The 56,005-nt window shown below is 64.0% G+C and carries 53 protein-coding genes (2 of these 53 cut by a window edge); 28 read left to right on the top strand and 25 right to left on the bottom strand.

Going from position 1 to position 56,005, the window contains the following annotated elements:
* Positions 1–190, bottom strand: the 5' portion of a protein-coding gene (locus ACIPUD_RS13915; RefSeq protein WP_026232527.1) for a tetratricopeptide repeat protein. It extends 449 nt beyond the left edge of the window; 190 of the gene's 639 nt are visible here — the first part of the coding sequence; its start codon is at positions 188–190; its stop codon lies beyond the left edge, outside the window.
* A 117-nt stretch (positions 191–307) separates the two neighbouring features.
* On the bottom strand, positions 308–433 hold the full coding sequence (gene ykgO, locus ACIPUD_RS13910; RefSeq protein ID WP_006611362.1) for a type B 50S ribosomal protein L36: 126 nt from the start codon (positions 431–433) through the stop codon (positions 308–310).
* A gap of 323 nt (positions 434–756) precedes the next feature.
* On the opposite strand from ykgO, the gene ACIPUD_RS13905 reads away from it, so the two are divergent.
* Positions 757–1,641, top strand: a complete 885-nt coding sequence (locus ACIPUD_RS13905) for an amidohydrolase family protein (RefSeq protein ID WP_204512407.1) — start codon at positions 757–759, stop codon at positions 1,639–1,641.
* A gap of 112 nt (positions 1,642–1,753) precedes the next feature.
* Here ACIPUD_RS13905 and ACIPUD_RS13900 read toward each other — a convergent pair whose 3' ends face one another.
* The gene (locus ACIPUD_RS13900; protein ID WP_204512408.1) at positions 1,754–2,101 is read right to left on the bottom strand and encodes a MerR family transcriptional regulator; all 348 of its coding nucleotides are present in this window, start codon (positions 2,099–2,101) and stop codon (positions 1,754–1,756) included.
* A gap of 84 nt (positions 2,102–2,185) precedes the next feature.
* Between ACIPUD_RS13900 and ACIPUD_RS13895 the strand changes: the two genes are divergently transcribed.
* From ACIPUD_RS13895 to ACIPUD_RS13880, 4 genes are all read left to right on the top strand, one after another.
* Positions 2,186–3,196, top strand: coding sequence for a zinc-dependent alcohol dehydrogenase family protein (locus ACIPUD_RS13895; RefSeq protein WP_026232526.1), 1,011 nt, complete (start codon positions 2,186–2,188; stop codon positions 3,194–3,196).
* Positions 3,197–3,288: 92 nt separating this feature from the next.
* Positions 3,289–4,038: a haloacid dehalogenase type II gene (locus ACIPUD_RS13890; protein ID WP_446480844.1), complete on the top strand. Its 750-nt coding sequence runs from the start codon at positions 3,289–3,291 to the stop codon at positions 4,036–4,038.
* A gap of 21 nt (positions 4,039–4,059) precedes the next feature.
* Positions 4,060–4,527: a YbaK/EbsC family protein gene (locus ACIPUD_RS13885; protein WP_018453414.1), complete on the top strand. Its 468-nt coding sequence runs from the start codon at positions 4,060–4,062 to the stop codon at positions 4,525–4,527.
* Between the two features lie 55 nt (positions 4,528–4,582).
* Positions 4,583–5,422 (top strand): adenylate/guanylate cyclase domain-containing protein, encoded by an 840-nt coding sequence (locus tag ACIPUD_RS13880; RefSeq protein ID WP_446480866.1) that lies wholly within the window; start codon positions 4,583–4,585, stop codon positions 5,420–5,422.
* A gap of 68 nt (positions 5,423–5,490) precedes the next feature.
* On the opposite strand, the gene ACIPUD_RS13875 is transcribed toward ACIPUD_RS13880, so the two are convergent.
* Together ACIPUD_RS13875 and ACIPUD_RS13870 are read right to left on the bottom strand one after the other, a co-directional pair.
* Positions 5,491–5,847 carry a hypothetical protein gene (locus ACIPUD_RS13875; RefSeq protein WP_018453412.1) on the bottom strand — a complete coding sequence of 119 codons (357 nt, stop codon included), beginning with the start codon at positions 5,845–5,847 and terminating at the stop codon, positions 5,491–5,493.
* A gap of 95 nt (positions 5,848–5,942) precedes the next feature.
* Entirely contained in the window at positions 5,943–6,926 is a 984-nt protein-coding gene (locus tag ACIPUD_RS13870; RefSeq protein WP_018453411.1) for a tripartite tricarboxylate transporter substrate binding protein, read from the bottom strand.
* A 154-nt stretch (positions 6,927–7,080) separates the two neighbouring features.
* Here ACIPUD_RS13870 and ACIPUD_RS13865 point away from each other — a divergent pair, with 154 nt between their 5' ends.
* Positions 7,081–7,338 (top strand): hypothetical protein, encoded by a 258-nt coding sequence (locus ACIPUD_RS13865; protein ID WP_377829058.1) that lies wholly within the window; start codon positions 7,081–7,083, stop codon positions 7,336–7,338.
* Between the two features lie 114 nt (positions 7,339–7,452).
* On the opposite strand, the gene ACIPUD_RS13860 is transcribed toward ACIPUD_RS13865, so the two are convergent.
* A complete protein-coding gene (locus ACIPUD_RS13860; RefSeq protein WP_446480843.1) occupies positions 7,453–8,388 on the bottom strand; it encodes a LysR family transcriptional regulator in 936 nt (311 codons plus the stop codon).
* A 117-nt stretch (positions 8,389–8,505) separates the two neighbouring features.
* Here ACIPUD_RS13860 and ACIPUD_RS13855 point away from each other — a divergent pair, with 117 nt between their 5' ends.
* The 4 genes from ACIPUD_RS13855 (at position 8,506) to ACIPUD_RS13840 (ending at position 10,987) form a co-directional block, all read left to right on the top strand.
* On the top strand, positions 8,506–9,258 hold the full coding sequence (locus ACIPUD_RS13855) for an SDR family NAD(P)-dependent oxidoreductase (RefSeq protein WP_018453408.1): 753 nt from the start codon (positions 8,506–8,508) through the stop codon (positions 9,256–9,258).
* Between the two features lie 36 nt (positions 9,259–9,294).
* A complete protein-coding gene (locus ACIPUD_RS13850) occupies positions 9,295–9,993 on the top strand; it encodes a pirin family protein (RefSeq protein ID WP_018453407.1) in 699 nt (232 codons plus the stop codon).
* Positions 9,994–10,128: 135 nt separating this feature from the next.
* Positions 10,129–10,728 (top strand): NAD(P)H:quinone oxidoreductase, encoded by a 600-nt coding sequence (gene wrbA / locus ACIPUD_RS13845; protein ID WP_027520460.1) that lies wholly within the window; start codon positions 10,129–10,131, stop codon positions 10,726–10,728.
* Between the two features lie 31 nt (positions 10,729–10,759).
* Positions 10,760–10,987: a hypothetical protein gene (locus tag ACIPUD_RS13840; RefSeq protein WP_157642889.1), complete on the top strand. Its 228-nt coding sequence runs from the start codon at positions 10,760–10,762 to the stop codon at positions 10,985–10,987.
* Positions 10,988–10,990: 3 nt separating this feature from the next.
* Here ACIPUD_RS13840 and ACIPUD_RS13835 read toward each other — a convergent pair whose 3' ends face one another.
* The 4 genes from ACIPUD_RS13835 to ACIPUD_RS13820 all read right to left on the bottom strand — a co-directional run bounded on the left by ACIPUD_RS13835 (position 10,991) and on the right by ACIPUD_RS13820 (position 15,674).
* A complete protein-coding gene (locus ACIPUD_RS13835) occupies positions 10,991–11,833 on the bottom strand; it encodes a protein-L-isoaspartate O-methyltransferase family protein (protein ID WP_446480842.1) in 843 nt (280 codons plus the stop codon).
* Between the two features lie 116 nt (positions 11,834–11,949).
* Entirely contained in the window at positions 11,950–13,095 is a 1,146-nt protein-coding gene (locus ACIPUD_RS13830; RefSeq protein WP_446480841.1) for a GNAT family N-acetyltransferase, read from the bottom strand.
* Positions 13,096–13,159: 64 nt separating this feature from the next.
* A complete protein-coding gene (locus tag ACIPUD_RS13825) occupies positions 13,160–14,566 on the bottom strand; it encodes an O-antigen ligase family protein (protein WP_446480840.1) in 1,407 nt (468 codons plus the stop codon).
* A 40-nt stretch (positions 14,567–14,606) separates the two neighbouring features.
* Positions 14,607–15,674, bottom strand: a complete 1,068-nt coding sequence (locus ACIPUD_RS13820; RefSeq protein WP_018453402.1) for a glycosyltransferase — start codon at positions 15,672–15,674, stop codon at positions 14,607–14,609.
* Between the two features lie 246 nt (positions 15,675–15,920).
* Here ACIPUD_RS13820 and ACIPUD_RS13815 point away from each other — a divergent pair, with 246 nt between their 5' ends.
* The gene (locus tag ACIPUD_RS13815; RefSeq protein ID WP_018453401.1) at positions 15,921–16,907 is read left to right on the top strand and encodes a glycosyltransferase; all 987 of its coding nucleotides are present in this window, start codon (positions 15,921–15,923) and stop codon (positions 16,905–16,907) included.
* Positions 16,908–16,922: 15 nt separating this feature from the next.
* Here the strand turns inward: ACIPUD_RS13815 and ACIPUD_RS13810 are convergent, their stop codons facing one another.
* Entirely contained in the window at positions 16,923–17,951 is a 1,029-nt protein-coding gene (locus ACIPUD_RS13810) for a glycosyltransferase family 2 protein (RefSeq protein ID WP_446480839.1), read from the bottom strand.
* Between the two features lie 394 nt (positions 17,952–18,345).
* Here ACIPUD_RS13810 and ACIPUD_RS13805 point away from each other — a divergent pair, with 394 nt between their 5' ends.
* From ACIPUD_RS13805 to ACIPUD_RS13790, 4 genes are all read left to right on the top strand, one after another.
* Positions 18,346–19,146: a class I SAM-dependent methyltransferase gene (locus tag ACIPUD_RS13805; protein WP_204512417.1), complete on the top strand. Its 801-nt coding sequence runs from the start codon at positions 18,346–18,348 to the stop codon at positions 19,144–19,146.
* Between the two features lie 291 nt (positions 19,147–19,437).
* Complete coding sequence (locus tag ACIPUD_RS13800) at positions 19,438–21,813, top strand: exopolysaccharide transport family protein (RefSeq protein WP_446480838.1); 2,376 nt, start codon at positions 19,438–19,440, stop codon at positions 21,811–21,813.
* Positions 21,806–22,615 carry a WecB/TagA/CpsF family glycosyltransferase gene (locus ACIPUD_RS13795; protein ID WP_085361247.1) on the top strand — a complete coding sequence of 270 codons (810 nt, stop codon included), beginning with the start codon at positions 21,806–21,808 and terminating at the stop codon, positions 22,613–22,615. Before ACIPUD_RS13800 ends, ACIPUD_RS13795 begins: the two co-directional genes overlap by 8 nt.
* Before the next feature lie 283 nt (positions 22,616–22,898).
* Positions 22,899–23,240: a hypothetical protein gene (locus ACIPUD_RS13790; protein ID WP_085350135.1), complete on the top strand. Its 342-nt coding sequence runs from the start codon at positions 22,899–22,901 to the stop codon at positions 23,238–23,240.
* Here the strand turns inward: ACIPUD_RS13790 and ACIPUD_RS13785 are convergent.
* Positions 23,214–27,329 (bottom strand): sensor domain-containing phosphodiesterase, encoded by a 4,116-nt coding sequence (locus ACIPUD_RS13785; protein WP_446480837.1) that lies wholly within the window; start codon positions 27,327–27,329, stop codon positions 23,214–23,216. The genes ACIPUD_RS13790 and ACIPUD_RS13785 overlap by 27 nt on opposite strands.
* Positions 27,330–27,375: 46 nt before the next feature.
* On the opposite strand from ACIPUD_RS13785, the gene ACIPUD_RS13780 reads away from it, so the two are divergent.
* The 4 genes from ACIPUD_RS13780 (at position 27,376) to ACIPUD_RS13765 (ending at position 30,882) form a co-directional block, all read left to right on the top strand.
* The gene (locus ACIPUD_RS13780) at positions 27,376–27,552 is read left to right on the top strand and encodes a hypothetical protein (protein WP_158091731.1); all 177 of its coding nucleotides are present in this window, start codon (positions 27,376–27,378) and stop codon (positions 27,550–27,552) included.
* 72 nt (positions 27,553–27,624) lie between these two features.
* A complete protein-coding gene (locus ACIPUD_RS13775) occupies positions 27,625–28,677 on the top strand; it encodes an Ldh family oxidoreductase (protein ID WP_018453394.1) in 1,053 nt (350 codons plus the stop codon).
* Between the two features lie 36 nt (positions 28,678–28,713).
* Positions 28,714–30,081, top strand: coding sequence for an LLM class flavin-dependent oxidoreductase (locus ACIPUD_RS13770; protein WP_085361243.1), 1,368 nt, complete (start codon positions 28,714–28,716; stop codon positions 30,079–30,081).
* A gap of 15 nt (positions 30,082–30,096) precedes the next feature.
* Entirely contained in the window at positions 30,097–30,882 is a 786-nt protein-coding gene (locus ACIPUD_RS13765) for a fumarylacetoacetate hydrolase family protein (protein ID WP_085350137.1), read from the top strand.
* Here the strand turns inward: ACIPUD_RS13765 and ACIPUD_RS13760 are convergent, their stop codons facing one another.
* A complete protein-coding gene (locus ACIPUD_RS13760) occupies positions 30,883–31,803 on the bottom strand; it encodes a LysR family transcriptional regulator (protein WP_446480836.1) in 921 nt (306 codons plus the stop codon). It abuts the gene before it with no gap.
* A gap of 87 nt (positions 31,804–31,890) precedes the next feature.
* On the opposite strand from ACIPUD_RS13760, the gene ACIPUD_RS13755 reads away from it, so the two are divergent.
* The 3 genes from ACIPUD_RS13755 to ACIPUD_RS13745 all read left to right on the top strand — a co-directional run bounded on the left by ACIPUD_RS13755 (position 31,891) and on the right by ACIPUD_RS13745 (position 33,775).
* Positions 31,891–32,292 carry a hypothetical protein gene (locus tag ACIPUD_RS13755; protein WP_085350139.1) on the top strand — a complete coding sequence of 134 codons (402 nt, stop codon included), beginning with the start codon at positions 31,891–31,893 and terminating at the stop codon, positions 32,290–32,292.
* A 59-nt stretch (positions 32,293–32,351) separates the two neighbouring features.
* Positions 32,352–32,852 (top strand): hypothetical protein, encoded by a 501-nt coding sequence (locus ACIPUD_RS13750; protein ID WP_085350140.1) that lies wholly within the window; start codon positions 32,352–32,354, stop codon positions 32,850–32,852.
* Between the two features lie 83 nt (positions 32,853–32,935).
* Positions 32,936–33,775, top strand: a complete 840-nt coding sequence (locus ACIPUD_RS13745; RefSeq protein ID WP_085350176.1) for an MFS transporter — start codon at positions 32,936–32,938, stop codon at positions 33,773–33,775.
* Positions 33,776–33,785: 10 nt separating this feature from the next.
* On the opposite strand, the gene ACIPUD_RS13740 is transcribed toward ACIPUD_RS13745, so the two are convergent.
* Positions 33,786–34,241, bottom strand: a complete 456-nt coding sequence (locus ACIPUD_RS13740; protein ID WP_018453391.1) for an Lrp/AsnC family transcriptional regulator — start codon at positions 34,239–34,241, stop codon at positions 33,786–33,788.
* 153 nt (positions 34,242–34,394) lie between these two features.
* On the opposite strand from ACIPUD_RS13740, the gene ACIPUD_RS13735 reads away from it, so the two are divergent.
* Both ACIPUD_RS13735 and iaaH read left to right on the top strand, forming a co-directional pair.
* Entirely contained in the window at positions 34,395–37,844 is a 3,450-nt protein-coding gene (locus tag ACIPUD_RS13735; protein ID WP_446480835.1) for an indolepyruvate ferredoxin oxidoreductase family protein, read from the top strand.
* Between the two features lie 75 nt (positions 37,845–37,919).
* Entirely contained in the window at positions 37,920–39,344 is a 1,425-nt protein-coding gene (gene iaaH / locus ACIPUD_RS13730; protein ID WP_018453389.1) for an indoleacetamide hydrolase, read from the top strand.
* Here the strand turns inward: iaaH and ACIPUD_RS13725 are convergent.
* Positions 39,339–40,250 carry a LysR family transcriptional regulator gene (locus ACIPUD_RS13725; RefSeq protein WP_446480834.1) on the bottom strand — a complete coding sequence of 304 codons (912 nt, stop codon included), beginning with the start codon at positions 40,248–40,250 and terminating at the stop codon, positions 39,339–39,341. The genes iaaH and ACIPUD_RS13725 overlap by 6 nt on opposite strands.
* Positions 40,251–40,525: 275 nt before the next feature.
* Here ACIPUD_RS13725 and ACIPUD_RS13720 point away from each other — a divergent pair, with 275 nt between their 5' ends.
* From ACIPUD_RS13720 to ACIPUD_RS13710, 3 genes are all read left to right on the top strand, one after another.
* Positions 40,526–41,707 (top strand): HlyD family secretion protein, encoded by a 1,182-nt coding sequence (locus ACIPUD_RS13720; RefSeq protein ID WP_247299327.1) that lies wholly within the window; start codon positions 40,526–40,528, stop codon positions 41,705–41,707.
* Between the two features lie 117 nt (positions 41,708–41,824).
* Positions 41,825–43,438, top strand: a complete 1,614-nt coding sequence (locus ACIPUD_RS13715) for an MDR family MFS transporter (protein ID WP_204512426.1) — start codon at positions 41,825–41,827, stop codon at positions 43,436–43,438.
* A gap of 29 nt (positions 43,439–43,467) precedes the next feature.
* Positions 43,468–43,929 (top strand): carboxymuconolactone decarboxylase family protein, encoded by a 462-nt coding sequence (locus tag ACIPUD_RS13710; RefSeq protein WP_231190233.1) that lies wholly within the window; start codon positions 43,468–43,470, stop codon positions 43,927–43,929.
* A gap of 157 nt (positions 43,930–44,086) precedes the next feature.
* On the opposite strand, the gene ACIPUD_RS13705 is transcribed toward ACIPUD_RS13710, so the two are convergent.
* The 6 genes from ACIPUD_RS13705 to ACIPUD_RS13680 all read right to left on the bottom strand — a co-directional run bounded on the left by ACIPUD_RS13705 (position 44,087) and on the right by ACIPUD_RS13680 (position 49,774).
* Positions 44,087–44,947 (bottom strand): D-amino-acid transaminase, encoded by an 861-nt coding sequence (locus ACIPUD_RS13705; RefSeq protein WP_446480833.1) that lies wholly within the window; start codon positions 44,945–44,947, stop codon positions 44,087–44,089.
* A gap of 122 nt (positions 44,948–45,069) precedes the next feature.
* Positions 45,070–45,801, bottom strand: coding sequence for an amino acid ABC transporter ATP-binding protein (locus ACIPUD_RS13700; RefSeq protein ID WP_018453383.1), 732 nt, complete (start codon positions 45,799–45,801; stop codon positions 45,070–45,072).
* Between the two features lie 8 nt (positions 45,802–45,809).
* Positions 45,810–46,502 carry an amino acid ABC transporter permease gene (locus tag ACIPUD_RS13695; RefSeq protein WP_018453382.1) on the bottom strand — a complete coding sequence of 231 codons (693 nt, stop codon included), beginning with the start codon at positions 46,500–46,502 and terminating at the stop codon, positions 45,810–45,812.
* A gap of 4 nt (positions 46,503–46,506) precedes the next feature.
* On the bottom strand, positions 46,507–47,238 hold the full coding sequence (locus ACIPUD_RS13690; RefSeq protein ID WP_026232522.1) for an amino acid ABC transporter permease: 732 nt from the start codon (positions 47,236–47,238) through the stop codon (positions 46,507–46,509).
* 115 nt (positions 47,239–47,353) lie between these two features.
* Positions 47,354–48,265, bottom strand: a complete 912-nt coding sequence (locus ACIPUD_RS13685; RefSeq protein WP_026232521.1) for an amino acid ABC transporter substrate-binding protein — start codon at positions 48,263–48,265, stop codon at positions 47,354–47,356.
* A gap of 99 nt (positions 48,266–48,364) precedes the next feature.
* The gene (locus ACIPUD_RS13680; RefSeq protein WP_018453379.1) at positions 48,365–49,774 is read right to left on the bottom strand and encodes a M20 family metallopeptidase; all 1,410 of its coding nucleotides are present in this window, start codon (positions 49,772–49,774) and stop codon (positions 48,365–48,367) included.
* A gap of 241 nt (positions 49,775–50,015) precedes the next feature.
* Between ACIPUD_RS13680 and ACIPUD_RS13675 the strand changes: the two genes are divergently transcribed.
* On the top strand, positions 50,016–51,395 hold the full coding sequence (locus ACIPUD_RS13675) for an LLM class flavin-dependent oxidoreductase (protein ID WP_446480832.1): 1,380 nt from the start codon (positions 50,016–50,018) through the stop codon (positions 51,393–51,395).
* 160 nt (positions 51,396–51,555) lie between these two features.
* Here the strand turns inward: ACIPUD_RS13675 and ACIPUD_RS13670 are convergent, their stop codons facing one another.
* The 4 genes from ACIPUD_RS13670 to ACIPUD_RS13655 form a co-directional block, all read right to left on the bottom strand.
* The gene (locus ACIPUD_RS13670) at positions 51,556–53,217 is read right to left on the bottom strand and encodes a thiamine pyrophosphate-binding protein (protein ID WP_446480831.1); all 1,662 of its coding nucleotides are present in this window, start codon (positions 53,215–53,217) and stop codon (positions 51,556–51,558) included.
* A 105-nt stretch (positions 53,218–53,322) separates the two neighbouring features.
* A complete protein-coding gene (locus ACIPUD_RS13665) occupies positions 53,323–53,826 on the bottom strand; it encodes a GFA family protein (protein ID WP_446480830.1) in 504 nt (167 codons plus the stop codon).
* A 217-nt stretch (positions 53,827–54,043) separates the two neighbouring features.
* Positions 54,044–55,171, bottom strand: coding sequence for an alkene reductase (locus tag ACIPUD_RS13660; RefSeq protein WP_446480829.1), 1,128 nt, complete (start codon positions 55,169–55,171; stop codon positions 54,044–54,046).
* Positions 55,172–55,290: 119 nt separating this feature from the next.
* On the bottom strand, positions 55,291–56,005 hold the 3' end of the coding sequence (locus tag ACIPUD_RS13655; protein WP_247299325.1) for an aldehyde dehydrogenase family protein. 782 nt of this gene lie beyond the right edge of the window; the window shows 715 of its 1,497 coding nt (coding positions 783–1,497); the start codon falls outside the window, past its right edge — the gene reads right to left on this strand; its stop codon occupies positions 55,291–55,293.

Genomic DNA, 56,005 nt, shown 5'->3' with positions numbered 1-56,005 from the left:
GCGCGCCGAACAGGAAATCGAGATTCTTGGTGCGGTCGACCTTGGGCAGCTTGGCCGGCGCTTCCGGAAGTTTCTTCTGCTTGCCGGGCGGAGCCGGCGGATCAGCCTGCGCCAGCGCCGGAGCGAGGCCGGCGGCTCCCAGCACAAGAGCCAGACACAGGGTGCGCGCGAAGAGGAATCTCACTGCCATGGTCGAAGTCTAAACGCGCAAAGCCGCCCTTGCAAAGCAGGGGCGGCGTCAAACTCGTGTGAGACCGTGGTCTTGCGGGCGCGCGAGCGTCAGACAGGGCGAAATCAGCCGCCCAAATCAGCCCTGGCGAGCCTTGAAGCGGCGCTGCACCTTGTTGATCACATAGACCCGGCCCTTGCGGCGGACCAGGCGGTTGGCGCGATGGCGACCGCGCAGCGATTTCAGCGAGTTACGGACCTTCATGGCAGAATCCTGAACGTTCGAAAGGCCGTGTTCGGCACTACCGTTTCGGCACGCGCGAATGAGGCAAAATGAGATTTTCCCGCTGGCGGACCGACCGCCCGGGACGGGGCGGTTCTTAAGGCATGGGAGGACCGGATGTCAATGTTAACTGGCCCGATCCCACCCAGCAAATTCAGGAAAACAACCCCATGCAAAGTAGAAGCGGCCGGATCGGCCCAATCAGCATCTCGGACGAAGCCCGCCCCACAACGCCTTGTCCCACAATGCCTTGCCAAGTTCGTTATATCATATAATCAATTCGGCAACCCGTCGGGAGGAAACCCATGCCGAAGCTGAAGCTGCCGAACATCGACGACGTCGTTGCCATCGACATCCACACCCACGCCGAGGAGCCCTGCGGCACCCATCCCGACGACGGCTATGACGACTTCCAGGCGCAGATGGCGGACTATTTCAAGTCGCCGCACAAGCATCCGCCGACCGTGCCGGAGACCGCCGCCTACTATCGGTCCAAGAACATCGCCGCGGTGATCTTCCCCGTCGACGCCGAGCGCGAGACCGGCTTCCGCCGCTACAAGAATGAGGAGATGCTGGAGATCGCCTCCGACCATCTCGACGTTCTCATCCCCTTCGTCTCGATCGACCCGCACAAGGGCAAGCTCGGTGTGCGCGAGGCGCGCAAGCTGATCGAGGAATACGGGGTGCGCGGCTTCAAATTCCACCCAACCATGCAGGGCTTCTACGCCAACGACCGCATGGCCTATCCGCTCTATGAAGAGATCAACAATGGCGGCGCGATCGCGCTGTTCCACACCGGCCAGACCGGCGTCGGCTCGGGCATGCCCGGTGGCATGGGCATGCGGCTGAAATATTCCAACCCGATGTACATGGACGACGTCGCGGCCGATTTCCCCGACCTCAAGATCATTCTCGCCCATCCCTCCTTCCCCTGGCAGGAAGAGGCGCTGTCGGTCGCGACCCACAAGCCCAACGTCTACATCGACCTCTCGGGCTGGTCGCCGAAATATTTCCCGCCGATCCTGGTGCGCTACATCAACTCGATCCTGCAGGACAAGATGCTGTTCGGTTCGGACTGGCCGGTGATCACGCCCGACCGCTGGCTGTCGGATTTCGCCAAGATCGAGATCCGCGACGAGGTCCGGCCGAAGGTGCTCAAGGCCAACGCGCGAAAGCTGCTGGGGATCTAGGCGCATACTCATCAGCGCATCGAGGGTTTCGACGCTGCTATCGAAGCCCTCACGCTCCGGCCCTGAGGGCCGAAGACTTTGGCGCGGTGAATCTGATGGCTATGTTATGCGATCAGTTCACGCTTGCGAGGAAGCCGGCCAGGATTGTCCGGCTCTGGCTGAGCGTCTCGATACGTTCGTCGATCAGACCGACCTGCTGCGTGAGTATTTTTCGCAACTCGTTGCACGGCGTGAAAGCCGGATCGTTGTTCCGCACGCAAGGGAGCAACCGCTTGATGGTTTCGAGCGTCATCCCGGCGCCGCCGAGCATCTTGATGCGCCGTACGGTTTCCTCTTCGGCCTGGCCGTAGTCGCGATAGCCGGAGTTCGTCCGCAGCGGCGCGAGCAGTCCTTCGCCTTCGTAGTAGCGCAGCATTCGGACGCTGACCCCCGTCCGCCGGGAGAGTTCGCCGATCTTCATCTGAAGCCTCTTGACCCTGACAGCACTGTCAGACCCTAAAGACTTTGCTCGTCCAAGTGAATGCCACTTGTGAAGGGAGCAACGATGAAAGCCTACCATTTGAATGGCCATGCTGGTGCTGGCCGCCTTGCGCGCGCCGAAATCAGCAAACCCGAACCCGCCAATGGCGAGGTCCGCATTCGGGTCGAAGCGGCAAGTCTGAATTACCGCGACCTCCTGATCCTCGACCGTGCAGGCCAAGGCGAGATCAACGGCCGCGTGCCACTCTCCGACGGTGCGGGTGTCGTTGACGCCATCGGCGCCGGCGTCGCGCAATGGCGACTCGGAGACCGCGTCGCTGCGTCGTTCTTCCGCGATTGGATCTCGGGGCCGTTCAAGTCCAGCTATATTCCGTCATCCCTCGGTGGCAACACGATGGACGGAATGCTGGCTGAGTATGTCGTGCTGCCGGCGACCGCGCTGGTCTCAGTGCCGGCCCATCTGTCCGCGGTGGAGGCAGCGACCCTGCCCTGTGCCGGCGTCACGGCTTTCCATGGCCTCATCGCACGCGGCGGGATGCACAAAGGCGACACGCTATTGGTCCAGGGAACAGGCGGCGTCGCGCTGTTCGGGCTTCAATTCGCAGCGGCGCTGGGGGCGCGTGCGATCGTGATATCCTCCTCGGATGAAAAACTCGCCCGCGCCAAGGCGCTGGGCGGCTCGATCCTCATCAACTACCGCGACACCCCTGACTGGGATGTCGTCCTCATGAAGGCGACGAATGGCGCAGGTGCCAGTCACATCCTCGAACTCGGCGGTCCCGGCACTTATGACCGATCGCTGCGATCGGTCGCTTCGGGTGGCAAGATCGTCCAGATCGGTGTCTTGACGGGGTTCGGTCCCAAGCCCGACCTCGCGCGCCTGCAGTGGGAGAATGCCGACATCATTGGTGTCACCGTCGGATCGGTCGAACACTTTGCCGCGATGAATCGCTTCCTGACCGAACACGCGATCCACCCGATCGTGGATCGGGTCTACGACTTCGACGACGTTCCCGAAGCGTATGCGCACCTGCGGACCGGCTCACACTTCGGCAAGATCGTGATCAGGCTTTAAAAGCGAGGGCTCAGTTCGCGTTTCCGTGTTGGATCGATACCGCGGCGCCTTGTATAGTCCGTGGACCGCAACGATCCCGGAGGACAGGTCAATTGAGTCTCAAAGCCGTTGTCTTCGATGCCTACGGAACGCTTTACGATATCCAGTCGGTCGCCGAGACCACCGAGGATGCGTTTCCGGGCTACGGTGAGATCATCACGCAGATCTGGCGAATCAAGCAGCTCGAATACACCTGGTTGCGCTCGCTGATGCGGCGCTACCAGGACTTTGCAGCCATCACGCGCGACTCGCTTGCCTATACGCTGCGCGTGCTCGGGCTCGCTTACGAGAATGAGGCATTCGAGCGCGTCGTCGAGAAGTACCTTCGTCTCGATCTCTATCCGGATGCGACGGCGGCGCTCACGGCTCTGAAACCGCGAAAGCTCGCCATCCTCTCCAACGGCAGTCCGGACATGCTGAATGCGCTCGTGCGCAACTCCGGCCTCGACGCCCTGCTCGACGCCACGATCAGCGTCGACGAGAAGAAGATCTTCAAGCCGAGCCCGGAGGCCTATGAGCTGATCGGCGAGGTGCTCGGCACCGCGCCTGACGAGGTGCTGTTCGTCTCCTCCAATCCCTGGGATGTCGCGGGCGCGAAAGCATTCGGACTGAACGTTGCCTGGATCGAACGGGTGACGCCGGAAGCGATGGCGCTGGCTTGCGTCGAGAACGAACTCGTGGCACCGCTGACGATGTTTAAGGCGATCCGCACCCAGATGGACGAGCTCGGCTTTGCGCCGGATCATCGCGTCCGGGCGCTCTCGGAACTGCCAAGTTGCTTAGGCATCGCCGCCCAACGGTAAGTCTGGAATGAGCCGACCTGAATGAGCCTGGAATCCGTTCGCGCCTTCTTCGCCGAGAAAGCCCCCGACATATCAGTTATCGAATCCCCGATCAGCTCCGCGACAGTGCCGCTGGCCGCCGAGGCTTATGGCGTCGAGCCCGGACGGATTGCCAAGACGCTGTCGTTGCGGATCGGCGAGCGCGTGATCCTGATCGTCGCGGCCGGCACTTCGCGCATGGACAACAAGAAGGTGAAGGCGGCGTTCGGCGGCAAGCCGAAAATGCTGGGACTGGAAGAGGTCGCCGAGATCACCGGCCACGAGGTCGGCGGCGTCTGCCCGTTCGGATTAAAGGCGCCGCTGCCGGTCTATTGCGACGTCTCGCTGAAAGCGTTCGACGTGGTGGTGCCGGCCGCCGGCTCGACCCACAGCGCCGTGCGCATCACGCCGGAGCGGATGGCGGAGCTGACCCGGGCTGAATGGGTCGATGTCTGCGAAGTCAGGCCGTAAGGCAGCTGGGGGATGCCTGATGCATTTGCCGGTCAGGGACGCTAATGTACGGACCATGCCCGATGATAAGGTCAAACGGCGGCTGACCACCGTGCTATGCGCTGATGTGCACGGCTATTCTCGTCTCATGGAAGCAGACGAGGCGGGAACGCTGGAGACACTCCGCCGCTATCGCACGGCCATCGCGCGATTGGTGGAGCGCCATGACGGCCGGATCGTGAATACCTGGGGCGATGCCGTCATCGCCGAATTCGCCAGCGTCGTGGAAGCCGTGCAGTGTGCGGTCGAGATTCAGCAGGAAATTTCCAACCAGGATTCGAGCCCACCTCCCCCGATGCGGTTTCGCATCGGCATCAATCTCGGCGATGTGATGGTGGATGGTTCCGACCTCTATGGAGACGGGGTCAATATCGCGGCGCGTCTGCAAGAACTTGCCGAACCCGGTGGTATCGTGATCTCCAGCTCCGCCTATGATCAGGTGCACAACAAATTATCTGTTGGCTTCGACTGCCTCGGCCAGCGTCCAATGAAAAACATTGCTCCCGTGACCAGCTATCGTGTGACCATGAGCGGCCAAGCCGCTCAAGCACGGAGCTTTCCGCCTGGCGAACGCCTGACATCTCAGACCGCAAGTGCGGGCTCGCAAACTGACGCCGCGCACCGCGACAGATCCGAGTCATCCAATTGGATGGGCTTCGTTTCAGACGGACTGGCGAAGCTGCCCCGCCCGGTTGCGGCGGCCCTCACGGTGTCGGCCTTTCTGATTCTGATCAATATTTTCACCGGCATGCACAAGATCTGGTTCCATTGGCCGGTGGCAGCTTTGCTCTTCGGCGCCATCATGCGGACGGCGCTCCGGGATCGACCTGAGTCGGACGGCAAGGGCGAGCGCTGAACGAGGCGGCACAACCGCGCTTCGCGCCCACTGCTGCGCGCGCGCGCCCCGATCATGCTTGGGCAGCACTACTCGTCGCTATCGTCATAAGGCCGCGGCTGCGCCTGCGGAGGTGGTGGCGGCACATTGTTGTATCGCGGCGCCGGCGCGGCGCGATTGCCCGGAACCTGCTGCTGCGGCGGCATCTGGTTGTTGGACTGGAACACCGCGCGACAGCCGCTGGAGAGCTGGGGCGTATTCTGCCGCAAGCAGGCCGTAATGCGGCTCACATCAGGGATCTGATCGCTGCACAGCCGCCACACATCCGGCGTGCAGGCCATCTGCTGCTCCATGGTTCCGCGATACTCTTCAGCGGATGCAGCGCCTTGCGCGACGATGCCGCCGATTGCAAGCGCCACACCCAGCGCGATCCGCTCTGTTCGCATGTCCGATTCCTTCGCGAGTCTCTCGAATTCTGTTCAATCAATGAGACGCGGAGAGGTTCTGGACCAACAAAAAATTGTGAAAATGGGCCAGGAACCTATTCGACCTTGCCGATCTTCTTCACCGCAGCAATCAGCCGCGCGCTGTCGACCGCCACGAACTCGGCAAACGCCGGCGCGTCCTGATAGGCAACGAGACTGCCCGACGTTTCGAAGGCCTTGAGCACGTCGGGGCTCGTCATCACCTGCGCCATCGCCTCGCGCAGGCGAGTCGCGATCGGCGCGGGAAGAGCACTCTGTGCAAAGAGTCCGGCCCAGATGTACATCTCGACGTCCTTGTAACCGAGCTCCTGGAAGGTCGGCACATCGGGGAAGCTTGCGACGCGCTTGGCGCCGCAATTGCCGAGCACGCGCAGCTTGCCGTCCTCCACTTGCGGCTTCAGCGTTCCCGGTGCGGCGGCGATCGCCTGCACGGTGCCGCTGAGCAGCGCGGTGAGCGCCGGTCCGGCGCCGCGAAACGGCACATGCAGCAGCTTGATGTCGGCGCTGCTCGCAAACATCTCCATCGCCACGTGCAGCGTGCCGTAAGGCCCCGATGAGCCGTAGGTGATCTGGCCGGGACGCTTCCTGGCATCCTCGACGAAATCCTGCGCGGTCTTCCATGGCGCCGAGGCGGGCACCGCGAGCAGCGTGGGATCGGCCAGCACCCGCGCGATCGGCATGAACTGCGAGAGCTCGTAGGCGACCGGACGGTCGAACAGCCGGTCGGCCTCGGGCAGCACCGCGAGCGAGGACAGCGTCATCAGCAGCGTGTAGCCGTCGGGCTCGGCGCGCGCCGCCGCGGCATTGCCGACGGATCCACCGCCACCGCCGGCGCGGTTGTCGACGATGACCGCCTTGCCGAGGATTCGCTCCAGCGCCTGTGCGACGGGGCGCGCCGCAAGATCCGCCTGGCCGCCGGCCGGAAACGGCACGATCATGGTGACGTTGCGAGAGGGATAGGCTTGCGCGAAAGCCGCGCTCGACAACACAGGCAACAACGGCAATGCGGCAGCCGCGCGCAGGACATCGCGTCGATCCATGGCAGATTTCCCCCTGTTTTCTTATTTCGCTGCCAGCCTAGCGTGACCGTCCGCAAGAACAAGCCGCGCGGCGGGATTAACGAAGCATTATCCATGTTCCGCCCGGTCAGGAACGCCCCCCTGGGCTCACCGTTGCCTCCCAGGGAGTGGAGCGATGAATAGACTTCAGACCATTGACGTGGCGCTGGACGAGATGCTGGTGAATCTCGCCGCCATCGTCTTGCGGCTTTCAAAGCCGGACATGACGCGAACGCCGGAAGCGCGACGCGCCTTGGCGCAATCCGTGCACCAATACGCGGTCTGCGCGAAGCGTTCGCGCGATCCGCGTGTTCATGATTTGAAGTCGCAACTGGAGGAGACGTTGAAGCCGAGCTTGCGAATTGTGGTGCGTAATGGTGAGAAGGTGTCTTAGTCCAACCCCTCATTGCGAGCGCAGCGAAGCAATCCAGAATACCTCCGCGGGACATTCTGGATTGCTTCGTCGCTTCACTCCTCGCAATGACGGAGGTCGATGAAGCCGCTCGCTCTAAGACTGCTTTGCCTTTCCGCGCACTCGCCGCTTGCACGTCCCCGGCAGCTTCGCCGCGAGAAAATCACCGAGCGCCTCGACGCGCGCGGGGCGCGGGCCGCCAGGTGGCGTCACCAGATGCACGGCGCCTTCGACCTGCTTCCAGTCCTTCAGGATCACTTCGACCTCGCCGGAGGAGATGGCGTCACCGACGATGAATTCCGGAAGGTCGGCGATGCCGAGGCCGGCGATCAGCGCCGGCATCACCGCTTCGCCGTTGTTGACGCGGAGCTGTCCGCCCGGACGTACGCTGGCCTGCTCGCCGGCCGAGTTGGTGTAGTGCCAGACGTTGGGCGTGGAGAGATAGGCGTAGCTGAAGCATTTGTGCTCGGCCAGATGCATCGGATGCGTCGGCCGCCCGTGTTGCTCGAGATATGACGGCGCGGCCACCGTGAAACGCGGCATGGTGAAGAGCCGGCGGGCGATCAGCGAGGAATCCGGCAGCCGCGCGATCCGCACCGCCATGTCAAAGCCCTCGCCAATCAAATCGATGGTCGCATCGCTCAAGTGCAGATCGACCGAGACCTCCGGATACGCCTCGAAGAACTCCGGCAGCAGCGGCGCCACCGCCTTGATCCCGAATGTCATGGGCACGGCGAGCCGCACGAGGCCGCGCGGTGCGACCGATTGCGCCAGCGCCTCGTTCTCCGCCGCCTCGCCGTCGGACAGCAGGCGCGTCGCACGCTCGGCGAGCTTATGCCCGGCATCGGTCAGCGCGAGCCGGCGTGAGGTGCGGTTGAACAGCCGGGCGCCGAGCCGCTCTTCGAGGCGCGTGACCGCCTTGGACACCGTCGCCTTGGACATCGCGAGCTCACCAGCGGCCCCCGCAAACGACCGTAATTCCACGACTTTTGCGAAAATCGCGAGCGCCTCGAAATCGGGGAGTTTGGCCATGAAAGCGGATCCAATTGGGATGTTTAAGGAAACAATGTGTTTCGACAGTTTCTATTTCTATACCACAAACAGGGGCTTATCCAAGGGTCATCAGAAATTCAGGAATGGAGAAATCCAATGACCAAGAAGCTCTCAGGCAAGGTTGCCCTCGTCACTGGTGGCTCGCGCGGTATCGGCGCGGCCTCTGCCCGCGCCCTCGCCGATGAAGGCGCGGATGTCGCGATCAGCTACGTTGCCTCTCCCGAAAAGGCGGAAGCGGTCGTCACCGAGTTGAAGGCCCGAGGCGTCAATGCCCGCGCCTTCAAGGCGGACCAGGCCTCGGCCAAGGACGTGACGCAGCTCGTCAACGACGTCGCGAAGGAGTTCGGCCATCTCGACATCCTCGTCAACAATGCCGGCGTCGCGAGCGGCGGTGCGATCGATGACGCCAATGCCGACACCGAAGCGCTCGCCCGCCAGGATGCCATCAACGTGCATGGCGTGATCGCTGCGATCCGCGCCGCTTCGCAATTGATGGGCGAAGGCGGCCGCATCGTCACCGTCGGCTCGATGCTCGCCGATCGCGCCTCGTTCCCGGGTCTTGCGGACTACGTCGCCACCAAGGCCGCCGTGGTCGGCTACACCAAGGGCGCAGCGCGCGACCTCGGCCCACGCGGCATCACCGTGAATGTGGTGCAGCCCGGCTCGATCGACACTGACATGAACCCGAAGGACGGCGGCGAGTTCGCCGAGACCCAGCGCAAGCAGCACGCGTTGCAGCGCTTCGGCCGCCCCGAGGAAGTCGCGGCTGGCGTCGTGTTCCTCGCAAGTCCGGAAGCCTCCTTCGTCACCGGCACGGTGCTCAACGTCGACGGCGGTTTTGGCGCCTGATCAAGGCGCCATCCGCCAAAACAAGGAATTACGCAGATGATCGAACTCAGACCCTTCGCAAAGCTCGGCGGCGCCGATCACGGTTGGCTCAACGCCAAGCATCATTTCTCCTTCGCAAGCCACTATGACCCCGACAACATGGGTCACGGCGCCTTGCGGGTGTGGAACGACGACGAGATCGCGCCGAACACCGGCTTTCCCGCCCATCCCCACGCCAACATGGAAATCATCACCTATGTGCGCGAGGGCGCGATCACCCATCAGGACAGCCTCGGCAACGAAGGCCGCACCGAAGCGGGCGACGTGCAGGTGATGAGCGCCGGCAGCGGCATCCGCCACTCCGAGTACAATCTCGAGTCGACCAAGACACGCATCTTCCAGATCTGGATCGAGCCGACCGCGCGCGGCGGGCAGCCGACCTGGGGCTCGAAGCCGTTTCCGAAAGGAGACCGCTCGGGCAAGCTCGTCACCATCGCGAGCGGCTTCGAGCATGACACGGACGCGCTGCCGATCCGCGCCGATGCGCGGGTGCTCGCCACCACGCTGAAGGCCGGTGAGAGCGCCGAGTACGTGCCGCACAAGTCGCGGCACCTTTATCTGGTGCCCGCGGCGGGGTCAGTCCAAATTAACGGCGTGCGCGTCAACGCCCGCGACGGCGCCGCGATCCGCGACGAGGACAGGCTGAAGATCACGGCACTGGAAGATTCCGAGATCGTGCTCGTCGACGCGGCGTAACGGCTCTCTCTGTCATGGCCGGGCTTGTCCCGGCCATCCACGCCCCGCGACGAGCGAACAAGAACGTGGATGCCCGGGACGAGCCCGGGCATGACGACCCAAAAAAAGCACTCACTCAATCCCATCGGAGACATCATGACCAAAGTTCTCGTCCTGTATTATTCCGCCTATGGCCACATCGAAGCGATGGCCAATGCCGTTGCCGAAGGCGCGCGCGAAGCCGGTGCCACCGTCGACATCAAGCGCGTACCCGAGCTGGTGCCGGCCGAGGTCGCCAAGGCGTCCTATTACAAGCTCGACCAGGCCGCCCCCGTCGCGACGATCGAGGATCTCGCAAACTACGACGCGATCATCGTCGGCACCGGCACCCGCTTCGGCCGCATGGCCTCGCAGATGGCGAACTTCCTCGACCAGGCCGGCGGTCTCTGGGCCAAGGGCGCGCTGCACGGCAAGGTCGGCGGCGCCTTCACGGCGACCGCGACCCAGCATGGCGGCCAGGAGACGACGCTGTTCTCGATCATCACCAACCTGTTGCATTTCGGCATGGTCGTGGTCGGCCTGAACTACGGCTTTGCCGGCCAGATGAAGCTCGACGAGGTCACCGGCGGCGCACCTTACGGCGCCACCACGATCACCGGCGGCGACGGCAGCCGGCAGCCCAGCGCCAACGAGCTCGCCGGCGCACGCTATCAGGGCCGCCAGATCGCGGAGACAGCCAGGAAGCTGCACGGCTGAGCGCGGTTAAGCTTTACGTCCGAACCACTGCATGGCAGGTGCGATCTGGGCGGCATTCTCTTCTGGAGATGCCGCCCCATCTCTGTGGCCAGGATATTTCACCAAAAGCGATACGAATGGCTTTCGAACTCTTGTTGATCGCGCAGATGATCCGCAGGCCCGCTCAGGCGCTGGCGCGGCGCTGGTATTGCCGGAGCCTGTTCAAGGCCTCACGCGGCCGCTTTCACTGTGCCGGCTGCGCGAAGTCATGATGCTCTAGCCACTAGGCCTGCGTGATGTCCGCGTTGGGCTTAATGGGCGCAGTCGCGACAGGCGCCGGCGCTGTCGACAGCCACCAGCCCTCACCGGCGAACCAGCAGGTCTCGTCGGGAGCGCCCTCTCTCCGCAACGACTGCACGCCCTCCCACCCCCTTGCGAACGCCTCGGCCAGTCGCCGGGCGGCATCCGCGTTCTGCAATCCCGCGCAGCCGATGAATTGGGCACGCCCGAGGAATTTGGCGGGCCAGACCGCCCCCTCGTCGGGGCGCGTGATCATCAACATGCCGCCGATCATGCCTTCGGGCGCGAGTGGAAACACCAGCCGCCCACCGGGCAGCAAGGCATCGAGCCATTCGGTGGCCGGCTGCGCCGCACCCGCGCAGACATAGATCACGTCGGCTTTGGGAAGATCGGACGCGATGCCCGATCGATCCCGCACGTCCGTATGGGCGATGTCCTTCAGATTCTCGCGCGCGAGGCCTGCCAGACGTTCGTCGATCTCGTAGGCATGGACGCGGCCGCCGGGGCCGACGAGATGCGCGAGGATTGCGGTGTAATAGCCGCTCCCCGCGCCGATCTGGATCACAGTCTCGCCTTCCTTCACCGCGCAACCGCTGAGCCAATAGGCGTGCGCGCCGGGCATCCCGATATTGAGACCCCGCGCGCTGTCGAGCGCGAGCAGCGTGTTCTGATAGAGGAAAGCGGGATCATCATCGGGTGTGACAACATAGGGGTGGCCGCCAACCGAGATCGACCACGGCCCGGGTCCGGCGAACGTCTCGCGCCTGACGGTGCGAAACGCTTCTTCGATACGGGGGTCCGCGGCCCTCGCCGCGGCGCTGATCAACTGTGCATAGAATGCGCGATATTTTGCCGAACGATCTTCATGTCGCCTCCGGGAAACAGGCGGCGATAACACAACGATTGCGATAATCGAGTGACCCTACAATCCAGGGCGGCGCGTCAGCGCGTCCTCTTGCCCATCGCCTGCGCCGCAAAGGCGGCAAGCCTGGGGTGACGACGCAGGCCCTGCGCGGCGTGGTCGCGCCACGCGAAGGGCATGCCGCGCCAGGACAGCGCGGCGCTGACATCCGTCAGCGGCACCGGCTCGGCGCCGAAGCGGCGCTTGTATTCCTGGTTGCCGATGCTGAGGTCGAAACGGCGCACGCCTTCCGCATGCAGCGCCGCCATAGTGCGCTCGGTCACGAGCAGCCCCGGCGAGCAGTTCGACCAGGAATCGCCGGTGTGGCTGATGCGCAGCAGGAAATAGGTCTCACCGAACCTGACGCCGAGCGCGGTGGCGACAATGGCCTCGTCGCAAACCAGCGCCGAGATGACGGTATAACCGTTCGCGACGCCCCGACGCGCGACCTCGCGATAAAATTGCGCATGGGTTTCGTCGTTGAGGACGAAGCGCGAGCCGAGCTTTCGCATGCGCGCCTGCTGCTGGGCATCCATCACGTCCAGCAGCTCGCGCGCACGCGCGACATCGGTGGCGATCTCGAATCGCGCGCCGGCGTGACGGTTGAAGACGCGCCAGCAGCGTGGCATCTGCATGCGCTTGATCGAGGCCTGGTAATCTTCATAGTCGTCGCCGGTCAGCACGAGGTTGCCGTTGAGCGAGCAGGATCCGATCCGGCCGAGCGACACCAGCGGGTTCGGGCTTCCGCCGATCCGGGCCGGCATCTTCTTCAGGCGCAGCAGATCGAAGCGGTCCGGCAATGCGCGCAATGCGCCGATCAGCGCCTTGCCGATCGCATCCATCGCCGCCGCGTCCAATGCGGCATCAAGCGCAAGGATCGGCGCGTTGTTGTCGCAGACGCCGAAATCGGCGAATTCGACGATGCGGATGCCGCGCCTGAGGTGGCTGATCATCGGCACCATTGCGATGTCCCTGCCGGTCGTGGCATCGGAGATCAATGCAATCAGCGGCGAGAGATTGTGGAACGCCTCGTACCAGGCGCCGAGCCAGTAGCCATGCTGGAATGCAGTGCGATGGCCTGCGTTCAGGCGCGATGCGGCCAGCGGCCACTCACGCACGAAATCGACCGCGATTCCCGACGTGCTGGACACAAGACCATCTGGTTGCTCGACGCTGAGGATCGTCATCCGCGGGACATACGATTACTGGTGTTTCCAGATAGATTATGTTTTGTCGCCGCCACAAGTGAGCTCACAGCTTATCGTTAAGCTGATGCCACTGCAGCCGCATCGGCTGCGACAAGTCGTCGGGGTCCGGTTCCATTTCCGCGACGCATTGGAACCTGGCCAGGAAGTGCAGGCCGGCCACGGCAACAGTGAACATGAACCAGATCGGATTTTGCCGTTCGAGCAGGAAGGTCTCGGTGGCCCCGTAGTACAGGCCGAACAGCCATACGGTCAGGAACAGCTTTGCCAAGGCACCGCTGCGGTTGTGAGTTCGGGCCGTCTGGAAATTGCCGAGCGGCGCGAGCACGAAGACGAGGATCACCAGCAACAGCCCCGGCAGGCCGATGGTGACCGCGAGGTCGAGATAGCTGTTGTGGCTGTGCGCCGCGCTCGTCGCCCATTCGGCGCCCTGGGCGGTCTGCCGCGCGGTCACGTCGTCCCAGAACGCGGCGTAGCCGTGACCGATGATCGGCTTCTCCGCGACAGCTGCGAGCGCGAACTCCCAGATGGCGGAACGGCCGGTGAAGGTGGGATCGAGCGGAAGCAGCCGCGTCATCGCTCCGAGCGCCGGGCTCATGACGCTGCCGACCGTCAGCAGGTTCATCGCGATCAGCGGCACGAAGCAGATGATCCGCTTCAGCCACAGGCCCGGCGTCACGCAGACCAGCGAGGCGAGCGCATAAATCGCAAGGCACAGTACCGACGACGTCTTGCCGCCGGTGAAGATCAGGAAGATTCCAGCCAGCGCGGCGATGGCCGGCCCCATCAAGAACGAACCAATGGCAGACAGGTAAATGCCGACATAAATCAGGATGGTCATCACCGGCGAAGCGATGTTCTTGTGACCAAAGCTGCCGCGCCAGTCGCCGGCCAACTGCGGCTCGGTGACGTCGAGTGCGGTGTGGATCGAGTATTGCGGCGCCACGAAGACGCCGAGATAGCAGAGCGCAAGCAGTACGAGGGCGGCGCCGCCGAGGCACAGGTTGAAGCTGCGCTGCGTCGGCGGCAGCAACGGCAACAGCACCGCGAGCGACATCACGCTGGCTGCGAGCATGAAGCGCTGCATCGAGACTCCGCGATTCTCGGAGAAGACGATGCTGATCAACAGCCAGCCGACCAGGCAGAGATGCAGCGGCGTCACCAGCGTCTTCAGCGCGGGCGCATCCGTTGCGGCGACCAACAGGACTGCGAGCGCGGCCAGCAGGCCCCAGGCGACATAAGTGAGCGCCATTCGTCCGCCGACGACGGTGGTGACATCCTCGCTGCGCAGGTCGGGAAACGGATCGAGCGTCACCAGCACGAGGAGCAGCGCTGCGACTGCGACGAGGCAGCGCGCCGCCCGCACGGCGTCGACCCCTGCAAGCCCATCGCGCAGGACGCCGCCGAACGATCGGGCCTCGACGTCGGTCATGTCAGTGGCGCTGCGATCCATGGCTCAAGGTGGTGGTGAAGCCCGGGGGAAGCTCGAAGTCTTAGCCGATCCCTGTTAAGCATCCGTCAACCAGTCCAGCGGGGCGCTGCGGCACCGCCTGCTGCCGCACGATGCTCCGCGCGATCTCGTAATATTGAAGCGCGCGCTGTTCCAGCGTCAGGTTGTCCAGCACGAAACCGCGGGGATCGAACGTATCGGCGGCGCACCCGGCCCAGAAATCATCCCAGCCCGCCTCAAACCCGGCGATGTCGACGAACTTGGCGCCGCAACGATCGTCCCAGTACGGCACCGACGACACCGGCGCGAACTGGACCCGATGCGGATAGTAGTCGGGGTCTCGCCACGGCCCGCCTGGATCCCAGGCCAGCACCGGCACGCCGCAAGACAATGCCTGCTGATAGGCGATGCCCTGGCTCTCGTTCTGGCAGAGGAAGATCATCGCACGCGATTGCGCGAGCGCGGCCCGATAGTCTTCTTCCTTGTAGCTGCCGTAACGCAGCTCGGCGAACGAGCGGCCTTCCCTCGTGAGCCGGGCGCGGACGGGTTCGATCAGCTCCGCCGCGTAGCGATCGCGGTCCCAGTGCACCTTGTCGTAGATCAGGACGTCGACGCTCTTCTGCGACGTCGCCGGCGGTGCCCAGAGATCCGTGTCGATGCCGATCGGCCAGGCCTCCGTGTCGGGCCAATGCGGCCGATACATGTCGGCGTACCACGGGCCGGGCACCACGACCTTCTTCACCGGCAGGCGCTTGAACAGGTCGGGATCGTCGAGCGGATGATTGTGGGCGGCGACGCCGAGCAGGATCGGATTTTTCCAGGCGAACTTGTCGAGCAAGAAGGTGCGGCCGATGATGCAGGCGAGTTCGCCCGGATGCCGCGCGATGTAGCCATAGTCGTTGACGCGATAGCGGATACCGAGCCGATCGAGCCCCGCACAGAGATTGAGGAACACGCGCAGCTGCCCGCTCATGCGCGGCTCGCCAAGCAGCATGCGACGCGCCATGCGCCGCAGATGCCGGTCGCCGGGAAACCAGCGATCGTCCTTGTCCTCGTAGAACAGGTTGAGGACCATATCGTCGGGATCGTAGTCGAATGTCTTTGCGGGCACTGGTGTCCATCCGCGGCGGCCTGATGCGCATTCTCGCATGGGACCGGCTGCCGCACTCTTCCTAATTTGCCACAGGCTTAATGCCGGCGGCTTAACGCTAATTGACGAAACCAACGCTGCGGCAGCCTTCACGGCGACGCTTTTTTCCCGATGCGAGTATCATCGAGGGCGGCCAGGGTTGCGATCGATCGCATTGCCAAGCGCAGATGCGCCCTGGTTAACAGACCGTTAAAGGCGAGCCGTATCTTGATCACCGCGGAAGACATTCTCGAATTGCCCGCCACGTCGCGCGTCGTTCCAGCGGCGCGCGTCCCGCTGCAGGTCGGCTCAACCACGTCGGTGTCCGTCGTCATTCCGGCCAAGAATGTTGCGGCTTATGTCGGCGAAACCCTCGCCAGCGCACTGGCACAAACCGAGGTCACCGAAGTGATCGTCGTGGACGACGGCTCGACCGACGACACCCCCGCCATCGTCCGCGCCATTCGTGACCCTCGACTGCGCCTGATGACCAACGGCGCCGCCGGCGTATCGGCAGCGCGCAATCTCGGCGCGCAGCATGCGAACGGCCAATGGCTGCTCTTCCTCGATGCCGACGATCGCCTGCGGCCCGGCGCGGTCGCGGCGCTGCTGGCGGCTGCGCGTGGCGCGCCGCGAGCGGTTCTGGTCTACGGCGACTACAATACGATCGACAGCGAGGGACGGCAGATCGGCCGTCGGGATCTGCTCAAGGGCCGCCGCAAACCGTCCGGCGACGTGCTGGCGCGGCTCGCCGCCGGCAACTTCATCGTCAATGGCGGCATTGCGCTCGCACGTGCAGAGGCCTTCCGCGCCATCGGCGGGTTCGACGTCTCGCTCAGATATTGCGAGGACTGGCACTGCTGGTGCCGCCTTGCCGCGATCGGCGAATTCGAATTTGCGCCGAACCTTCTGCTCGACTACCGCCTTCACACGGCCAACACCATGAACGCGGCGGTGCGGACGCCACAGGATTTCTTTCCGGCGATCGCGCGGGTGTTCGACGACGGGCTGATCATGGCGCGATTGCCCGCGGGCATGGCGGCCGGGCTGCGCCAGGCCGCCGAGGTTCATCTCGTCACGTATTCGGCAATGCAAGCGGTCCGCTTCGGTAGATATCGCCAGGCCTTCGCCTATCTCGGGATAGTCGGGCGCCGCTCGCTCAAATCGCTGCCGCGTTCCGCGGTCAGGGTCGCCCTCGCCTGCTTCGGTATTTAGCCCGCCGCCTCGGCGTCAGGACACGATCTTCGAGGCCTCATAGGGCTTCGGCTCGATGCCGAACGCGGCGAGCGCCGAGCCGAGCGCGACCATCACGGGATGCATCGCGACGACGGCTTTCGACGATTTCAGCAGAGCGGCCGCGCGCAACAGCGACAGCGGCAACCTCCCGAGCATCTGCGCAAACACCCACACTCGCGCCGCAGCGCCCTGCGCGGCCTTGGACTGCACACGATAATTGATCGCGCCGATGCGCAGGCCTCGCTTCACGATCCAGCCGAAACTGGTGCGGCTTTGCGGCACGGTCTCGGTGATGACTGCTTCCGCCGTCCAGTGGAAGGTCATGCCGGCGTCGCGGCAGCGCACGAAGAAATCGCAGTCGCCGCCCCCGAGGAAGTTGAAGCGCGGGTCGAAGGCGGGACGGGCAAAGCTCTCGAACGCCGCACGCGTGATCAGGCAATTGCCGCAGCCGTAGATCAAGGGCACAGCGCCGCTGTAATCATAGGCGGGACAGAAAACGGGGTGGCGCGAAAGCCAGGGCATGCGGTGGTCCTCGAAGACCGGCAGCACCGGCCCGCCGACCACATCGGCGCCGGTCGCCTCCGCGGTGCGGACCATCAGCTCGAGCCAATCGGGCGAGGCAATCTCGTCGTCGTCGATCATCAGGAACCGGGTCGCGGCGGGAAACAGCGCCAGCGCCGTCTCGAAGGCGGCGTTGATCGCCTGGACGTTGCCTTGCCGTTTCTCGACCAGGCAGACACCCTGAAGTCTGCCATCGGCGAGATACTCCGCGGCCACCGGCGCGCTTTCGCGCCGGACCGCATCGTTCTCGACCATGACGACGGCGAAAGAGCGCGGGGTGCGCTGGCTGGCGAGCGAGTCCAGTGTCAACCGCAGATGCTGCGGGCGGCGGAAGCAGGGGATGCAGACGACGATACCAACCGACAGGTCGATGATCCGGGAGCTGGCCGCGATCTCCCGGTTGGGATCGCGCACGGCATGCGAGATACGCGTGGCGGACAGGTCTGTCGGGATCAATGTCATGACGTTCTAGATGTCCGAGATAGATTGAAAAAGCCCTGCTTCGATCCCGGGATCAGCGCCGTCCCGCGACGGCACATCGCCCCGGGACGGATGCGTCCCAAAATGAACGGCCGGTTTGAGCCTGACGACGGCGCCAAGGCCGCCGATGTTCCGCCATCCATGCACTTAACCGCTTTCGGGTGTTTCTGCCGCGAAACCTTGCGCGCGTGATACTGCAATTCGCGGTCCACCGTGCCGACGGCGGCTGACGCGGACGATGCCGTAGTTAACGCACATGCTCATTAACCCGATCGTAAGCACCGCGGCGGGTGAAGCGACGCGGCATCGGATTTGCTCTACGGGCACACGAGATTTTTCCTGTAAATTTAAGTCGAACAAGCGCGGTCCGAAAAAAATGAACAAGCCAGCCACGATCGATTTCGCGACAGCCACGGCGGTCCAAATTCCCGCGGCCATTGCACACACTCAGGCGCTGCACGATCTCGTCCCCGGTGAAGCCCGCGACAGCCTGCTCGCCGTTCACGACGTACTGCGCCGCGAACTGCCACGGGGCCAGCTCGCCACCTACGAAGCCGGAGGCGGCTCGTGCAGCGTCCTGCCACCGGAATTGCTGAACCGCAGCAAGGTCACCGTCGTCGACATCGACGAGGACCAGGTTCGCAACAACAGCTATGCGGACGAAGCGATCCTCGGCGACGTCCAGACCTACCGCTTCGGGCGCGAGACCTTCGATCTGGTGATCTGCTACAACGTGATCGAACATCTTCCCAAGGTCGACGCCGCACTCTTGAATTTCCGCGATGCGCTCAAGCGCGGCGGGATGATTCTGATCGGCGCGCCCAATCCGCGCTCGTTGTCCGGGGTCGTCACCAAATACTCGCCGCACTGGTTCCACGTCTGGTTCTACCGGCACATTCGAGGCATCAAGGATGCCGGCCTGCCGGGCGAGCCGCCGTTCCCGACCTTCTTCCATCCCCTGGTGTCGCTGCCGAGGCTCGAAGCGTTTGCCGCCGCCAATGGCCTCGAGATGATCTACCGCCGTGAGGTCGAGAGCCCGCGCTATCCCGAGATGCGCCGGCGCAAGCCGCTGTTCGCAGCCCTGGTCGACGCCGGCGCCGCCGTTCTCAACGCCGTGCTCCCGCGCGGGACCGACGTCCGCCGCGGCGATTATCACGTCATCCTGCGGAAAAGCTGACGGCCATGGTGCGCGCGCGGCCGATCGCAAGACCAGCGAAGCCTCGCGGCCACGCCGCACGGGGTAACGAACCGTTAATCTCTGAAGGACCGCGCCATCGCACGCGTCACGACGACGCGTCGAAGAGTGGCACGCGCTTAAACGCTTTGTTTGCCATTTCGGTGAATAGTCCCTCAATGAGTATGGTTAATTTTCCCTGTTGCGTTGAGTGGGCACCTATATCTGAGGTGCGTGGCGTAGAGCGAAGAGTACCCCCTCGGCTCGCGGCACTTGGAATGAAAGCTGGGGATCATGCTTGACTATAACCAGCCGATAGATCGGGCCAGACCGGAGGCCCCGCAGCACCGGCCTCAGGCCGGCTTCAACGTGCTGGAGCTGGTCAATCTGCTCTGGCGGCGGAAGATCGCGATTGCCGTTGCCGCGCTGCTCGGTGCGACGCTTGCCGTCACCGTGGGCAAGAGCCTGACGCCCCGCTACACCGCCACCGCCCAGCTCTATGTCGACCCGCGCGAGCTTCAGCTCGTCGACCGCGAGCTAACGCCCCGCGCGCAGGACGTCTCCGGCATGTCGATGGTGGTCGAGAGCCAGGCGCGCCTGATCACCTCCAACAGCGTGCTGCTCCAGGTGATCCAGCAGGCTGATCTGGACAAGGATCCCGAATTCGGCGGCGGCGCCGACGGCAAAGGCGTGATGTCGTCGCTGCTCGGCCTGATCGGCCTTCAGCCCCACGCGCCCTCCGCCGCGGAGAAAAAGGAAGTGCAGCTCGCCGCCCTCGAGGCGCTGAACCGGCACATCACGATCCGCAAGACCGAGAAGAGCTTCATCGTCGACATCGAAGTCTGGTCGACCGATCCGGCGAAAGCGGCAATGCTCGCCAACACGCTGACCAGCGCCTACCTCGCGGAGTCCCGCAACTCGCAGGCGTCAGCCGCGCGGCGCGCCACCAACGATCTCTCCGGCCGCCTGAAGGAACTGCGCGAGCGGCTGCGCAACGCCGAGACCGTGCTCGCGACCTACAAGGCCCAGAACAATTTCGTCGGCACCCAGGACGCGCTGATCAGCGACCAGCAGCTTTCCGCCAGCAACCAGCGGCTTTCCGCCGCCCGCGCCGCGACGATGGACGCGCAGGCGCGCCTCGACCAGATCGAGGCGAGCCGGCGCACGACGGCAGATGCAGGCGCGAACTCCGAGGCGCTGCAATCGCCAACCATCGCCAACCTGCGCGCGCAATATGCCGACGCGCGCAAGAAATATGCGGAGCAGGCCGGCGAACTCGGCCCGCGTCATCCAGCGCTGCGCCAGACCGAAAAGCAGGTCGAGGATCTCAAGCGCACCATCAACGAAGAGATCGACCGCTTCGCCCAGTCCGCCAAGAACGATTTGACGCGCGCCCGCGACTTTGAAGCCTCGCTCAGCCGGGCGCTGGAGGCGCAGAAGCGGCAGAGCGTCCAGCTCAGCCAGGCCGCCGTGCGCCTGCGCGAACTCGAGCGCGAAGCCGATGCCAGCCGTGACGTCTATCAATCCTTCCTCAAGCGCTCGCGCGAGACCGAGGAGCAGGAGACGCTGAACACCTCGGCGGCCCGAATCATCGGCGAAGCGACGGTGCCGCAGCGGCGCTCGTTCCCGCCGGCGATGAGCCTGTTCGCCATGATCGGCTTCATCTTCGGCGCAATCGCTGCATCGAGCTGGTTCGTCGCGGCAGAGCTGCTGTTGGCCGGTGCGTTCGCGCCGGCACCGGCGCCGGCCCGTCCCAATCGCACTCCGTTGCCGCAAGCTCCGCGAGCTCCAGAGCCTTCGCGGGCGCCGGAGACTGCCCGGTCCCAGCCGGTCTCGCGAGCCCCGGAAGTCGCGGAGGCACTGCCGGAACTCGCCGCCCCGCCGCTGCAACCTTCGATGGTCGAGAAGCCCCTGATCGAAAAGCCGCTGATCGCGCGCCTCCAGGAGGCCGACGTCATCCACACGCTCGGTGCCATTCTCGCCACCGGCGGCGGCATCGACCTCACCCGGCTCGGCTGGCCAACGCTGCGCCCCGGCTTTCCACTGACGATGCTGCTCAACGCCTGGCGCGACATGCGCGCTACGGCGGCCCGGCGCGCCGGCGGAAAGACAATGCCGGTCATCGCGCTCGTCGGTGCCGGTGAGACCACCGGGCGCAGCGTGACCGCGCTGAATTTCGCGCTCGCGGCCGCGCGCGACGGCGCCCGGGTCCTGATGATCGATGCCGACCATCAGGCGCACCCGCTCTCGAACAAGGTCAGCCGTCCCGTCAAGAGCGAGCCGAGCAAGGTCGGATGGCTTTCGATCGGCAGCAAGGCCGCGCGCGAGATCAAGTCACTCAACGGCATCTCGATATTGCCGGCCGCCGAACGCGACGCCGGCAAGGCCACTGACGCCATCCGCAAGGCCATCGAGCAGGCGCGCTCCGCCGGCGGCTATGACCTTGTGATCCTTGACGGCCCCGCGGCGCCACTCACGGCCGGCAGCCGTAAGCTGCTCGATGATGCCGACGCGCTGGTGGCGGTGCTGCCGACCAGCCTCGACATCAACGACGGCCTGGAGGAGATCTTGAGCACACTCGGCCGCGCGGAGCGCAAGCTCGTCGGCGTCGTGCTCGACGAACTCACCCCTATGGCCCAAGCTCGCCAACGAGGCAGACAATATGCTTGAGCGCCGCATCAATCTCGATGGCCGGGCCGCAACCGCCGACGTGCCGCGGATCACCATCGGCGGCCTTCGCATGGCCGCACTCGATCTGGAAGCGACCGCAAATTTCATGATCGAGGCGACCGATCCGCGCCATCGCATCGGCCGTCCGCTGCACCTGACCTCGGCCAATGGCGAGGTGCTGGCGCGGTGCTCGACCGAACCCGAGACCGAGCGCCTGTTCCGCAGCGCTGACCTGATCAACGCCGATGGCCAGCCGCTGGTGGCGGCGTCCAGGCTACAATCCTGGTTTCCGTTGCCCGAGCGGGTCGCCACGACGGACCTGTTTCACGTCGTCGCGCGCAAGGCTGAAGCGGTCGGGCGCACCTTCTACATGTTCGGCGCCAGCGAGGACGAGAACGCCCTTGCGGTCGAGAACGTCCGAAAGATGTATCCAAACCTCAAGATCGTTGGCTACAGCCACGGTTATCTCCGTGGCGACGCGCTGCGCGCGAAGGTCGACGAGATCAACGCGCTTGCGCCGGATTATCTCTGGGTTGCGCTGGGCGTGCCAAACGAGCAGGCGTTCGTCGAGGAATTCACCCCGCATCTCACCAATGTCGGCGTCATCAAGACATCCGGCGGCCTGTTCAACTTCTTGTCGGGAAGCCGCGCCCGCGCGCCGCGATGGATGCAGAAGATCGGGCTGGAATGGGCCTGGCGCACCTTGCTCGAGCCCCGCCGCCTGTTCTGGCGCTATTTAACCACCAACCCACGCGCAATCTATCTGCTGTTCAGCCGCAATCGGCCCTTTAATAATCGCTGAGTAGACGACGACATGATCGCCGCCGGTTGCCAGCCCCGCCTGCGCTATTTCAACGCCAGCGGCGCCGGTATTGCGCCTTGCGGGCCGGGCTCATAAGCGGCTAAAGAGACTGTCACAGTCGGTGTCGGCAACTTTCCCGGCCGCCGCGTGTTTTGTATGGCCGCCGACACAAGCGGCACAATCGGCTCAGCCAATAGCGCGAGCCAGCTTTTCACAGCGAAGGCCACGATCGAGTCCGCGCATCGGCCTGCTTTCAGGCGCGACCCAAGGGAGCACGGAACGAATGCATCAGGCCGCAAACCTGCAATTCGAGCGCATGATGGACGAGCTCGTCCTCTGGCAGGCCATACCGGAGGGCGAACGATCGCCAGCGCCGGCCTGGTGGTGGGGTCCGGCAATGGCGGTGCTCGACGCGCACGAGCCGATGCCACACGCGTGGTGTTCTGAACTCGGTCTGAGCCACGACTCGAGCTTTGCCGAAGGCGCGCACGCCCTGCTCGCCCTGTTCGCCAAGCAAACCTCGCCGACCTGGCCGGATGATTTTCCGCGCAAGGCGGAAATCAAGGAAGACGACGCCCGCGAGCTGCACCCGCAGCCGTCAGACGACAGCGCTTTTCAACCGTAGCGCCGCGGCCGCGGTGGCGGCATGGTCCGGCTCCGGCTGGAGCGGCGGCGCGTAGGGCAGCTCCATGGGCTGCAGCAGCTCGGCCATCTGCCGCGCCGGCAGCGGCTTGGAGATCAGGAAGCCCTGCATCTCGTCGCAGCCATGGGCGCGCAGGAATGCCTCCTGTTCGGCATTCTCGACGCCTTCCGCCACCACGGTCATGCCGAGCGCCTTGCCCATGCTGATGATCGCCTGCGCGATCGCCTGGTCTTCCAAATCCTGCGGCAGGTCGCGCACGAAGGAGCGGTCGATCTTGATGGTGTCGATCGGGAAATGCTTCATCAGAGACATCGACGAATAGCCGGTGCCGAAATCGTCGATGGCGAGGCGAATGCCGCGACTCTGGATGGCGTCGAGTACCTTGAGCGCGCGCCCGACGTTGCGCATCATCATGCTCTCGGTGACTTCGAGCTGGAGCAGCACCGGCGACATCCCACTTGCGGCGAGCGCCTCGTCGACGTCCTGCAAGAGATGCTCGTCGACAAACTGGCGCGGCGACAGGTTGACCGCCATCGATACCGGCAAAAGGCCGCGGCGCTGCCAGGCCATGGCTTGCGCGCAGGCCTCCTTTACCACCCAGCGGCCGATCGGCACGATCAATCCGGTCTCCTCCGCGAGCGGAATGAACTGCGCCGGCGAGATGCTGCCCAGATCGGGGTGCGTCCAGCGCAGCAGGGCTTCCACGCCCGTGATCTGGCCGGTCTCCATGTCCACCTTGGGCTGGTAGTTCAAAGTGAACTGATTCCGCTCCAGCGCCCGGCGCAGCGCACTCTCCAACGACAGCCGCTCGATCGACTGCGTCTTCACTTCCTTGGAGAAGAAGCGATAGCCGTTCTTGCCGTCTTCCTTGGCGAGATACATCGCCATGTCGGCGTTCTTGGTCAGCGTCTGCACGTCGGAGCCGTTGGTCGGATACATCGCGATACCGATCGAGGCCGTGGTGTGGCACTCGTGCCCCGCTAGCTCCATGGGCTCCGCAAGCGCCGTCAACAGCCCGGTCGCGATGCGCTGGACGTCATCGATCTCGCCGCATTGATCGAGGATCAACACGAACTCGTCGCCGCCGAGCCGCGCCACGACGTCGGTTGCGCGCAGCGCACCACGCAGCCGGTTGGCCACTTCGAGCAGGAGCAGATCGCCGGCCTCGTGGCCCAGCGAATCATTGATGACCTTGAAACGATCGAGGTCGATGAACAGCACCGCAAAGCGCTGATCGTGGCGCTGCGCCTCGTCGATCGCCTCATGCAGCAACCCGTTGAAGGTCTCGCGGTTCGGCAGGTCGGTCAGGCTGTCGTGCGAAGCGAGGTATTCGATTCGCTCGTCGGCCTGGTTTTTCTCGTCGGCCCGGTCGAAATTCTCCATCGCGAAGGAGACGTTGTCGGCGAGGCGCTGCAACAGCTCGACGAACTCGGCCGTGAAGGTGCCGGGCTCGGTCGACATGTAGATCATGACGCCGACGGCCCGATCGTGTGCGACGAGGGGAAAAGCCGCGCCCGACCGCGCGCCGTCGTTGCGGACAATGGAATGAAAGGCGCGAACGCGATCGTCATTGAGATAGTCGTTGCTGATGCAGGGCTGGCGGGTGCGGAACGCCGTGCCGCTCATTCCGCGCCCCTCGGGGCGCTCGGGGTCGATTGATAGGCGGACATTGCGCGTGGTGTCAGACGACGGTCCGGCGCTCGACACGATCTCCAGCTGATCGCTATCGACCCTCGCCAGCGCAATGGTGGTCGAGGTGAACTTGGCGCCGTTCGATGCGGCGAGACAGACGAGGTCGAACAGTTCGGCGCGCGACTTCGCCCGCATGATCGCCTCGTTGGTCGCGCTCAGCGCCGCGAACATGCGAGCCAAACGCTCCGTCCGCGCCTCGTTGCGGGCCTTTTCCTCGGCGCGATCGAAATTATCGAGTGCAAATGACACGTTCTCGGCGAGGCGCCCGAGCAACTCGACCATATCGGGTGTGAACGTATTCTCTTCCGGCGCGAGGAAAAGCAGAATGCCGATCGGCTCCTGGCCGGCGCGCAGCAGCGGGAAGCTGGCAGCCGCTCGCGTTCCATCTTCGATCGCCTTAGAGTGCCAATGCGCCGCTCGGAGGTCGTGGAGATAGTCGTTGATGACGCTGGGCCCGCGGGTCCGCAGCGACATCCCTATGATTCCGCGACCCTCAGGATGGTCGGCGGAAACAAAGCAGGTGCGTCCCACCATCCGCTCCTGGAGGCGCCCCTTCACGGCAACCACGCGAACGAGTTCACGCTGGTCGTCCATAATGCCGATTGTCGCCGAGGCGAATACGCCGCCGAGCACGGCTGCCTGGCACGCCCCTTCGAACAGCTCCTCGCGCGTCTTGGCGCGCATGATTGCCTCGTTCGTCGCGCTCAGCGCCTCGAACATGCCGCTCAACCTGTCACGCTGCCTGTCGGCCTTCGCCTTCTCGTCGGCACGGTCGAAGTTCTCCAACGCGAAGGCGACATTGGCCTGGAGCTTGCGCAATAGCTCGACGAATTCGTCCGTGAAAGTGCCGCACTCGGGCGAATTGAACAGGAATACGCCTTCGACGCTGTCGCCGTTGAATAGCGGCATCGCGGTTGAGGACCTAATGCCATTGCGACGCGCGCTGGCGTGCCAAGGCTTGAGGCGGGCGTCTGCCAGGACGTCGTTGCTGATACAGGGCCGCCGCGTCCGGAACGCGGTGCCGGTCAGCCCTCGTCCTTCCGGCTCCTTGTCGCTGACCGACAGCCTGAAGGAACGCACTTCCTCGGCGTTCGGTCCGAAGGACGCAACAACACGAAGCAGTCCCGCATCGCGGTCAAGCAATGCAATGGAGGTCGAGGCGAACTTGGCGCCGTGCACCGTGGCTTCGCAAACCAGATCCAACAGTTCGCTGCGCGACCTTGCCCGCAGAATGGCTTCGTTCGTCGCGCTTAGCGCTGCGTACATACGCGCCAGCCGATCCTCCTCCAAGGCGATCCGGGCCTTCTCCTTGTCGCGGTCGAAGTTCTCGAGCGCAAAGCACACGTTTTCGGTCATGCGCAGCAACAATGCGACGATGCCTTCGTCTTTCGCCCAGGCTTTGCTCACGAAGAAAAACAGCACGCCGATGCTGGTGCCACGCTTGATCAAGGGAGCAGCCACGCAGGCGACGGCGCCGGCATTGACGTTGGCCTGCTCCCAGGTGGTCCCCTTGGTGCGATTGACGAGGTCGTCCTCAACGATCGCTTGCTGGGTCCGGAACACCTCGCCGGAGATGCCCTTGCCGTAGGGACTCTCCGGATCAATCGAGTAGCGCGACTGTCTGATCAGATCCAGATTATGTCCGGTCGCTGCCACCGGCGTCAGCCATTCGGAATCCGGCTCGTGCAGCAGAACGAAAGTGGCAAGCGATTTGCCGCTATAAACAGCGGCGTCGCAGACCCGCTGGTACAAGTCCAGCTCAGTGCTGGCTTGCAGAATTGCTTCGTTCGTCGCACTGAGCGCGCCGAACATGCGGTTGAGCCGCCGCACTGCCCGCTCGCCATCCAGGCGGGCTCCCTCGGTCGCGAAGCTCTCCAGCGCGTGAGAGATATTGGCCGACATCCGCTCGAACAACGAGACCATCGCCTCGTCGAGCGAGCCGGCGCCGGACCGCGTAACATACAACACCCCAATACTGCGTCCCATGCAGACCAGGGGTAGCGCCGCGGCCGCGCCGACACCCGCCGCCACGGCGCCGTTGCGCCATGCCAGCGAACGCGGATCGTTCAGGAAATCGTTGCTGATGCAGAGCTTCTGGCTGCGGAACGCCTCGCCGCCCACGCCCAAGCCTTCCGGCGTGCCAGCCTGCGTGGTGATCTCGATCGCGCTCAGCCGCGCCACGTCATCGCCGCGACCAGCGGCAAAGCGAAGCTTATGGCCATCCGGCTCCACAAGGAACACGGCCACGGCCATGAAGTCTCCACTCGCAAACCCGGCGTCGCAGACCTTCTGGTACAGCTCATCCGGCGATTTCGCGTAGAGGATCGCTTCGTTGATGGCGCTCAACGCCGCAAAGGTGCGCGCGAGTGTCGTCGGCACGATCTCAGCTCCCGGGCATTTCTGCCTTTTTTTCCCGGATGACGTTATGACCGGCGATCGCCTAAGTGGTCGTTATTGCGCGCTGCAAACCGTCGATCAAAGTGAACGAGCTGCGAACGACCTGCGCCAATCTGTCGAAAATGCCACCGCGCGGGACGAATCTTCGCCCGACGGCCCTGCTCGCTGCGAATTTGCAGCCCTGTATTGGTTTACAGGAGATTGATATCGCAGCCGCGCTTTGAGACCATGGCTCCCAACAAGCAGCCTGTTAAGGGCACCATGCCGGGGAAGCGCCATGCCGATCGTCCATGCCGACCGCCTCACGCGCATCAGCGCAGCGCTGCTTCGGGTTGCCGGGGCTTCCGAGGAAGAGGCCGACGCGGTCGCAAACGGCTGCGTCAACGCCAATCTCGCCGGCCACGATTCCCACGGCGTGATCGCCATTCCCACCTATGTTGACCGGATCAAGGCCGGCCACATCGTGCCCGGCGCCAGATGGACCATCGTGCAGGAATCGCCGACGACGACCGTGATCGACGGCCAGTGGGGTTTTGGCTTCCACGTCAACGCCAAGGCGATGGCGCTGACGATCGAGAAAGCGAAGACGGCGAATGTCGCCGCCTGCACCGTGTTCCGGCAAAGCCATGTCGGCCGCCTCGCCGCCTATCCGCTGATGGCAATGCGCGAAGGCATGATCGGGATCGCAACGGCGGATTCCGGCCGTTCGCCGAAGCATGTGGCGCCATTCGGCGGCAAGGAGGCACGGCTCGGCACCAATCCGATCTCGATCGCGGTGCCGTCCGACCTCGATGCGCCGTTCTACCTGGACATGGCGACCTCTGCGGTCGCGGCCGGCAAGATCCAGCTCGCGGTCGCCCGCGGCGAGGAAATCCCGCCGGGGTGGATCATCGATGCAGAGGGACGGCACACTACCGATCCAACCCAGTATCGCAAGGGCGGCGCGCTGCTGCCGCTCGGCGGCACCGAGGGCTACAAGGGCAGCGGCCTCGCCGCAATGGTCGAGGTCCTGTGCGGCCTGCTCACCGGCCTCGGTTTCGGCGTCGAGCCCACGGGCCGGCACAATGACGGCTGCTTCATGGCCGTGTTCAACGTCGCCGCGTTTCGCCCGCTGCAGGATTTCAAGCGCGAGGTCGCCGAGTTCGCACACTATCTCAAATCGACCCCGCCCTCCGAGGGCAGCAAGGGCGTGTTCTATCCCGGTGAGATCGAGGGCTTGCGTGAGCAGCAGCGCCTGCGCGACGGCATCGAGATCGAGGATGCGACCTGGGAAAAACTGCGCGCGCTGGCGCGCGAGTACAGGCTCGACACGGTCCTCGACCTGGCCTGACGGATTTCGGCCTGACGCAATTCGGAGAACAGCAGCATGACGCGGCAGATGGTACTGGTCGGCTTCCTTCAGGCCCAGAACTGCACGAATTTGCCGAGCTCGTGGCGACATCCGGACTCGCGCGACGATTCGATGTCGGCGGACTATTATCAGGAGATCGCCAAAATCCTCGAAGCCGGCAAGTTCCACATGGCCTTCTTCGACGACCGGCTGGCGATGCCGGACCGCTACGGCAACGATCACGCCCACACCGTCGAATACGGCATCCGCTGCGTGAAGATGGATCCCCTGATCGTGCTGACGACGATGGGCATGGTGACGGAGAAGCTCGGGTTGGGTGCGACCGGCTCGACGACTTATTTCGAGCCCTTCGACATCGCCCGCCGCTTCGCAACGCTCGACCTGATGTCGGGCGGACGCGCCGGATGGAACGTCGTGACCTCGCTCAATGACGGCGAGGCCTTCAACATGGGCCGGGATTCTCATCCCGAGCACGACGCCCGCTATGACCGCGCCGACGAATTCATGGAGATCGTTCTCGGCCATTGGGACACCTGGGAAGACGGCGCGCTCATCATGGACAAGACGAGCGGCCGCTTTGCCGATCCGGCCAAGGTGAAGCGGCTCGATCACAAGGGCCCATTCTACAAGTCCCGCGGTCCCTTCACGGTGCCCCGCTCCGACCAGGGCCATCCCGTGATCATCCAGGCCGGCGCGTCCGGCCGCGGCCAGCGCTTTGCAGGACGATGGGGTGAGGTGATCTTCACCGCCGCGCGCAACCTCGCCGCCGCCAAGGAAGGCTATGCGGCGGTGCGTAACGAGGCCGCGAAAGCCGGTCGGGATCCGGAGGCGATGTTCCTCTGCAACCTGACGACACCAGTCTGCGCCGCGACCAAAGCCGAGGCCGAAGACAAGATGGCGTTGATCAACAAGCTGCCGCTGCAGATCGATGCGCTGTCGCTGCTGGCCGAAGCGCTCAACTACGACTTCGCCTCCAAGGATCTCGACGAGCCGCTGACGACTGAGGAGTTGAAGAGCATGCAGGGCATTCTGGGCATCCGCGACGGCGTGCTCAAGAACTCCGGCAAAAGCAATCCGAGCGCGCGCGACTTCGTCACCTTCTCCGGCCGCGGTCAGGTCCAGGATGCGATGGTCGGCGGTCCCAAGGAGATCGCGGACAAGCTCGAAGAAATGTTCGTCGAGCGCGGCTGCGACGGTTTTGTCATCGCCGCGACCTATGTGCCCGGCTCCTATGCCGATTTCGTGCAACATATCGTCCCGGAATTGCAGCGGCGCGGATTGTTCCAGAAGGAGTATCGCGGCAAGACGCTGCGGGAAAATCTCGGGCTCAAGCGCCCGGCAGCCGGCGACTGGAAAGTGCAGCCGCGCGATGCCGCGGAATAACAACGGAGACACGGCATGCGCTGGCTGAAATTCACCGCTGCGAACAAGACGTCCTGGGGGATCGTCGAGGGTGACCAGGTCATCGCGATCGAGGGCGATCCCTTCGGAGAATGGCAACGCACCTCGCGCACGTATCAGCTCTCGCAGGTCAAGATCGAACTGCCGCTGATTCCGCGCACCTTCTACTGCGTCGGCTTGAATTACCTCAAGCATCTGAAGGAAGCCGCCGACAAGCGCGGCGAAGTGCCTGCTGTCCCCGACCGCCCCGAGATCGGCTATCGCGCGCAAAACGCGCTGATTGCGCATGACGAGGACGTCGCGATCCCGTCCTTTGCGACGGACAAGATCCACTACGAAGGCGAACTCGTTGTCGTCATCGGCAAGAAGGTGAAGCATCTCACCAATCAGAATGCGATGGATTGCGTCTTCGGCTACACCATCGGCAACGACGTCAGCGAACGAAGCTGGCAGAAGGCCGACCGCAGCCTGTGGCGGTCGAAGAACGCCGACACGTTCAAGCCGATGGGCCCGTGGATCGAGACCGAGGCCGACCTCGACAAGATGGAAACGATCGTCCGGGTCAACGGCAAGGAGACCAACCGCTTCCACACCAACGACATGATCTTTGGCGTGGTGCCGTTCCTAGTCGAGCTGACCAAGTATTTTACGCTATGGCCGGGCGATGTGATCTGGATGGGCACGGATGGTGCCTCGCCTGATATCAAGCACGGCGACGTCGTGGAGATCGACATCACCGGTGTCGGCACGCTGCGGAACAGGTTCGTGCGGGAAGAGCGGTGATCAACTCGTGGCGCCTGAGTGGCCCTTCACATGGTCGATAAACGCCCGCAGTTTCGGCATGATTTGCCGGTGGCCGGGATAGTAGAGGAAGACCCCCGGTGTCATCGGCGCGAATTGCTCCAGCACGCGGGCGAGTTTTCCCGTCGCTATGGCGCCTGTGGCCAATGGTGCGGGCACTTGCGCAAGACCCACACCTTCGATTGCTGCCCCCAGCATCGTGGGGAAATCGTAGGCGATGAAAGGTCCTGATACCGCAATCTCGATCGAACGGCCGCCGTCGTCGAGCGACCATGATGCGATCGCGCCGCTCGACCGCCGCAATCGCAAACAAGCGTGCGTACGCAGGTCGTCCGGATGCTCGGGCCGACCGGCACGCGCGAGGTAAGTGGGGCTGCCGACGACGATGAGCGGGAGCGGCTTGGTCAGCCGCACGGCGATCATGTCTGGGGCGATGAACTGCCCCATCCTGATGCCGGCATCAAAGCCTCCGGCCGCTAGATCGATCATCTCTTCGCTCGCGGCAAGCTCCACCTCGATCTCTGGATAGGTCTGGCAGAACGAGGCGATCAGCGGCTCGAGCAGGATCGGCACGACCGAGCGCGGTACGGTGAGGCGCAGGAGCCCGGCCGGTCGCCGTCCGAGCTCACGCGCCGCCCCGCTTGCCGCGATGAGTTCTTCGAACGCCGGTCTTGCGCGCGCGAAAAATCTTTCGCCGGCTTCGGTCAGACCGACGCTGCGGGTCGTACGGATGAAGAGCGCGGCGCCGACGCGCGCCTCGAGCGCGCGAACCGCCTGACTGATAGCCGAAGGCGTTACCCCGAGTTCAGCGGCCGCCCGGCGGAAACTGCGGTGCTGGGCAACGCTGAGGAACGCCTCCACGCCGTCGAGCGCTCCCTGCCTGACTGTGAAGTTCTGCTTCATAGCCCATCAACATTATCGCGAATAGTCGCCCGCGGAAAGCGGCCATACATCCGGATTGCAAATGAGCCGCACCGGAGACCGAAACCGATGAAGGCAATCCGCAACGCCGCCCTGGCACTCGCCCTCACACTGACAGGTATTACCGCCATGACCGATCCATCCCTTGCGCAAGCACAAGCGCCGTCACCCGCGACCACCGGGGTCATGGTCATCCTGACCGTGAAAGCGGGCATCACGCGCGAGCAAATCATGGCCGTCATGCCCGATGAAATCAGGCAGACCGTGCAGCTCTATCTCAACGGAAAGGTCCGCGAATGGTATTCGCGTTCCGACGGGCGCGGCGCCGTGTTCGTGCTGGATGCCAAGAATGATGCCGAAGCGCATGCGATCATGGATGGCTTGCCGCTCGCCAGGCAGGACCTCATCGAGCATGAATACATCGCGGTCGGCCCGCTCATGCCGCTTCGCCTGCTCATGGCCAAGCCCTAAGCGTCCATCGATGCCGAGCTTCGACCTCGACTATCCTGACATTCATAAGGACATCCGACGTGCCATCGAGCTTCAACCTTCCGTTCGTCCTCAGCGTCGCCGGCGCCTTCCTGACAAGCGCGGTGGTGGCCATCACCTACGTTTGGCCGGCGGTCGGCGCCATGCCGCGTCACGACGCCTTGCGGCTTCTCGCGGCTTTCCATGCGTTCAGGTTCCTAGGGATGAACTTCATGGTTGCCGGGTTCGTGTCCTCGGAATTGAGCCCGGACTTCGCCAGCGAAGTTGGATGGGGAGATCTCGTCGCCGCCACTCTCGCACTCATTTCAATGGCGGCGCTGTCCTGGCGATGGTCGATCGCCATCCCGATCGTCTGGACATTCAACGTCTGGGGTACGCTGGATCTCCTGAATGCGTACTACATGGGCGTGAGGATCCAGAATCCCGGCCTGTTCGGCGCCGGCATCTATATCCCCGCCCTTTATGTACCTCTGCTGCTGGTCAGCCACGTCCTCGTCTTCACGATCCTGCTGAGGCCCGGATCGGACAAGCAGGCAGCATGATACTGCGCCCGGGCCGCAATCCGACATGCCAGCCGAGATGGCTTGCGTCGATGCGCGGGATAGCCTCTGAGGAAGGAATGCCGATGAACAGCGATGCCGTTTCCGCCGCCGAAATTGCTCCGCGTCCCGTGCGGCTCAGCCTAATGTCGGCCGTCCTGTTCACGATACTCTGGACCTGGTTGATCTACGCGGTGCCGGCACTTCCGGAGAGCGGCATTCCGGCCCTGGGCGTTCGGCTGATGACGCATGGGCTCATCGCACTTGGTCTGTGGCTCGGCCTTGGAAACACTGACCTGACACCAGGACAGCGCCAGGCAACCTGGCTCGTCCTCATGGTGCCTTTGACGCTGTGGGCCACAGTCGCCTGGACCGCGGCCATCAACGGTGCATTTCGCGCGGGCGCCTCCGCCTTGCCGTTGCTTCCAGCCGCGATCCTGTTGCCGGTCATCCTCGGCGCTCCGGTGCTGCTGCTGTCAAAGCGAGTGGGACAATTGCTCGATGCAACGCCGCCGACGTGGTTGATCGCGCTTCAGCTCTATCGCATCTTTGGCAGCCAATGGCTCGCCTACTGGATGCGTGGGGTGCTGCCGGGCTTGTTTGCATTGCCGGCAGGAACTGGCGATGTGCTGACCGGCCTTTTCGCCGTGCCGGCAGCGCTCGCGCTCGCGACCGGAACGGCTGAGGGGCGAAAGGCAGCCATCCTCTGGAACCTGTTCGGCCTCGCCGATTTCGCCGTCGCGATCGGCTTGGGGATGATGATGTCGCCCGGCGCATTGCAGCTGATCATTTCGAACGGCCCGAGCATGGCCTTAGACACCTTTCCGAATGTGCTGACGCCCGCCTTCGTCGTGCCAAGCTCGATCCTGCTGCACGCGCTGTCGCTGCGCCAACTGTTTCGGCGCAGGCAGGAAGAGGCGGCGTAAGCGCTGCCTCTCAAAACGGCAGCGCGACGCCCGTCTTGATCTCCTTCAGCACCACGTTGCTTCTGACATAGCGGATGCCGGGAATGCGGAACATGAAGTCGTCGAGGAATCTGTTGTACGCCGCCATATCCTGCACGACGACACGCAAATGGTAATCGGCATCGCCCGTGGTCGCAAAGCACTCCAGCACCTCACGCCGCGTGGTCACCCGCGCGACGAACTCGTCGACGAATTTTGCGTCGTGCCGTTCCAGCGAGACGTGGAGGATCGCGGACATCGCAAAGCCGGCCTGCTCGCGCGCGACCAGGGCCGCATAGCCCCGGATGGCACCGCTCTCCTCCAGCGCGCGCACCCGGCGCCAGCATGCCGAAGTCGACATGCCGACTGCGTCGGCGAGCTGCTGGTTGGTGGCGCGGCCGTCCTTCTGAAGATAGGCGAGAATCCGCGCGTCCTGGTCTTCGATCATGGAAACCACCAAAATGGATTAATCTACCTTCCCGTAGATCGTTTTGGATAACTCTACCATAATAGGTACGCTATTCGGAAAGAAAGGTAAGACCTACCAGTTGCCCAGGCTTACTCTTCTCCCATCCGGCAAGGATGCCGTGGGGAGGTCCGCATGGACGCCATTTCGTCTCTCGATCCTTACGAGCTTTCCGACCGCTACGATCGCGAACGCGGCCGCGTCTTCCTCACCGGCACGCAGGCCATCGTCCGCATCGCGCTCGACCAGGTGCGGCGCGACCGTGCCGCGGGGCTGAACACGGCGGGCTTCATCTCAGGCTATCGCGGCTCGCCACTCGGCGGGATCGACCTCGAGCTGTGGCGCATCCACGAGCGACTGAAGCGGGACCGCATCGAATTCCTCCCCGCAGTGAACGAAGATCTTGCCGCGACCGCCGTGCTCGGCTCACAACAGGTCGAGACGCAAGCCGACCGCGAGGTCGATGGCGTGTTCGGTCTCTGGTACGGCAAGGGCCCCGGCGTCGATCGCTCCGGCGATGCGCTGAAACACGGCAACGCCTACGGCTCCTCACCGCATGGCGGCGTTCTGGTGGTCGCCGGCGACGACCATGGCTGCGTCTCGTCCTCGATGCCGCACCAGTCCGACGTCGCCTTCATGAGCTGGTTCATGCCGACGCTCCACCCCGCAAGCGTCAGCGAATATCTCGAATTCGGTGAATATGGCTACGCGCTGAGCCGCTTCACCGGCATGTGGGTCGGCTTCAAGGCGATCTCTGAGATCGTGGAATCCGGCGCGTCCGTCGCGCTGCGCCCACCGCGGGCCTTCCACCCGCCAGACTTCACGCCGCCACCCGGCGGCCTGCACTATCGCTGGCCCGATCTGCCCGGCCCGCAGATCGAGGAGCGGCTGGAGGCGAAGAAGCACGCGGTCTACGCCTTCGCAAAGGCTAATCCGATCGATCGTCACATCTACGACATCCCGGACGCCACCTACGGCATCGTCACCACGGGCAAGGCCCATCTCGATCTGATGGAAGCGCTGCGGCTGATGGGTCTCGACGAAGCGGACTGCCGCAGCATCGGCATCGACATCTACAAGGTCGGCATGGTCTGGCCGCTGGCGCTGCATGACGCGATGGCGTTCGTGAGGGGCAAGCGCGAGATCCTTGTCGTCGAGGAGAAGCGCGGCATCATCGAAAGCCAGTTCAAGGAATATTTTTACGATTATCCGGGCGAAAAACCCGAGCGCATGGTCGGTAAGCATGACGAGCAAGGGGCGCGGCTGATCTCCTGGACCGGCGAATTGTCACCGCGTGCGCTCGCTGGGGTGCTCGCACGCCGTCTCGATCCGATGTTCCCAGGCCTCAATCTCGCCGCACGCGCAGCCGGCTTGATGCCTGAGGCCTCGCGCACGATCAACGTCAGCGGTGCGACGCGTACGCCCTATTTCTGCTCGGGCTGCCCGCACAATACATCGACGAAAGTGCCCGAGGGTTCGAAGGCGCTGGCCGGCATCGGCTGTCATTTCATGGCCAGCTGGATGGACCGCGAGACATCGTCCCTGATCCAGATGGGAGGCGAAGGCGTGAATTGGGCCGCCTCGTCACGCTTCACCGGCAACAAGCACGTGTTCCAGAATCTGGGCGAAGGCACCTATTATCATTCGGGTTCGATGGCGATCCGGCAGGCGATCGCCGCCAAGGCCAACATCACCTACAAGATCCTGTTCAACGATGCCGTGGCGATGACCGGCGGCCAACCCGTCGACGGCCCAATCAGCGTCCACGCTATCGCGCACAGCGTCCGCGCCGAGGGCGTTGCGCGCATCGCGCTGGTGTCGGACGATCCGGCGCAATTTCCGCCAGGCGATCTTCCGGTCGGCGTGTCCCTCCATCCGCGCGAGAAGATGGACAGCGTGCAGCGCGAGCTGCGCGATATTCCCGGCGTCTCGGTGCTGATCTATCAGCAGACCTGCGCGACAGAGAAACGGCGTCGCCGCAAGCGTGGACAGATGATCGATCCCAAACGCTTCGCCTATATCAACGATCTCGTCTGCGAAGGCTGCGGCGACTGCTCGGTCGAATCCAACTGCCTCAGCGTCGAGCCCAAGGAGACGCCGTTCGGCCGGAAGCGCCGGATCAACCTCTCATCCTGCAACAAGGACTTTTCCTGCCTCAACGGGTTCTGCCCGAGCTTCGTCACCGTCGAGGGCGCGAGGCGCCGGAAGAAGGGCGCGAGCCGGATCGACGCGGTCGGCCACGCGGCCACGCTTCCCCTGCCCGGGCCCGCAACGCTCGACCGTCCCTATGATCTGCTCGTCACCGGCGTCGGCGGCACCGGCGTGATCACGGTCGGCGCGCTGATCGGCATGGCGGCCCACCTCGAAGGAAACGGTGTCTCGGTGCTGGATTTTACCGGCTTTGCGCAGAAATTCGGGCCGGTGCTGAGCTACATCCGGTTGGCCGCATCCCCCGACGCATTGCACCAGGTCCGTATCGACCAGGGCGCGGCCGATGCGCTGATCGGCTGCGACCTCGTCGTCAGCTCCTCGCCGAAGGCGTCCGGCACCTATCGAAAAGGTACGCGCGCCGCGGTCAACACCGCGGAGATGCCGACCGGCGACGTCGTCCGCTTCCGTGACGCCGATCTCGCCTCACCCGCCCGCCTGCGTGCGATCGGCCAGGTGATCGGCGACGGCAATCTCGACACCATCAACGCCAATGCGCTGGCCGAGCGCCTGCTCGGCGATGCCGTCTATGCCAATATCGTCATGCTGGGCTTTGCCTGGCAGCGCGGGCTGCTGCCGGTCTCGCTGTCGGCGCTGTTGCGCGCGATCGAGCTCAACGGCGTCGGGGTCGAAAGCAACAAGCAGGCTTTCGCCTGGGGCCGGATTGCAGCCGCCGATCCCGACTTCTTGCCGAAGGTGGACGAAGCGCCGAAGGCCGAGACGCTCGACCAGCTGATCGACCGCCGCGCCGACTTCCTCACGGCTTATCAGAACGATGCCTACGCAGCGCGCTATCGAGAGCGCGTTGCAAGTGTTCGCCATGCCGAAGCCAGCCTGAATAGCGAGGCATTGACCCAGGCGGTCGCGCACGCCCTGTTCAAGCTGATGGCCTACAAGGATGAGTACGAGGTGGCGCGCCTGCACATGCAGACCGGCTTCCTCGACGAGTTGAAAGGCGAATTCGAAGGCGACTTCAGCATCCAATATCACCTTGCCCCGCCGTTCCTGCCGTCGAAGCGCGATGCCCGCGGACGTCCGCGCAAGCACGCCTTCGGACAGTGGATCCAGATGCCGCTCGCCATGCTGGCGCGGGTGAAGGGATTGCGCGGGACGCCGTTCGATCCGTTCGGCTACACGGCGGAGCGGCGCGCCGAGCGGGAACTCATCACCTGGTACGATGGCGTCATCAAACGGCTGCTCGGCGGACTCGACGCGGCGCAACTGCCAAGCCTGGTCGCCATTGCAAAAGCGCCGATGGATATCCGGGGCTACGGGCCGGTTAAGGACGCCGCGATCGGGAAGGTGAAGGCCGAGGTCGAACGGCTGTTCGCCGAGCTCAATGCGCCATCACCTGCAAGGATGCGCGCCTACGGTTGACGGAGCGCCGACGAGACTTCAGCCTCTGGAGCCGAGGGGCGCCCTGATGGCGCTCCTGCAACCGGGTGACGCCTCATGGATTTCGACCAGTTGACCCTGACCCAGGCTGTGGCCGACCTCCGCGCCGGAAAAGTCACGAGCACCGCGCTCACGACGGAAGCTCTCGCCCGCGCCAAGGCCAATGCCGATCTGAATGCCTTCGTCACCCTGGACGAGGCCGGCGCTCTGAAGGCTGCGGCCGCATTCGACGCGAACGACAACAAGGACAAGCCGCTCGGCGGTGTTCCCATCGTGATCAAGGACAATATCGAGGTCACGGGGCTCCCCTGCAGCGCAGGAACGCCGGCGCTGAAGCATTACGTTCCGAGGGCCGACGCGCCGGTGGTCGCAAAATTGCGCGCGGCGGGCGCGGTCATCATCGGCAAGACCAGCATGCACGAGCTCGCTTTCGGCATCTCCGGCTACAACACCGCATTCAAGACCGGCGCGGAGTTCGGCGTGCGCAACGCCTATGACCGCACCCTGATCGCGGGCGGCTCCTCCTCAGGAACGGGCGTCGCGATCGGCGCGCGGATCGTCGCGGGCGGGCTCGGCACCGACACTGGCGGATCGGTCAGGGTCCCCGCCGCACTGAATGGATGTGCCTCGCTGCGTCCGACGGTCGGACGCTATCCGCAAGCTGGCATCGCGCCGATCTCGCACACCCGCGACACCGCGGGCCCGATGGCGGCGACCGCGGCGGATGTCGAACTCCTCGACCGCGTCATAGCAGGTGGCGAAGCCGTTCAGGCGGCCGATCTGAAGCAGATGCGAATCGGCATCGTGAGGTCGATGCTGACAAATCTCGACGCTGACACCAACGCCGCTTTCCAGGCAGCAGTGGCGAAGATGAAAGCGCAGGGTGTCACGATGGTCGAGATCGAAATGCCGCAACTGGCCGAGTTCAATGGCCAGGTCAGCTTTCCGGTCGCGCTGTACGAAGCCTATGACGATCTGGTCGCCTATCTGGACCACACCGGCACGGGCCTCAGCATCGAGGCGATGGCAAGGGACATCTCCAGCGCCGACGTCAAGGGCACCTATGATGGCCTGGTGATCCCGCGCAAACTGCCTGCCCCCGATGGCACGCTGGTTGACGCCAAGCCGATCTATGACGCCGCGATCAATAGTGCACGCCCCGCGCTCCAGGTGCTTTACAGCAGGACTTTCGCCGACAACCGGCTCGATGCCATCGCCTTCCCGACCACGCCGCGCGTCGCCATTGCCTCCAATCCGGATTCCAGCAGCCTCGAGAATTTCGGGTTGTTCATCCAGAACACCGATCCCGGCAGCAATGCCGGCATTCCCGGCATCCAGATCCCGATTGCGCTCGGCGCGGTCAGCAAACTTCCGATCGGACTCGAGCTGGATGGCCCTGCAGGCAGCGACCGCCGCCTGCTTGCGCTCGGCATGGCGCTTGAAAAAGTGTTCGGACGGCTGCCGGCGCCACCCCGCTCATGAATAGGGATTGATCAGCTTCTGCTGCTCGGCGCTGTGATGCACGAGCATGTCGATAAAGGTCCTGACCTTCGCCGACAGATGATGCCGGTGCGGATAGACCGCGTTCATCGACATCTCGACGGGACGATATTCGGGCAGAAGGCGAACGAGATGACCGGCTTCGAGATCGCCCTGGACGAGAAAACCGGCCATCAGGCAGACGGCAGCGCCTTCCAGCGCCACCTTTCGCAAGGCCTCACCGCTGTTGGTGATAAAGCTGCCGGAGATGCGCACCGATGCCGGCGTGCCCTTGCGATCGAAGAAGCGCCAATCTTCGCCGAACGGATAATTCAAGTGACGGGCGCAATTGTGCGCGGTGAGCTCATCGAGCTTCTGCACGCGACCGTGCCTTTCGAGGTAGTCGTGCGAGCAGCACAGCACGTGCCGCCAGGTTGCGAGGCTGCGAACGATCAGGCTCGAATCCGGCGGCGCGGTCATGCGCAGAGCAACGTCATAGCCTTCTTCGATGAGGTCGATTTCGGGCTCGCCCATCCGCAGATCGATCTTGAGCTCCGGATAGGTCGACAGGAGCTTCGCCACCACGGGCGCAACGAACGGCACCATGTGCGTGGCGACGTGGATCCGTAGCGTGCCGCGGGGCACCGACTGCAATTCGCTCGCGATATCGTCGGCCTGTTTGATTTCGGCGAGTATCTGGATGCAGCGGTCGTAATAGGCCTTGCCGATGTCGGTGAGGCTGACCTTGCGCGTGGTGCGCTGAAGCAGCCTCACGCCGAGCCGGTCTTCCAGCGCCTGGACGTGATTGCTCACCATGGTGGTCGACATGTTGAGCTTGCGGGCTGCTGCAGAGAAGCCGCCGGTCTCGACCACCCGGCTGAAGACTTCGAGACTGGTCAATCGGTCCATGCCGACTGATTATCCGCTCTTGAGAGATAATCGCAAGGAATTCCGTCCGATTATCCATCAAACCGCTCCTGCGGGCAGCGCGGATGCGTTAGCCGCAATCCCTCGACAGGCGCGGCAATCGCTCTGGGGCAGTCGTACCTCCGGCTCGATAGATCATACGGGCCAAGGCGAGATCCCGGGACTATCCACTGTCAGCGGATAATCCTTTCGGCATTTCGCTGATTATCGATCGGACGAGGAAGACCGATAGTCTGGGTCAGCCGAAGGAGACTGCCATGTCCGAGATGCCCCGCACCAAAAACTTTCAGCAAGCGACTGAAATACCGCAAGCTACCCCGACGGCGCCGGTGCGTGGTCCCGCCCGGAATACGGTCCGGCGGGCGGCGCTGGCGCTCGCGTTCCTTGCGGGCACGGCTGCGGTTGTCCATTACGGACACGACTACTGGGTCAACGGCCGTTATCTCGAGACAACCGACGACGCCTATGTGAAGGCCGACTCCACGATCATCGCGCCAAAGGTCTCGGGCTACATCGCCAAGGTGCTGGTCAGCGACAACGAAAAGGTCAAAGCGGGCCAGCTGCTGGCGAAGATCGACGACCGCGACTTCAAGGCGGCGCTCAATCAGGCCCGCGCCGATGTCGCTGCGGCGGAAGCGGCAGTGCGGAACCTCGACGCCCAGCTCGAACTCCAGCAGCCGATCATCGAGCAGAGCACAGCCGATGTCGCTGCTGCGGACGCGAATCTGAAATTTGCGCAGGAGGAGCGCGCCCGCTACGACGACCTGATGAAGTCGGGCTCCGGCACGATTCAGCGCGCGCAACAGACTGACGCCGCGTTGCGCGCCAGCAACGCGCAACTGCAACATGCCAGGTCGGGCCTCGTGGCCGCGCAACGCAAGGTCGACGTGCTCACGACCCAGCGCGCGCAGGCTACTGCCCAGCTCGAACATGCGCGTGCGGTCGCGGAGCAGGCGACGCTCAATCTCTCCTACACCGAGATTACCGCGCCGGTCGACGGAACGGTCGGCGCCCGCTCACTGCGCGTGGGACAGTTCGTGCAGGCCGGCACGCAATTGATGGCGGTGGTGCCGCTCGATGCGGTCTATGTCGTGGCGAATTTCAAGGAGACGCAGCTCACACATGTCCGCGCCGGCCAGCCGGTCGAGCTGCACGTCGACAGTTTCCGCAACCAGACCCTGCGCGGCCATGTCGACAGCCTGTCGCCGGCGAGCGGCCTTGAATTCGCATTGCTGCCGCCCGACAACGCCACCGGCAATTTCACCAAGATCGTGCAACGGGTGCCGGTGAAGATCGTGCTCGACGACCACAGCCTGACCGGCCTGCTGCGCCCCGGCATGTCCGCGGTGCCGACCGTCGACACCAAGCAGACCGTGCTGGCCGAGCGTGAGACGGCGAAGCATCTCGCCGACAACGCGGCCCGTCCGAACGGCGGTTGAAGCCGGAAAGGTCCGGCGGGACTATCAAGTCCTACCGGATGATCCTTCCCAAACTTGGTCGATTATCGAAACGAACTGCCTGATCCATCCTGTCTCCGTAACCGAGACGAGGCTTCCATGAGCACGCTCCAACCGACCGTTAATACCACGGCCGATATCCCCGCTCCCGTCGCGGCCCCCGCAACGCCCGCCGTCTCGACCAAGACCTGGATCGCCGTGATCGGCGCGACGCTCGGCGCCTTCATGGCGGTGCTGAACATCCAGATCGTCAATGCCTCACTCGCCGATATCCAGGGCGCGATCGGCGCCGGCATTGATGACGGCGGCTGGATCTCGACCTCCTATCTGATCGCGGAGATCGTGGTGATCCCGCTGTCCGGCTGGCTGGCGCAGGTGTTCTCGATCCGCATCTATCTCCTCACCAATGCGGTCCTGTTCCTGGTCCTGTCAGCCGCCTGTGCGTTGGCGCAAGACCTGCCGCAGATGATCGTGCTGCGGGCGGTGCAAGGGTTTACCGGCGGCGTGCTGATTCCGATGGCGTTCACACTCATCATCACATTGCTGCCGCGCGCCAAGCAACCCGTGGGCCTTGCGCTGTTCGCGCTGTCGGCGACGTTCGCGCCCGCGATCGGCCCGACCATCGGCGGCTATCTCACCGAGAATTTTGGCTGGCAGTACATCTTCTATGTCAACGTTGTCCCCGGCACGATCATGGTCGGCATGCTCTGGTACGCGCTCGATGCAAAGCCCATGAAGCTGTCGTTGCTGCGCGACGGCGACTGGGCCGGCATCATCACCATGGCGATCGGATTGTCGGCGCTGCAGACCGTGCTCGAGGAAGGCAACAAAGACGACTGGTTCGGCTCGCCCTTCATCGTCAAGCTGTCCGTCATCGCGGCCGTGGCGCTGAGCGCCTTCCTGATCATCGAGCTCACCGTGAAGAAGCCGCTCCTGAACCTGCGTCTGCTGGTCCGCCGCAATTTCGGCTTCGGCATGCTCGCGAATTTCCTGCTGGGAATCGCGCTCTACGGCTCGGTGTTCATCCTGCCGCAATATCTGGCCCGCATCCAGGGCTACAATGCCGAGCAGATCGGCATGGTGCTGGCTTGGACCGGCCTGCCGCAGCTGGTGCTGATCCCGCTGGTCCCGCGGTTGATGCAGAAGCTCGATGCGCGGCTCATCATCGGCGTCGGCTTCGTCCTGTTCGCGGCCTCCAACTTTATGAACATCTACATGACCGGCAACTATGCCGCCGATCAATTGCTCTGGCCCAATGTGGTTCGTGCGATCGGCCAGGCGCTGGTAATGGCGCCGCTGTCTGCGGTGGCGACCTCAGGCATCGAACCGGAGAACGCGGGCTCGGCCTCCGGCCTGTTCAACATGATGCGCAACCTCGGCGGCGCCGTCGGCATCGCGCTGTTGCAGACCCTGCTGACCAAGCGCGAGCAGTATCACTCCAACGTGCTGATGCAGTCAGTCTCGCTGTTCGAGCAGGCGACGCGGACGCGGCTGGAACAGCTCACCCAATACTTCGTCAATCACGGCATTCTCGATCGGGCGGACGCGTTGCATCGCGCCTATGTTGCGATCGGCCATATCGTGCAGAAGCAGGCCTATATCCTCGCCTTCAGCGACACCTTCTATCTGCTCGGCGTGGCACTGATCGTCGCGCTGATCGCCACCCTCTTCCTGAAGAAGGCCGGCCCCGCCTCGGCCGGCGGCGCCCACTGACATCACCCCAGCAAGCAAGGAGAACGACCATGAAACCCCGCATGAATTTCTACCAGGCCGCACCCGACACGATGAAGGCGCTGATGGCACTGGAAGAGCAGATCCAGTCGACGGGCCTCGAGAAATCGCTGATCGAGCTCGTCAAGATCCGCGCGTCGCAGATCAACGGCTGCGCCTTCTGCATCAACATGCACACCGAGGACGCCCGCAAGCGCGGCGAGACCGAGCAGCGCATCTATCTGCTCAACGCTTGGCGCGAATCGCCGCTCTACACCGACCGCGAGCGCGCCGCGCTGGCCTGGACGGAATCAGTGACGCTGATCGCCGAGACGCACGCGCCTGATGACGTCTACGAGCAGGTCCGCGCGCAATTCTCCGATGCGGAGACGGTGAACCTGACCATGCTGATCGGCGCCATCAATGCCTGGAACAGGCTAGCGATCGCGTTCCGTGCGGTTCACCCGGTAAAGGTGAAGGCGTCGGTGGCGTGAGGTGCTGACGCATGAGGCCAAACTGCCTCAATACATTCGCCTGTCATGCCCCGGCTTAACCGGGGCATCCAGTACGCCGCGGCTTCTCGAGTCCAGCACTCCCGTCACGGAGTACTGGATCGCCCGGTCAAGCCGGGCGATGACGGCGGTGGGTAGCTTAAACCGCCGTCGCCTTCGCGAACTCCACGTAGATCTCGCGCAGCCGCATGGCGATCGGGCCGGGCTTGCCGTTGCCGACCTTCTTGCCGTCGATCGCAACCACCGGCTGGACGAACAGCGACGCCGAGGTGGCGAAGGCTTCCTTGGCGGCGAGCGCCTCGGCGACCGTGAAGGAACGCTCTTCGACGCGGAGCTGACGCTCTTCCGCCAGCGCCACCACCGCCTTGCGGGTGCAGCCCGGCAGGATCGCGTTGGAGTTCTTGCGGGTCACGATGACGTCGTCCTGGGTCAGGATGAACGCTGAAGACGAACCGCCTTCGGTGACGTAACCGTCTTCCAGCATCCAGGCTTCGCCCGCACCGGCTTCGGCCGCGGCCTGCTTTGCCAGCACTTGCGCCAGCAATGCTACGCTCTTGATGTCACGCCGCTCCCAGCGGATGTCGGGCACGGTGATCACATTGATGCCGGTCTTGGCCGAGGCGGCGTTGATGATGTCCTTCTCCGACGTGAACATCACCAGGCTCGACTTGACGTCGCCCTTGGGGAAGGCGAAGTCGCGGCCCTTGTCGGCGCCGCGGGTGACCTGGAGATAGACGAGGCCGTTCTCGACCTTGTTGCGTGCAATCAGCTCCTGCTGGATCTCGGTGATGCGCTCGCCCGTCTCCGGGAGCCTCAGCTTGATCTCGCCGACCGAGCGCTCCAGCCGCGCCAGATGCGAGGCATTGTCGACCAACTTGCCGTCGAGCACGGCCGAGACCTCATAGATGCCGTCGGCGAACAGGAAGCCGCGATCGAGGACCGAAATTTTGGCGTCCGAAAGCGGGACGAATGAGCCGTTGACATAGGCGATCGGATCCAAGGCAGGTCTCCTGGTGGGAATAGGGATTACCCGCTGGTATAAGGGATTTGTCGGTGCCACGAAACCCTCAACCCGTCATTCCCGACCGGCGCCAGGAGGCACGTCGCGGAATGACAGTGGGATCAATGCGACAGAATCTTCGACAAGAACTTCTGCGCGCGGTCGCTGCGGGGCTTGCCGAAGAAATCGTCCTTCGGGGCGTCCTCGACGATCTCGCCGCGGTCCATGAAGATCACGCGGTTGGCGACCTTGCGGGCAAAGCCCATCTCGTGCGTCACGACCATCATGGTCATGCCCTCATGGGCGAGGTCTACCATGACGTCGAGCACCTCGCTCACCATTTCGGGGTCGAGCGCCGAGGTCGGCTCGTCGAACAGCATGACGATGGGATCCATCGCGAGCGCGCGGGCGATCGCCACGCGCTGCTGCTGGCCGCCGGACAGGTTCGCGGGAAATTTTTGCGCCTGTTCCTTCAGGCCGACCCGCTCCAGCAGCTGCATGCCTTTCGCCACCGCCTTGTCGCGCGACCGGTCGAGCACCTTCTGCTGCGCGAGGCAGAGATTATCAATGATCTTCAGATGCGGAAACAGCTCGAAGTGCTGAAAAACCATGCCGACACGCGCGCGCAGCTTGGGCAGATTGGTCCTGGGGTCGTTGACCTTAGTGCCATCGACGCTGATGTCGCCTTTCTGGAATGGCTCCAGCGCGTTGACGCATTTGATCAGCGTCGACTTGCCTGATCCCGACGGACCGCAGACCACGACCACCTCGCCCTTGGCGACGCTGGTGGTGCAGTCGGTCAGCACCTGGAAGGCCGGGCTGTACCATTTGTCGACGTGGCTGATCTCGATCATGGCAAACTCTATCGAATGATGGCGATGCGCGCCTGCAGGCGGCGAACGCCGAAGGACGCGATACAGGAGATGGTGAAGTAGACGATCGCTGCGAATAGATACATTTCGACCAGACGGCCGTCGCGCTGCGCGACCTTGCTAGCCGCACCGAGGAAATCGGTGATCGACAGCACATAGACCAGTGAGGTGTCCTGGAACAGCACGATGGTCTGCGTGATCAGGACCGGCAGCATGTTGCGGAAGGCCTGCGGCAGAACGACGTAGCGCATGGTCTGGGCGTAGGTCAGGCCGAGCGCGTTGGCTGCGGCCGGCTGGCCGCGCGAGATCGACTGGATGCCGGCACGCATGATCTCGGAGAAGTACGCGGCCTCGAACATGATGAAGGTGATGAGCGAGGACGCGAACGCGCCGACACTGATCGGACGCGACGCGCCAGTTACCCATTGCCCGATATAGGGCACCAGGAAGTAGAACCAGAAGATCACCAGCACCAGCGGCAGCGAGCGCATGAAGTCGACATAGACGCCCGCGATGCGGCCCAGCACCTTGTAGCCGGACAGCCGCATCAGCGCGATCGCCGTGCCGAAGACGAGGCCGCCGAGTGCAGCAAGCCCGGTCAGCATCAGCGTGAACGTCATGCCCTCATAGAATAGATAGGGCAGCGTGCGGATGATGACCCCGAAATCAAAATTGCTGAACATGGCGCTACTTCCCCGTGATGTAGCCGGGGATCGCGACCCAGCGCTCGAGGAAGCGCATCGCGGTCACGACGACGGCGTTGACGAGGAGATAGAGGATGGTCGCAGCGGTGAAGGCCTCGAACACCTGGAACGAGAATTCCTGCATCGAGCGCGCCTGGCCGGTCAGTTCGAGCAAACCAATGGTGATGGCCACAGCCGTGTTCTTGATGGTGTTGAGGAACTCGGACGTCAGCGGCGGCAGGATGATGCGAAAAGCCATCGGCAGCAGGATGTAGCGATAAGCCTGCAGGGTCGTCAGGCCGAGTGCGGTCGCCGCCATCTTCTGCCCGCGCGGCAGCGATCCGATGCCGGCCTGCAACTGCACGGCGACGCGCGCCGACATGAAGAACCCGATGCCAATCGCGGCCGTCCAGAACGGCGCGTTCGGCAGTTGTTTCAGCCACAATCCCGCGGACCTTGGCAACACTTCCGGCAGCACGAAAAACCACAGGAAGAGCTGCACCAGCAGCGGCATGTTGCGGAAGAATTCAACATAGGCAAAGCCGAACCAGTACGCTCCCTTCGACGGCAGTGTGCGCATCACGCCGACGATCGATCCGGTGATCAGCGCGATGATCCAGGCGAGCGCACCCGTCTTGAGGGTCAGCACCAGGCCCGACAACAGCATGTCGAGATAGGTGCCGGTCCCCATCGGGTTCGGCTGGAAAAAGATTCCCCAGTTCCAGTTGTAGTTCACGTGTCCCCCGCGCGAACGCGCCAGTCATCGATGTCCTGGCGCCTATGCAAATGTCCGGCCATCCTGGAGTCAAGATGGCCGGACACGATCCCGATCGAAAGATCGAGGTTATAGCTTACTTATAATCGTCCGGGTTTGGCGAGTCCGTCGGCTTGGCAAACTCGTTCTTCAGCTCGGCCGAGATCGGCGTGTTGAGATTGAGGCCCTTCGGCGGGATCTTCTGCGTGAACCACTTGTCGTAGATCTTCTGGCCCTCGCCGGAGGTGTAGAGCGCAGCGGTCGCCGCGTCGACGACCTTCTTGAAGGCCGCGTCGTCCTTGCGCAGCATGATGCCGTAGGGCTCAGGCTTGGAGAACGCGTCCTTGGAGATGACGTAGTCATCGGGCGACTTCGAGCCGGCAACGAGGCTCGCGAGCAGGATATCATCCATCACGAAGGCGACCGCACGGTCGGTCTCGACCATCAGGAAGGCCTCGGCGTGGTCCTTGGCCGGAATGATGTTTGCGCCGAGGCTTTTTGCAACATTGGCCTCGGTGAGCTGTTTGATGTTGGTGGTGCCGGCAGTGGAAACCACCGATTTTCCCTTGAGGTCGTCAATCGCCTTCAGGCCACTCGACTTCTTGAAGACGTAGCGGCTGGCGGTCAAATAATGGGTGTTGGTGAAGGCAACCTGCTTCTGGCGCTCGGCATTGTTGGTGGTCGAGCCGCATTCGAGATCGATGGTGCCGTTCGCCATCAGCGGGATCCGGGTCGCCGAGGTCACCGGATTGAGCTTGACCTCGAGCTTGTCGAGCTTGAGCTCCTTCTTCACGGCGTCGACGATCTTGTAGCAGATGTCCATCGCGTAGCCGATGGGCTTCTGGTTGTCGTCGAGATAAGAGAACGGGATCGAGGAGTCGCGGAAGCCGAGCGTAATGGCGCCGGTGTCCTTGATGTTCTTGAGCGTGCCGGTCAGCTCCTCGGCCCCGGCCTGGCCGACGGCGAAGGTCGCGGCGAGCGCGAGGCCGATGCTACGGAAATGTTTCACGTTTTGGTCCCCTTTCAGGATGATGCCGGCGGGATGCAAGCACAAATTGGGTTGGAATAGAATGTGACTTTTGGCTGGATCGCGGCTCCGGTTAACGGCTCAGGCCGGCGGGCGCGTTAGCGGGCTTGTTAGCGGGCTTGGCAATTCCCCGAGATCCCAGAACAGGCCGGCCATCACCGTCAAGGCCTCTTCGGTCAATGGCAGCAGGATGTGCTCATTGGGCGCATGCTGGGAGCAGCCGGGATAGGAGTGCGGCACCCAGATCGTCGGCAGGCCCAATATCTCGGAAAACACGTCATTGGGCAGCGAGCCGCCGAAATTCGGCAGCACCGCCGGCACTTTGCCGGTGGTCTCCTTCACCGAATTCGCCGCCCATGCGATCCAGGGGCTGTCGAAATCGGTGCGCGATGCCGCGAAGCTCTGTGCGGCCCGCACTTCGACCATCGGAAAACCCCTTTCGACCAGATGCGCACGGACGGCTTCGATCAGGCCGTCGACCTTGGTGCCGACCACGAAGCGCAGTTGCAGCACGGCATTGGCGTGGCCGGGAATGGCGTTGGCCGGCTTCTCGATGTTTCCCGACGACATCGCCAGCACTTCGAGCGTGTTCCAGGCATAGAGCCGCTCGGCCGCCGAAAGACCCTCCTCGCCCCAGTTCTCGGCCAACGCCGGCTCGTCCTCGGTCGGCACCACCTGCACGTCCGCAAGATAGCTGCGGATCTGGTTGGTGAGGCGCGGCGGCTTCAGCGCGTCCAGCTGAAGGCGGCCGTGGCCGTCGACCAGCGTCGAGATCGCGTTGACCAGAATGGTCGCTGGGTTGGCGAGCACACCGCCCCAATTGCCGGAGTGATGGCCGCCGTCGCGAAGGTTCACATCGAGATGAATGCGGATGCCGCCACGGCAGCCGAGGAATAGGGTCGGACGGTCGGCGGACAGGCGCGGCCCGTCGGAGGCCACGAACAGATCGGCCTTGAGCGCATCGCGATTGAGATCGCAGACCTTGCCGAGATCCGGCGAGCCGATCTCCTCGCCCATCTCGAGGATGAACTTGGCGTTGAAGCCGAGCTTGCCGCCGCGGGCCTCGCGCACCGCGCGGAGTGCCGCCATGTTGATGCTGTGCTGGCCCTTGTTGTCGGCGGTGCCGCGACCGTAGAGACGCGTGCCCGAAACCGTGGTGCGCCAGGGATCGCGGCCGTCGCGCCACTCGCCTTCCATCCCGTCAACGACGTCGCCATGGCCGTAGATCAGCACGGTCGGCGCCGTCTCACTTTCGCGGCGTTCGGCGAACAGGAACGGCGCCTTGCCGCTGGGAGATTCGATCATCCGGCTTTCGAAATCGAGCGCGGCAAAAGCGGGCACCATCTCCTGTTCCAGATAGGCGCGCAGCTCGACGCTCCGGTTCGGATTCTGGCTCTCGGTCTGGTAGGCGACGCGGCGGTCGAGTTCGGCGAGGAACGCGCCCGATTCAAAATCGTCACGGGCGCGGGCGATGGCATCGGCTCTGGTCATTATTTTCTTTTTTAGGTTGCGAGGCGAAGGAGCATACCCGATACGGGCAGGCCTCCGAAAGTGGCGGGGACTTCGATAGTCTTGGGATTTCGTTCTTGCTCTCTTGAGATTGGCTTGCCAAGCGCGGCAGCGCCGCTGATTTTGGCCTTGCCAACGTCGCGCTATATGCAAGAACTTCGCCAAGTTCGGGCGCAGCTCTATCATTCGAAGAGCGCCCGGTACAGGGCGCCGGGGGACCATCATGGCCAAGCAGATCAGGCTCAATGCATTTGCGATGAATTGCGTCGCGCACCAATCACCGGGCTTGTGGACCCATCCGCGCGACCGCACTGCCGAATATAACCGCCTGCCCTATTGGATCGATCTTGCCAGAACGCTGGAGCGCGGCCGTTTCGACGGACTGTTCCTGGCCGACGTGCTCGGCGTCTATGACGTCTACGGCAACAGTCCTGACGCAGCCTTGCGCAACGCAGCCCAGTCGCCCTCGAACGATCCGCTGCTGCTGCTGTCGGCAATGGCCGCCGTGACGCAGAATCTCGGCTTCGGCGTCACCAGCAATCTCTCCTTCGAGCCGCCCTATCCGTTCGCGCGGCGGATGTCGACGCTCGATCATCTCACCGAGGGGCGTATCGGCTGGAACGTCGTCACCGGCTATCTCGACAGCGCCGCGCGCGGCGCCGGCAAGGACAAGCAGATCGGGCACGACGACCGCTACGAGATCGCGGACGAATATATGGAGGTCGTCTACAAGCTCTGGGAAGGGAGTTGGGAGGACGACGCCGTGCTGCGCGACCGCACGCGCGGCATCTTCACCGATCCCACAAAGGTCCATCGCGTCAACCACGAGGGCGCGAACTACCGCATCAACAACACCATCCACCTGAGCGAACCGTCGCCGCAGCGGACGCCCGTGCTGTATCAGGCCGGCACCTCGCCGCGCGGACGGCAGTTCGCGGCACGGCACGCCGAATGCGTGTTCATGTCGGGGCCGTCAGCCAAGGTGATCGCGCCGCGCGTATCGGCGATCCGTCAGGAGGCCGCCGCGTTCGGCCGCAATCCGGCGGAAATCCTGATGTTCTCGATGATGACGATCATCCTCGGGCGGACGGAAGCCGAAGCGAACGAAAAATATGCCGACTATCGCCGCCACATCAGCCCGGAAGGCGCGCTGGCGCTGATGTCGGGATGGACCGGAATCGACTTCTCCGGCTACGAGCTCGATCAGCAGGTGCGCCATGTTCAGAACGATGCCGGCCGCAGCGCACTCGATAACGTCACCCGCGCCGATCCCGATCGCGTCTGGACCGTGCGCGACGTCATCGAGCATGTCGGCGTCGGCGGCGCAGGTCCCGTCGTGGTCGGCACGCCGGAAATGGTCGCGGACAAGATCGAGGCGTGGTTCGAGGCGACCGATGTCGACGGCCTCAACGTCGCCTTCGCGATCTCACCCGGCGATTTCGAGGACATCGCCGACATGCTGGTGCCGGAGCTGACGCGACGCGGGCGGTACAAGGCGGAGTACGCGCAGGGCACGCTACGCGAGAAGCTGTTCGGCGAGGGGCGGGCGCGGCTAGGTGCGCCGCATCCGGCGGCAGGGTTCAAAGTGGGGAGAAAGGGGTAGCGCCGCTAGGTACGCTGTCATGCCCCGGCTTGACCGGGGCATCCAGCACACCGCAGCGTCTCGACTCAATCACCGCCGCCTCTGGAATCCTGGATCACCCGCCTTCGCGGGTGATCACGACTGATAATGTGGCGGCACCAATGCCGCAGGTGACGCTGCCCTACAGCTTCCCGTCCACCATCACCTCGATCAGTTTCGTCCCCGGCCGGCCAAACGCCGACGCCAGCGTCGCCTTCAACTCTCGGGGATCGCTGACTTTGATTGCCTCACATCCCAGCGCCTTAGCCACGCCCGCGAAATCCACCGGCGGATCGACAAAATCCATGCCGACGTAATTGTCGTCGCCGTGGAAGGCGAGCAGGCGCTGCTTGATGATGCGGTAGCCGCCATTGTTGGCAATGACCACATTGAGCGGCAGCTTGTGATGCGCCGCTGTCCACAGCGACTGGATCGAATACATCGCGCTGCCGTCGCCGGAGAAGCAGACCACCGGGCGATCGGGATTGGCGATGCTGGCGCCGACGGAGGCCGGCAGGCCCCAGCCGATGCCGCCGGAGGCAAGGCCGTGATAGCCGAAGCGATCGCGGTGCGCACGCAAGGCCGTGATCTGGCGGCTCGAGGTGAGGCCTTCGTCCACGAGGATGGCATTAGCGGGCATGGCCTCGACCATTTGCAGCACCAGCCAGTCCGGATCGATGGGGCTGCGGTCCGCGGCCTTGCCGATCTGCTCGACCAGCGCGGTGCGCCGCGCGGTCCAGTTCCTCGGCGCGAGTTCGGTCAGCCGTTGCTTCGCGCGGCTCGCCAGGGCAGCGCCGCCCATCTCCTTCAACACCGGGACCAGCGCGCGCAGCGTTTCCTTCAAATCCGCCTTCAGCGCGATCTCAGCCCCGTAGTTCTTGGCGATCTCCCAATCGCCGAGGCCGATCTGCACGATGCCAAGGCCCTCCGGCAGCGCGTCGACCTCGCTGTAGACCGACATCCGCAAGGGATCGCCGCCGAGCGCGATCAAGAGGTCGAAGGGCGCAAGCGTGTCGCGCGCGACTTTCTGGACACGTGCCAGCGTGCCGACGAAGCTCGGGCTCTCCGAGAGGAAGTGCGAGCCATAGGGCGTCGAGGATTGGTAGGCAGCCGCGCCGAGTAGTTCTGCGAGTTCGGCCGCCTCCTTGAGCGCATCGCTTTTGACCACCTCGTCCATGGTGACGATCACGGGACGCTCGGCCCTGAGCAGCCGGGCGGCGAACGCCTTCAGTGCCTCATCCGATGGCCTTGTGCGAGCGTCAATGCGGGTGGAGCGACCGAGATCGATCCCGGCCTCGCTGTTGAGGATATCGCCGGGCAATGAAATGAACACCGGCCCGGTCGGCGGGGTGGTCGCGACCTTGGCGGCACGGCGCACGATGCGCGGCAGATCCTCGAGCCGCGTCACCTCGACCGCCCATTTCACCAGCGGCTCGGCCATGCGCACCAGCGGGCCGTAGAGCACCGGCTCCATCAGTCCGTGGCCCTGCTCCTGCTGGCCCGCGGTCAGGATCATCGGCGTGCCCGTGAACTGGGCGTTGTAGAGCGAGCCCATCGCGTTGCCGAGGCCGGGCGCGACATGGACGTTGCAGGCGACCAGCTTTCCGGAGGCGCGGCTATAGCCATCCGCGATCGCCACCACCAGGCTCTCCTGCATCGCCATCACATAGGCGAGGTCAGGGTGATCCTTCAGCGCATGCATGATCGGCAGCTCGGTGGTGCCGGGATTGCCGAACAGATGCGTGATGCCCTCGTCCTTGAGCAACGCGAGAAAGGCGGAGCGGCCGGTGATCTTGTTCTTCATGTTTCCTCCAGAAGCGGACGTTGCCGCAAGGCAAAAAGCATGATGGCCGAAATCGCGGGAGGCGCGCAAGGAAGCGCGGTCATGGCTGCGTTGCGTGGGACAGCGCTACATCTCCTCGCGCCCCAACTCGAACGGATCCTCGCCGCTCGCCCGCTTCTTTTTTTTCGAGCGCTGCCAGACCACACCGGGAAAGCCTTTCAGCGGCACCAGCGGCTCGCCGGTATAGGTCCATTCCTGCAGCTCTTCGATCGCGATGTGATAGAGCGGCTGGCGGCCGGTGCGTTCCCTAAACAGCGCACGGGGGATGTTGACCATATGCGGCCCGCGCGGGCGCTCATATGCGATCGGCGTGCCGCAATGCGCGCAGAAGCTGCGCGCGGTCTTCGTTGCCTTGTCCTCGTAGCGCGTCAGCGCCGACTTACCTGCGGTGATGCGAAACCGCTTCTTCCAGCTTCCGACATAGGTTGCATAGGCGGCGCCGTGGGCGCGACGGCTGGCGGCGGAGTGATCGTGCCAGGCCCAGCGTGCGGGAACGTCGATCTCGAAGGTAACCCTGCCGCAGAGGCACTGGCCGGTGGCTATACCTGCGGCGGCTGCGGCTTTGGCCATTGTCTCTCCTCTCGTCATTGCGAGCGCAGCGAAGCAATTCAGAGTCTTGCCGCCGAGGCAGTCTGGATTGCTTCGCTGCGCTCGCAATGACGGAGTTCGTGGTGTCAGTCGGGGCAACACAATAACTCTGTAGCCCGGATGAGCGAAGCGACATCCGGGAAGACCAGAGCTTGAGTGAACCCCGGATATCGCTTTGCTCATCCGGGCTACAGCAGTGTCAGACCGGCGTCAGTTCGTCGTACGCGGGATAATCCGTATAACCCTTCTCCTCGCCACCGTAAAACGTCGCACGGTTATACGGCGTGAGAGGGTAATCGTGCTGCAGGCGGAGCGGCAGATCGGGGTTGGAGATGAAGATGCGGCCGAAGGCGATGATGTCAGCATGCCCCTCCGCAATGGCGGCGTTCGCGGTCTCGCCGGTAAATCCGCCGGCGGTCATCAGCACGCCGCTGTAGAGCGGGCGGAACAGCAGCATCGCCGACGGCACGTTCTGCCAGTTGACTTCGGCGCGCCCCGAGCCGCTGGAGCGCGGTTCGATCAAATGCAGATAGGCAAGACCGAGCTTGTCGAGCGCGTTGACCACGTGCGTGTAGAGCGGCATCGGATCGGGCTCGCCGGAATCATTGGCGATGCCGTGGGGCGACAGCCGCACGCCGACGCGGCCCGCGCCCCAGACGTCGATCGCGGCCTCGGTCACTTCGAGCAGAAGCCGCGCGCGGTTCTCGATCGAACCGCCATATTGATCGGTGCGCTGGTTGCTGCGTGATTGCAGGAATTGCTCGAGCAGATAGCCGTTGGCGCCGTGGATCTCGACCCCGTCGAAGCCGGCGGCCAGCGCGTTCTTCGCACCCTGCCTAAAGGCCTCGACGATGCCCTTGACTTCATCCGTGTCCAGCGCGCGCGGCGTCTCATAGTTGGAGATCTTGCCGTCGGCAGTCATCGCCTTCATGCCTTCGGCCTTGATCGGGATCGCGGAGGCCGAGACCGGCAGCTCCCCGCCGTGGAAGGAGGAATGCGAGACGCGGCCGACGTGCCAGAGCTGGAGAAAGATGATGCCGCCCTTGGCGTGCACGGCGTCGACCACCTTGCGCCAGCCCGCGATCTGCGTCTCCGAATAGATGCCGGGCGTCGCTGGATTACCGCGGCCGTGCGAGAGCACGGGCGAGGCCTCGGCGATGAGCAGGCCGCCTTGGGCGGCGCGCTGGCCGTAATATTCGGCGTTGAGCGGCCGCGGCGAAAAGCTCTCGCGCTCGGCCCTCATGCGCGTCAACGGCGCCATCGCGACGCGATGCGCGAGCGTGTACGGACCGACCTGCAACGGTTGAAACAACGCCTCGAATTTCATGCTGGCCTCGAATGGCGAAGGAAGGATGCGCATCATATAGCGAGGGGCGGCTACCGAGAGAAGGCGCCGCCACTGCAAAAGCAGATATTCCCTCCCGCGGAACGCGGGAAAGACCAGTGTTACGCCGTCTTGATCCAGACGGCCTTCACGTTGAGATATTCCTCGACGTGCTGCTTGCCGGACTCGCGGCCGTAACCGCTCATCTTGTAGCCGCCGAAGGGGACGGCCGGGTCCATCGCCTGGTAGCAGTTCACCCACACCGAACCGGCACGGAGCCTCTTCGCGACCGCATGCGCCTTGCTGACGTCCCGCGTCCACAGGCCCGAGCCGAGACCGAACGTGGTGGCGTTGGCGCGCTTGACCAGTTCGTCCATGTCCTTGAACGCGATCGCGGAAATGACGGGACCAAAGATCTCCTCCTGCGCGATGCGCATATTGTCCTGGACGCCCGCGAACACTGTCGGCGAGACGAAGAAGCCTTTTGCAAGCGCGCCTTCGGTGACGCGGCCACCGCCGGCAAGCGCCCGCGCGCCTTCCTTTTGGCCGATGTCGAGATAGCTGGTGACGCGCTCGAGCTGTTGCTCGGACACCAGCGGTCCGATCTGGGTGTTGGGATCGAGGCCGTTGCCGACCTGCAGTTTCTTGCCGAACTCGGCCACGCGGCCGACGAACTCCTCATAGATCGACTGCTCGACGAAAAGCCGGGTGCCGGCGCTGCAGATCTGTCCCGAATTGGCGAACACCGCCATCGCAGCGCCCGGCACGGCCGCATCGAGATCGGCATCCGCGAACACGATGTCCGGCGACTTGCCGCCGAGCTCGAGCGAGACGCGC

Source organism: Bradyrhizobium sp. CAR08, assembly GCF_052871955.1.
This window is presented reverse-complemented; position numbering and strand designations above follow the sequence as displayed.

Bases quoted from the DNA above. Each gene is read 5' to 3' on its own strand.
- ACIPUD_RS13745 (WP_085350176.1), top strand. From the start codon at position 32,936: ATGAACAGCGATGCCGTTTCCGCCGCCGAAATTGCTCCGCGTCCCGTG.
- ACIPUD_RS13760 (WP_446480836.1), bottom strand. From the start codon at position 31,803: ATGAAGCAGAACTTCACAGTCAGGCAGGGAGCGCTCGACGGCGTGGAG.
- ACIPUD_RS13795 (WP_085361247.1), top strand. From the start codon at position 21,806: ATGCTTGAGCGCCGCATCAATCTCGATGGCCGGGCCGCAACCGCCGAC.
- ACIPUD_RS13725 (WP_446480834.1), bottom strand. From the start codon at position 40,250: ATGGACCGATTGACCAGTCTCGAAGTCTTCAGCCGGGTGGTCGAGACC.
- ACIPUD_RS13790 (WP_085350135.1), top strand. From the start codon at position 22,899: ATGCATCAGGCCGCAAACCTGCAATTCGAGCGCATGATGGACGAGCTC.
- ACIPUD_RS13670 (WP_446480831.1), bottom strand. From the start codon at position 53,217: ATGAAGAACAAGATCACCGGCCGCTCCGCCTTTCTCGCGTTGCTCAAG.
- ACIPUD_RS13665 (WP_446480830.1), bottom strand. From the start codon at position 53,826: ATGGCCAAAGCCGCAGCCGCCGCAGGTATAGCCACCGGCCAGTGCCTC.
- ACIPUD_RS13740 (WP_018453391.1), bottom strand. From the start codon at position 34,241: ATGATCGAAGACCAGGACGCGCGGATTCTCGCCTATCTTCAGAAGGAC.
- ACIPUD_RS13830 (WP_446480841.1), bottom strand. From the start codon at position 13,095: ATGACGATCCTCAGCGTCGAGCAACCAGATGGTCTTGTGTCCAGCACG.
- ACIPUD_RS13840 (WP_157642889.1), top strand. From the start codon at position 10,760: ATGGCAGGTGCGATCTGGGCGGCATTCTCTTCTGGAGATGCCGCCCCA.
- wrbA (WP_027520460.1), top strand. From the start codon at position 10,129: ATGACCAAAGTTCTCGTCCTGTATTATTCCGCCTATGGCCACATCGAA.
- ACIPUD_RS13865 (WP_377829058.1), top strand. From the start codon at position 7,081: ATGAATAGACTTCAGACCATTGACGTGGCGCTGGACGAGATGCTGGTG.
- ACIPUD_RS13775 (WP_018453394.1), top strand. From the start codon at position 27,625: ATGCCGATCGTCCATGCCGACCGCCTCACGCGCATCAGCGCAGCGCTG.
- ACIPUD_RS13780 (WP_158091731.1), top strand. From the start codon at position 27,376: ATGACCGGCGATCGCCTAAGTGGTCGTTATTGCGCGCTGCAAACCGTC.
- ACIPUD_RS13885 (WP_018453414.1), top strand. From the start codon at position 4,060: ATGAGCCTGGAATCCGTTCGCGCCTTCTTCGCCGAGAAAGCCCCCGAC.
- ACIPUD_RS13875 (WP_018453412.1), bottom strand. From the start codon at position 5,847: ATGCGAACAGAGCGGATCGCGCTGGGTGTGGCGCTTGCAATCGGCGGC.
- ACIPUD_RS13765 (WP_085350137.1), top strand. From the start codon at position 30,097: ATGCGCTGGCTGAAATTCACCGCTGCGAACAAGACGTCCTGGGGGATC.
- ACIPUD_RS13700 (WP_018453383.1), bottom strand. From the start codon at position 45,801: ATGATCGAGATCAGCCACGTCGACAAATGGTACAGCCCGGCCTTCCAG.
- ACIPUD_RS13880 (WP_446480866.1), top strand. From the start codon at position 4,583: ATGCCCGATGATAAGGTCAAACGGCGGCTGACCACCGTGCTATGCGCT.
- ACIPUD_RS13905 (WP_204512407.1), top strand. From the start codon at position 757: ATGCCGAAGCTGAAGCTGCCGAACATCGACGACGTCGTTGCCATCGAC.
- ACIPUD_RS13755 (WP_085350139.1), top strand. From the start codon at position 31,891: ATGAAGGCAATCCGCAACGCCGCCCTGGCACTCGCCCTCACACTGACA.
- ACIPUD_RS13675 (WP_446480832.1), top strand. From the start codon at position 50,016: ATGGCCAAGCAGATCAGGCTCAATGCATTTGCGATGAATTGCGTCGCG.
- ACIPUD_RS13810 (WP_446480839.1), bottom strand. From the start codon at position 17,951: ATGACATTGATCCCGACAGACCTGTCCGCCACGCGTATCTCGCATGCC.
- ACIPUD_RS13825 (WP_446480840.1), bottom strand. From the start codon at position 14,566: ATGGATCGCAGCGCCACTGACATGACCGACGTCGAGGCCCGATCGTTC.
- ACIPUD_RS13715 (WP_204512426.1), top strand. From the start codon at position 41,825: ATGAGCACGCTCCAACCGACCGTTAATACCACGGCCGATATCCCCGCT.
- ACIPUD_RS13800 (WP_446480838.1), top strand. From the start codon at position 19,438: ATGCTTGACTATAACCAGCCGATAGATCGGGCCAGACCGGAGGCCCCG.
- ACIPUD_RS13680 (WP_018453379.1), bottom strand. From the start codon at position 49,774: ATGACCAGAGCCGATGCCATCGCCCGCGCCCGTGACGATTTTGAATCG.
- ACIPUD_RS13770 (WP_085361243.1), top strand. From the start codon at position 28,714: ATGACGCGGCAGATGGTACTGGTCGGCTTCCTTCAGGCCCAGAACTGC.
- ACIPUD_RS13855 (WP_018453408.1), top strand. From the start codon at position 8,506: ATGACCAAGAAGCTCTCAGGCAAGGTTGCCCTCGTCACTGGTGGCTCG.
- ACIPUD_RS13900 (WP_204512408.1), bottom strand. From the start codon at position 2,101: ATGAAGATCGGCGAACTCTCCCGGCGGACGGGGGTCAGCGTCCGAATG.
- ykgO (WP_006611362.1), bottom strand. From the start codon at position 433: ATGAAGGTCCGTAACTCGCTGAAATCGCTGCGCGGTCGCCATCGCGCC.
- ACIPUD_RS13720 (WP_247299327.1), top strand. From the start codon at position 40,526: ATGTCCGAGATGCCCCGCACCAAAAACTTTCAGCAAGCGACTGAAATA.
- ACIPUD_RS13850 (WP_018453407.1), top strand. From the start codon at position 9,295: ATGATCGAACTCAGACCCTTCGCAAAGCTCGGCGGCGCCGATCACGGT.
- iaaH (WP_018453389.1), top strand. From the start codon at position 37,920: ATGGATTTCGACCAGTTGACCCTGACCCAGGCTGTGGCCGACCTCCGC.
- ACIPUD_RS13695 (WP_018453382.1), bottom strand. From the start codon at position 46,502: ATGTTCAGCAATTTTGATTTCGGGGTCATCATCCGCACGCTGCCCTAT.
- ACIPUD_RS13870 (WP_018453411.1), bottom strand. From the start codon at position 6,926: ATGGATCGACGCGATGTCCTGCGCGCGGCTGCCGCATTGCCGTTGTTG.
- ACIPUD_RS13710 (WP_231190233.1), top strand. From the start codon at position 43,468: ATGAAACCCCGCATGAATTTCTACCAGGCCGCACCCGACACGATGAAG.
- ACIPUD_RS13660 (WP_446480829.1), bottom strand. From the start codon at position 55,171: ATGAAATTCGAGGCGTTGTTTCAACCGTTGCAGGTCGGTCCGTACACG.
- ACIPUD_RS13895 (WP_026232526.1), top strand. From the start codon at position 2,186: ATGAAAGCCTACCATTTGAATGGCCATGCTGGTGCTGGCCGCCTTGCG.
- ACIPUD_RS13805 (WP_204512417.1), top strand. From the start codon at position 18,346: ATGAACAAGCCAGCCACGATCGATTTCGCGACAGCCACGGCGGTCCAA.
- ACIPUD_RS13735 (WP_446480835.1), top strand. From the start codon at position 34,395: ATGGACGCCATTTCGTCTCTCGATCCTTACGAGCTTTCCGACCGCTAC.
- ACIPUD_RS13860 (WP_446480843.1), bottom strand. From the start codon at position 8,388: ATGGCCAAACTCCCCGATTTCGAGGCGCTCGCGATTTTCGCAAAAGTC.